Below are 56,895 nucleotides of genomic sequence, written 5' to 3' on the forward strand. Positions count from 1 at the left end.
GGGCCGCGGAGTAGGGCTGCGGCAGGGCCGCGTAGGCGGCGCGGGCCGCGCCGAAGGACACGGCGGCCTCCTCGGCGCGGCCGTGGCCTGCGGCCAGGACGCCGCGGCACGCGTCGAGGGCGGCCGCGGCGAGGGGGGCGTCGCGTCCCGCGATGCCGTCGGCCAGTTCCGCGGTGACCCGCTCCGCGTCGGCCAGGCCGCCGTCGTGGACCAGCGCGGCCACGGCCATCGGCGCCAGGTCCCCCGCCCACGCCCAGATGCCCTTGCGGCGGATCCTGGCGATGCCGCGCTCGGCCTCGACGCGGGCCTCGGTGTGCTCGCCCCGGGCCGCAAGGAGACGGACCATGGCGCCGGAGGCGGCCGCGAGGACGGGCGCCGGGGCGTTGTGGGGTGCCGAGAGCCCGGCCGCGCGCAGCTCCGTGGCGGCCTCGTCCCACTCGCCGCGCGTGGAGGCGAGCAGGCCGAGGACGAGGTGCGCGTCGGCCGCGATGCCCGAGACGCCCTGCACCGCGTCCAGGACGCGCCGGGCCCGCCCCGCGAGCCCCTGCCATCGGCCCTCGTACCAGTCCAGGCGCAGCGCGGTGCCCTCGACGATGCCCGAGAGGAACGCGGCGCCGCACTCGGTGGCCAGCCGCCGCCCGAGCCTGCGGAAGCGGTGGGCCGCGCGGTAGTGGCCGAGGCACGTGGCCGCGTCGGCGAAGTTGCCGCAGGCCCGGGCCACCTGGCGGCGGTCGCCCACGGGCCCGGCGGTGTCGATGAGGTGCTCGGCCTGCTCCCAGACCTCCGGGTCGCCCGCGTACATCGCCAGCGCCAGGTGGTTGGCCCGTACGGCGGTGCACACCGACGGGCCGGGCTCCCGGGCCGCGAGCCGTTCGGCCTGCTCGATCCAGTGCTCGTACACGTGGTAGGGGCGGTCGCCCCACGCCGGCATGGCCAGGGCGGCCATCCCGCGGGCGGCGAGGGCGGGCCGGTAGCGCAGTTCGTGGACCGCGCGCTCGGTGTCGATGCGGCCCTCCTCGTACCGGCCCGCCTGGTTGTAGAGCAGCAGCCCCAGGTGGAGCCGGATCTCGCCGCGCAGCCCCTCGGGCAGGTCCGGGTCCTGCACGATGCGGCGCAGCAGGGCCGTGGCCCTGCGGTGGGTGAGGCCGACGACCGCGTCCCGGCTGAGGTCGACCGCGATGCGGGCACAGGTCATGCGCCCCAGGCGGCCGTCGGACAGCAGCTCCTCCAGGATCTCCACGGCGAGGGTCAGGTCGCCCGTGCCGCGCGCCGAGGCCGCCGCCGCCTCGCCGTAGAGCTGCCACTGGGTGAGCTCGCCCGCCCGGCGGGCGTGGTGGGCGAGTTGCACCAGGGGCTGGGGTTCCTGTGCCGCCAGGGCCCGCATCGCGCGGTGGTGCAGCCTGCGCCGGTCGGGTCCCGGCAGGCTCGCGTAGACGGCTTGCTGGGCGAGGGCGTGCCGCAGCCCGTACTGGTCGTCGTCCCACTCGTGCAGGACACCGGCCAGGAGCGCCTCCCGTACGGCAGCCGCGTCCTGTGGCGACGCGGCCCTGCCCACCGTCCCGCGTACGACGTCGGCGAGGAGCGCCTCGCCGGCGGGGACGCGGAGCACGCAGGCGGCGTGCACGGTGGCGGTGGCCATCGGCGAGAGCACGCTCATGCGGTCGGCGATGGCTTCCTGCAGCGCGGTGGGGACCGTCAGCGCGTCCAGGGCCTCGTGCCCCGCCCGGCCGGTGCCGCGGAGGTCCACCGGCAGCGCGCGGACGACCTCCTCCACCACGAACGGGATGCCCGCGGTGCGCCGGTGCAGCTCGGCCGCCCACGCCTCGGAGACCTCGGGGGTGCCGGTGAGGGCGGCGCACAGGTCGCGTACGGCACCCACGTCCAGGGGGCCCAGCGCGAGGGTCACCGCCGTCGTGCCGGGCGGGTGACGGTAGGCGCGCCCCAAGGGCAGGCGGGCGCCGGGCAGTTCCTCGCGGCGGTGGCTGAGGACGACCGACAGCGCGTCCGGCGGGTCGTCCACCAGGAACCGCAGCAGGTCCCGGGTCCCGTCGTCGGCCCAGTGCAGGTCCTCCACGACCAGCACGGCCGGGCCGGCCGCGTCGAGCAGCGCGCGCACCGCGCGGAACAGCCGGTGTCCGCGCGCCCGCGGGTCGTGCAGGGGCTCGGGCGCGGGCGGCAGCCGGTCGGCGAGCTCCGGCAGGTAGGGGCGGAGCGCGCCGCACACCGGGTCGAGCGCGGCGGGCACCGCGTCGGCCAGGTGGCGCAGCAGGTCGAGGACCGGCCCGTACGGGAAGGGCTCGCGCAGCGGACGGCACCGCCCCACCAGAACGCGGCGGCCCCGCACGGCGGGGTGGCGCAGCGCCTGGTGGATCAGTCGGGTCTTGCCGATGCCGGCCTCTCCCTCGACGAGGGCCACGGACGGCGGGCGCGCCACCGCGTCCACGAGGGAGCGCAGTTCCTCCGCTCGGCCGATGAGAACGGGCGTTTCCGGGGTGCGCAGAAGGGAGGCGGTCATGAGGGGCTCCGGCCTGTGGGGGTCCGTTGCGCGCACGGGGTGGGCGACGCGTGCGTACCGCGGCGCCAGCGTGAAGTTATGCCTGGCGAGGGGCGCCTCGCAAGACTGTGGCGGCGGGCCGGTCCGGTGGGCGGCGCGGGGGCGGGGCTCGTGGCAACGGGCCCGGGGCGCGTGTGGCGCAGGGGTTCGGGCCGGACTACCGGATCCTGCCGGACGAGGCGCTGGATGACCACGGGGCACCCCCGCGGCGCGGAGGGGTGCTCGGCGCGCTCCCCGGCCTGTACTACGCCGGGCTGCCCGTCGGCGGCTCCCTGGCACCGGTGGCCGTCGGCGCCGGCGTGGACGACGGTCGGTTCCTCGCCCGCCAGACATACGCCGACCACGTCCCGCGCCCGGGCTCGGCGGAATCCCTGGTGGTGTCGTGCGGGCCTCGGCGCATCGGCCGCGTGCGCGCCCGTCCCCTCCGCCACCGGGAAGCCCGGTGCGCGCAAGGCGCGCGGACGCCGCCGTCCTGCGGTACGTTGCCGCTACTTTCACCAGCGCAAAGGCATCGAGGTCGCGGTGGGGCCGGGTGCCGTCGTCGTGGCCGGCGTGGGACACCTGGCTTAGGCCGGGCGGAGCAGGGCACGCGTGCGCTGTACGTCCCGAACAGCCCCGAAGAGCAAGGACCGTACGCGATGACCGAGTACGAGCGTTCCCGCACGATGCCCGCCCAGCCCGAGCACGTCTTCGACCAGGCCGCCAACGTCGACCAGCTCGACACCTGGCTGCCGCGGGACCTGCACGTGGAGGCCGGGGAGCCGCCGGCCGTCACCGTGCACGACGACCGTGCCGACGAGGACTCCTCGGCCGTGCTGCGCTCCCGGCGCGACCAGATGCGGCTGGAGTGGGGCACCCGCGACCACGGCGGCTACACCGGCTGGCTGCAGGTCGCCGGCGGGGCCACCGGCACCAGCGAGGTCACCGTGCACCTGTCGTTCTTCGACGACAGCCACGACCCGGGCGAGCAGGCCGTGACCGAGGCTCTGGACTCCAGCCTCCGGCGCCTGGAGGAACAGGTGCGGCTGCGCGTCGACAACGCCGCCGGCTGACCCCGTCCCCGTCCCCCGACCTCGCGAGGAGGCCCGATTGCGTCTTTACCACAGTCGTCCCACCGAGCCGGGTTACACCCGCAAACGGCACGGGCGCGGCTTCCGGTACCTCGACCCGCAGGGCCGTTCCCTGCGGGACGCCGAGGAGCTGGAGCGCATCAAGGCGCTGGTGATCCCGCCCGCCTGGCGGGACGTCTGGATCTGCCGCAGGGCGAGCGGGCACCTGCAAGCGGTGGGGACCGACGCCGCCGGGCGGCGCCAGTACCTGTACCACCCGCAGTTCCGCGCCGAGCAGGAGGAGGCCAAGCACGAGCACGTGCTCGACGTCGCGGAGCGGCTGCCGGAGGTCAGGACCGCCGTGGAGGCGCACCTCAGCGAGCGCGGCCTGAGCCGGGAGAAGGTGCTCGCCACCGCCGTGCGCCTGCTCGACCTGGGGTTCTTCCGCATCGGCAGCGACCGCTACGTCACCGCGAACGACTCCTACGGCCTGACCACCCTGCTGCGCGAGCACACGCGGTGCCGCGGCGGCCAGGTGGTGTTCACCTACACGGCCAAGGGCGGCAAGGAGCGGGTCCAGGCGGTGGCGGACCCCCCGACGTGCCGTGCCGTCAACGCGCTGCTGCACCGCCGCAGCGGCGGCGATCGGCTGTTCGCGTACTGGGAGCGTCCCGCCTGGCACGAGGTCAGCGGGGCGGACGTCAACGCCTATCTGAAGGGCCTGGCCGGTCTGGAGATCACCGCCAAGGACTTCCGCACCTGGCACGCCACCGTCATGGCCGCCGTGGCCCTCGCCGTGTCGCAGCGGGTGGCGCACAGCGAGACCGCCCGTCGCCGCGCCATCAGCCGCGCCGTCAAGGAGGTCGCCGGGTACCTCGGCAACACCCCCGCCGTCTGCCGCGCCTCGTACATCAACCCCCGGGTCGTCGAGCTGTACGAGGAGGGCGTCACGGCGGCCTCCGCGCTGCCGGACCTGGGCGCCGAGGGCTCGTACGGCACTCCGGCGACCCAGGGCGCGGCCGAGCGGGCGGTGCTCCGCATGCTGCGCGGGTGAGGCGCCGCCCCGGACCGCCGCGGGTGCCGTCCGGTCGGCCGTAGGGGGTCAGAGGGTCGCCGCGGCCTCGCCGATGGCGGTGTCCAGGATGGACAGGCCCAGGGACAGCTCGTCCTCGGTGGCGGTGAGGGGCGGGGCCATGCGCAGGACGCCGCCCATGCCGGGGAGCTGGACGATGTTCATGTGCAGGCCGAGTTCGAAGCAGCGCCGGGTGACCAGGGCGCCCAGCTCGTCGGAGCCCTGCTTGGTCGCGCGGTCGGCGACGAGTTCGAGCCCGGCGAGCAGGCCCCGGCCACGGATGTCCCCGACGACCGCGTGCCGCGCGGCGATGTCGTCCAGGCCCTGGCGGAGGAACGTACCGAGGGACCGCGCGCGGCGGTCGAGGCCGTCGCGGGCCAGGACGTCGAGGACGGTGTTGCCGACGGCGGCGACGAGCGGGTCGGAGACGTGCGTGGTGAAGAAGAGGAAGCCGCGGTCGTGGGCCTCCTGCTCGATCTCGGCGCTGGTGACGACCGCGGCGAGGGGCAGTCCCGCCCCGAGCGTCTTGGACAGGGTGAGGATGTCGGGGACGACGCCATCGCGTTCGAAGGCGTACCACGTGCCCGTGCGGCACAGGCCGGTCTGGGCCTCGTCGAGGATCAGCAGCATGCCGCGCTCCCGGCACTTGTCGCGCAGGGCGGCGAAGTAGCCGGGCGGCGGTTCGACGATGCCGCCGGAGCTGAGGATCGGTTCGACGAGGCACGCGGCGAGGCTGCCGGTCGACTGGGCGTCGATCAGGTCGAAGGCGGAGTCGAGCTGGCGGCGCCAGTCCAGGGAGCCGTCGGCCGCGGTGACGTCGGGCCGGTACGCGTTGGGCACGGGGATGGCGAAGTTGCCGGGCGCGCCCGGACCGTAGCCCTTGCGGCCCGCGCTGTACGTGGCGGACGCGGCGGCCTGGGTCATGCCGTGCCAGGACCGCGCGAACGAGACGATCTCGTGGCGGCCGGTGACGAGCTTGGCCATCCGGAGCGCGGCCTCGTTCGACTCGGCGCCGGTGGTCAGCAGCAGCGCCTTCTCCAGCGGTGCGGGCAGGGTGTCGGCCAGGCGGCGGGCGAGGTCGACCACCGGGCGGCTGAGCATGCCGCTGAAGAGGTGGTCGAGGGTCGCGACCTGCCGCTGGACGGTCTCGACGATCTCCGGGTGGGCGTGGCCGAGGATCGCGCTCATCTGGCCGGAGGTGAAGTCGAGGATCTTCCGGCCCTCGGCCGTGTACACGAAGCTTCCGGCGGCCCGCTCGATGATCGCGGGGGTGAACGCGCCGCCGTAGCGGACGAGGTGCCGCTCGGCGTCGGACCAGAAGGCCTCGTCGGACGCCGGGGCAGTGGTCGCCGGGTCGGTGGCCGCCGGGGCGGCGGAGGTCTCCGGCGCGGCAGCGGTGGCGGGTGGCGGCACGGGGACCGTGGACGGCCCGGTGGAGGTCGAAGGAGCCATGCGGTCGACGGTAGGACGCGCCCGAGCGACACGTCCATCTCACATTTCCGGCTCTCCTGTTCGGCAAACCCGTACAACAATGGCGGCGTGATGAACCCTTGGAGACTGCGGCTGCTGAGCCAGTTGGACACGCTGGGCACGGTGCGGGCGGTGGCCCAGGCCGCCAGCATGAGCCCGTCGAGCGTGTCCCAGCAGCTCGCCGTCCTCGAAGCCGAGACCCGCACGCGGTTGCTGGAGCGGACGGGCCGCCGGGTGCGGCTGACCTCCGCCGGGGTGATCCTGGCGCGGCGGGCGCGGGCGCTCCTGGACCACATGGAGAGCGTCGAGGAGGAGCTGCGCGGCTTCGGCGAGGAGCCGGCCGGGCTGGTGCGCCTCGGCGCCTTCCAGTCCGCGATCCACACGATGGCCGTGCCCGCGGTGACGCGCCTGGCGCGTGAGCACCCGCACCTCGACGTGGAGCTGCTGCAACTGGAGCCGCACGAGAGCATGCCCGCGCTGCGGGGCGGGGACGCGGACCTCATCATCACGACGACGGACTTCGACGAGCTGCCGCTCGGCCCCGACCTCGACCTGGTGCCGCTGGCCACGGACCCGGTGCTCCTTGTGGTCCCGCCCGGGCACCCCGTGACGGGGCGCGCCGGCGCCGTGGACCTCGCGGCCTGCGCCGACGAGCCGTGGGCGTTCGACATGCCGCAGTCGTACATGGCGAACCTCGCGCGGCGCCTGTGCCGGCAGGCCCGGTTCGAGCCGCGCGTGGTGTGCCGGTTCAGCAACTACATGATGACGCTCCAGCACGTGGAGGCCGGGCTGTCCATCGCGCTGCTGCCCGGCCTGGCGGTCGACCGCCGCTACCGCGTCGCCACCCGGGAGCTGGCGACACCCGTGACGCGTACGATCACGGCGGCCGTCCGCCGCGGCTCACCGCCCCGCGCGGCGGTGCGCGTCGTCCTGGACGCGCTGCGCCGCCCTCAGGACCTGCCGCTGCCCGGCGCGGAGTGAGGGCCGGGACCGCCGGAGGGTGTGAGGAGGGTGCGCAGGTCGACGACGCGGTAGCCGCGGGCGCGGAGCGCGTCGAGGATCGGCCGCAGGGCCAGGGCGTCGATCACCTCGGTGCGGCCCTCGGACGCGCCGACGTGCATCTGGAGGATCGCGCCCGGACGCAGGGCGTCCACCGCCCGGCGCACCGCGCCGTCCACGGTCATGCCGCCCTCGGTGCCCTTCCACCCGTTGGTGTCGGTGGTGAACTCGATGTCGGCGAAGCCCAGCGCGTTGACCTCCTTGATGTGCGCCGGTCTTGTCTCGCCGTAGGGGAACCGGAAGAACGGGGTCAGGGCGTCTCCCGCTCCGGCGGCGCGCAGCGCCCGGTCCGCCGCCCGGACCTCCCGCCTGCGTCCGGCGGCGGTCAGGTCCTTGAAGTAGGGGTGGCTGTAGGAGTGGTTGCCCAGGCCGTGCCCGGCCGCCGCGACCTTCCGGACCGCCCCGGGGAGGCGGTCGGCGAAGTCGCCGGTCAGGAAGTACGTGGCGGGTGTGCGCCGGCGGGCGAGCTCACCGAGGACGCGGTCCAGGCCGGCGTCGTTCCAGGCCGCGTTGAACGTCACCGCGACCACCCGTTCACGCGTACGGATCACGCGGTTCTCCGAGCCGAACAGCGCCCGCAGCCCGGTGCCGTCGGCGGGGGCCGCGGGGTGCGGCGTCCGGGCCCGGGCTGCCGCCGCGGTGGCCCCGGCACCGGGCAGCGCGTTCCAGGCGGCGGCGAGCAGTCCGGCGGTCACCGTACGGCGGGGGACGGGACGGTGGGCGAGGGGGACGTGTGTTTTCATGCCACCGTCATCGGCCATTCGGCACGCGCCCTTGACGAGGGATCCGGCGAACCCCTGTCCGGGACGGGCCGCGCCGACGGTGTGACCATGGCATATACCGAATGCTCGGCCTGCGCCGGAGAGGAGACGCGGACCTGCGCGAAGCGCCACAATGCGTGAGAAGTGTTTCCGGTGTTCCGGCGTCGGTGCCCGTCGTCGGCGCCGGCGGTGAGGGGGGTCGTCGAGGCCGTGGGCAGCGAAGCCACAGGATGGACCGTCCTCACCGACCACGCGCCGGACACCGCGCCGCCGGCCGGTTGAGACCGGCGGCGGCTGCGATGGGTCAGGAATCCGCGCCCCGGCTGGTGGTCCGTCATGTGCCCGCGGGCCGCTCCGCGGTGCTGATGTGCCTGTCGGGTGAACTGGACCTCGACACCACCGCCCTGCTGCGCGACGAGGTGGTGCTGGTGGCGTCGCGCCCACGGGACCACCGCGTGCTGCTGCTGGAGCTGTCCGCCCTCACCTACTGCGACAACGCGGGCCTCTACGCCCTGGTGGGCGTCTGCCAGGCGCTGGAAGCGGTCGGCATCGCGGTCAGCGTCATCGAGACCGGGGTGGTCACCCGCGCGGCCATCGCCCGCGCGGGGCTGGAGGACCGCCTCCCCCTGCGGGACCTCGGCGACACGACGACTCTGTCCGCGTGACCGGCACCGGAGCTACACGGGCGGGGGCGGGGCCGCCGCGGGGATGCGGCGGTGGATGTCCTCGACCATGTCCCGCATCGCCGTGTGGAAGAGCTCGCCCTGGTGGTCGCCGAGGAACGAGGTGTGCCCGAAGACCTCCAGGACGACGAGGCCGTGCATGTGGCCCCAGGCGCCGAGCAGGAGGGAGACCGCGGCGGGCGGCAGGTCGCCGAGGCCGTCCGGCGGCAGTCCTTCCAGGTGTGCCCGGAATGAGGGCGTGAGGGCCCGGGTGTCGGCGGTGGCGAGCTGGGCCGGGGTGAACCCGTCGAACATCTCCCGCTGGAAGACCGTGGTCATGCGGCGCAGGGCCCGGGTGGTGGGGCCGTCGGCGGGAGCCCGGTAGGACCGCAGCGGCGCTCCGTACAGGAGTTGGAACAGCTCCGGGTGCGCGACGGCCCAGCGCCGGTAGCCCTCGGCCGCGACGACCAGGCGTGGCGTGGCGCGGTCCTCGGGCGCCGCGTCGACGGCTGCCTGCACGGCGTCGGCCAGGTCGTCGTACGCCTTGGTGATGAGCGCGGTGACCAGGTCGTCCCGGCTCGGGAAGTAGTGGTAGAGCGCCTGCACGGTCATGCCCAGGCTGCGGGCGACGGCGCGCAACGACAGGGCGTGCGGACCCCGTTCGACGATCTGCTGCTCGGCGGCGCCCAGGATCTCCTGCCGGGCGACGGCGCGGCGCCGCTGCCGCAGGGAGGGCACGGCCGCCGCGGGTTCCTCGGGAGACATGCGGTGACCGTACGACGGCCGGCCCCTGGATGACCACGGGCAGGAGCCGTGCTGTGAAAAAAATCTAACACTGCCAAAACTTCTTGTCCCTCGCTAGCGTCGACACCGGCGGCCCGGAACGCGCGCTCCTCCCTCGCCTTTCGCCTCTCCCCCTCTCCCTCCCTCTCGTCCCGACCCGACTGCCCGACGCCCCTGCGCGTGACAGAAACCCGAAGGAGACAGTGCGTGTTCGAACGCATAGCCGAACTGGCGATCCGCCGGTCCCGGTCGGTACTCGTGGTCGCCGCCCTCGCGGTGGCGCTCATGGGTGTGGTGGGCGCCGGGGCGTTCAGCAAACTGGTGGAAGGCGGCAACGACGACCCCCACTCCCCCTCCACGAAGGCCGCGCAGGTCATCGAGGACAAGTTCGGCGGGGAGACCAACCTCGTCCTCCTGGTCCGCCCGCGGGGCCGGGTCGACTCCCCCGCGGCCGAACGGGCCGGGCGGGCGCTCGCCGCGGACCTGAGGAAGGACCGGCACCTCGACAACGTGATCTCGTACTGGGAGGCGGGCAGTTCGGCCCTGCGCTCCGAGGACGGCCGCGAGGCGATGGTGCTCGCCCATGTGAAGGGCGGCGACACCGAGCGCGGGAAGAACGCCAAGGCCGTCATCGACGCCTACACCGGCTCGTACGAGGGCGGGTTGAGCGTCCGGGCCGGGGGCGGCGCGGCCGTGGGCAACGACCTGGCGGCGCAGGTGCCCAAGGACCTCCTGCTGGCGGAGGCCGTCGCCGTCCCGCTGACGCTGGTCCTGCTTTTGGTCGTCTTCGGCAGTGTGGTCGCGGCCCTGCTGCCGCTGGTGATCGGCCTCGTCGCGATCGCGGGCACGTTCGCCGAACTCGCCCTGCTCGGCGCTGTCACGGACGTGTCGATCTTCGCGACCAACCTGACCACGGCCCTGGGTCTCGGGCTCGGCATCGACTACGCCCTGCTGATGATCAGCCGGTTCCGGGAGCAGCTCAGGACCGGGGCGGACGTGCCCGACGCCGTCCGCGTCACCGTGCGCACCGCGGGCCGCACCGTCGCGTTCTCGGCCGCGACGGTGGCCGTGGCGCTCGCCGCGCTGCTGGTGTTCCCGCAGTACTTCCTCCGCTCGTTCGCCTACGCGGGGGTCGGGGTGGTCCTGATCGCCGCCGTCGGCACGCTGTTCGTGATGCCCGCCCTGCTCGCCGTGCTGGGGCACCGGGTCGACAAGGGACGGCTGCCCTGGGCCGGGGAGGGGCGGGACAGCGGCGGTACGCCGTTCTGGGGGCGGCTCGCGGGCACCGTCATGCGCCGGCCCGCGCTCACCGCGCTGCCGGTGCTCGCGGTGCTGCTCCTGGCCGCGAGCCCGCTGCTCGGCATCGGCTTCGGCACGCCGGACGAGCGGGTGCTGCCGGAGAACGCCGAGAGCCGCCAGGTCGCCGCCGCGCTGCGGGAGGACTTCGACGGCAACGACGACGCGGCCGTCCACGTCGTCGTCGACCGGGCCGTCGAGCGGGCCCCGCTGATGGCGTACGCGACCGAGTTGTCCCGGCTCGACGGCGTGGTCCGCGTCGAGGCCTCCACGGGCACCTACGTCGACGGGAGGCCGGGACCGGCCGCACCCGGGGGCGCCGCGCTCGGCCGCCCCGACGCCCAGCGGATCAACGTCGTGGGCGGGCTGACGCCGAAGTCCGCCGCGGCCGAACGCCTGGTGGCGGACGTCCGCGGCGTGACGCCGCCCGCCGGGGCCCGCCCGCTGGTCGGCGGCAGCGACGCGGAGCTGGTGGACTCCAAGAAGTCCATCGGCGGTCGGCTCCCCCTCGCCGTGGCCCTGGTCGCCGTCAGCACCTTCCTGCTGCTGTTCCTCTTCACCGGGAGCGTGCTGCAGCCGCTGCGCGCCCTCGTCCTCAACGCGATCAGCCTGGGGGCGGCCCTCGGCGTCATGACGTGGATCTTCCAGGACGGCCACCTCGCCTCGCTGCTCGGCTTCACCCCGCAGCCGATGGAGACCGCGATGACGGTGCTGATGTTCTGCATCGCCTTCGGTCTCTCGATGGACTACGAGGTGTTCGTGACCAGCCGCATCAAGGAGCTCCACGACCGGGGCGAGAGCACCGGGTCCGCCGTGGTCCAGGGCCTCGGGCACACGGGGCGGATCGTCAGCGCGGCGGCCTGCCTGCTGGCGGTGAGCTTCTTCGCCTTCGGCACGGCGCAGGTCAGCTTCATGCAGATGTTCGGCCTGGGCAGCGGCCTCGCCGTCCTCATCGACGCCGTGGCCGTGCGCGGGGTGCTCCTGCCCGCCGCGATGCGGCTGCTCGGCCGCCGGGCGTGGTACGCGCCCGGGTTCCTGCGCGGCCTGCACGGGCGCTTCGGCCTCAGCGAGGGCGGCCCGGCGGACGCTCCCGCCGCGGCGAAGGCCGTGGCCGGTACGCCACGCGGGCGGAACTCCGCCGGAGTCTGACACCGCGGACCGCTGTCCCGGCCGTGCCCGCCTCCGTCCCCGTCGGAGGCGGGCCCACGCACCCCGCGGCCGGGAGGTGTCGTCGCGGCCGGACACGCCATGGAGCGCCCCCCGGCAGCCGCAGCGGGCCGGGCTGTTACGGGCAGAGGATGCGCATGGACGACAGCCTGTCGTTGAGGTGGGCGTCCGGGGTGCCGAAGGCGTAGTCGCCCTTCGCGCCCCACTGCCACGACGACGCGACGTCCAGCAGGGAGGGGTGCAGCTCCCCGTTGGGGTCGTCCCAGAACTCCACCTGGCACTGCGAGTTGTTCAGCCAGGACGACACCTGGTTGTCGGCCGGCTCGTGGTTCATGAAGTGGGTGTTGGTGAGCCTGACTATCTTCGAGTTGCCGCCCGCCGGAGGCGGGGTCACGATCACCTTCGAACCCGTCCCGCCTCCGTTCTGGTACAGGCAGAGCGCCCACGCCGGGCAGCCGTCGTACGGGGGGTTCGCCGCGGACGCCGGTGCCGCCGAGAGGAGCAGAGCCGCTCCGGCGGCCGCGCTCGCGAGGGCGGCAGTCGTGGCCTTGACAGCCCTCGCCGTCTTCGCCGTCTTAGCCGTCTTCAGTGTCATGGGTTTCCGCTTTCTGGTGGAGGGCCGATCTGGGGGCGGAGATCGCTCCGGGTGGCCGGTGCGTGTCGGTCGCGGTACCGCGGACGGCGTGAGCGGCTCGTTCTCCCCGGTAGCTCCGCACGGCTACTTCGCCGTGTCACACCTGATCCTTGACAGGGTGGAACGTGTGAGTGCGGGCACACGTTAGCAGAGATACGTGTGCCCATGGTGCGGTGTCGCGCGTGCGCTTGCCCCGGTTATAGCCCCAGGTCCAGCGCGAGGCACGAGTAGTACTTCCACGAGCCCTCGGAACGGTACGGGACGGCGCCGCCGGCGTTCGGGCCCGTCTCCACCCCTTCGGTCATGTCCTCGAAACGGATGCGCTCCGGCAGCGCCCCGAAGCGGGCGTGCCGCGCCGCCGCGCCGGTGTCGCCGGTGTCGCCGGTGTCGCCGGTCGTCTTCTCGTACCTGCTCATGCGGGATCTCCACTTCGCTGTCGTGCGCGGACGTGTCCGCGGGCGTCCGGGGCGGTGTCGGCCCGCGCCTCCGTTCGTCACCGGCCAAAGCAGTGACGCCACAAGAGGCACGCGTACCGAGTGTGTGCAGCAGGGGCATGCCGGGATGCGTGCCGCCGGTCATCCCATGGCGGCGACTTCGAGGATCGCGTCGGTGAAGGCATCGGGCTGCTCCTGCGGGAGGTTGTGGCCGGCGCCCGGGACGACGTAGTGGGTCCAGGGGCCCGTGAAGTGCGCGGCGTACCGGCTGCCGTCGGTCGGCGGGCTGATGCCGTCGTCCTGGCCGTCCAGGGTGACGGTGGGGACCGTGATCTCCGGCTGGTCCAGCAGTTGTCGCTCCCGACCGGCGTACGCGGGGTCGCCCGGGGCGGCGGCCAAGCGGTGGCGATAGCTGTGGAGCACCACGTCGACGTAGTCGGGGTTGCCCCACAGCGTCGCCGCTTCCGCGAACTCGGCCTCACTGAACCGCCAGGCGGGCGAGTTCCGGCGCCAGACGACGCGCGCCAGGCCCTCCCGGTCACGCCGGAGTCCCCTGTGCCCGCGCTCGGTGAGGAAGTAGAAGAAGTACCAGGCGCCTTCCTCCCGTGCGGGAGCGAGGGGCTCCCGGGCGGTGGCGAGGTTCTGGATGAGGTATCCGTTGACCGTGACGAGGCCCGCGCACCGCTCGGGCCACAGGGCCGCCGCGACACACGCGGCCCGCCCGCCCCAGTCATACCCGCCGAACAGGGCCTGGGACACCCCCAAGGCGTCCATGAAGGCGATCACGTCCGCACCCAGTGCCGCCTGCTGGCCGGAGCGGAAGGTGCCCCCGCGCCGGAAGCGGGTCCGCCCGTGGCCGCGCAGGTAGGGGACGTAGCAGCGGTACCCGCGCCGGGCAAGGGCCGGCGCCACCTCGGCGTAGGAGCCGACAGGGCTGAACGGCCAACCGTGCAGCAGGATCACCGGCGTGCCGCCGGCCGGGCCGACGGCGTGGTAGGCGATGTCCAGTACGTCCGTACGGGCCCGCAGCACGGGACCCAGCTCGTGCGCGGCACGGGCGGCCGCGCCGTCGGCCGCTTTCACACCCGGGGCCGCTGCCGCCCGCCCGGCCCGGCTGAACCTCACGTCACTGCTCATGTCGTTGCCTCTCCCCACCGCCCCGGGGCGCGCGAGCTCCTCGCACACCGAACGTCCGCGTCACTGCTTCAACTGGTTACGAGCATTCTGGCATCCGGCCCCCCGCGTCAAGAGCGGAGCGCAACATCGAGAAGAGCAGACGCACACATGTGTGTTGGCCGGATCCGCCCTCATGGCTACATGTTTGAAGATGCAAGAATGTATCGCCGGGCGCGGGCCGGTTCTCATCGACCCTTGCCAACAGGCATCGTCCATACGCACGGAAAGCTGGTCGCCGCATGGTCATACGTAAAATCCCACTCCGGCGCACCGTCGTCGCCGCCGCCCTGAGCACGGTTCTGGCCGGCCTCGGCACGGGCACGGCCACGGCCACGGCGAGTGCCGCCGACTGGCCGCCGCTGCGGGAGGGCGCACACCTCTACACGGGTACGCACGGTACGGGGACGGTGTCGAGGGTCGACCTCGACGACGTCGGCACGTGTCACACGTCGTCCGCGCCGTCCCGTTCCGTCCAGGTCGTCACCGGTTCGTCGTCCGTGGTGCTGTACCCGGGTGCCGACTGCACGGGCGCTTCGCCGTGGAGCACCGGCTCCCTGGCGCGGGCCGACCTGCCGTGGGCTGCGTGGAGCTACCGCGTGGTGCCCGCGTGACCCCGCCGTCGGGGAGCGGGCACCTCGCCGTGCCGGGCGCCGGGGTCACACGGTGATGGTCTGGTACTCGGTGTAGGTGCCGAGCCCGACGGCGCCGAACTCCCGCCCGATACCGCTGGCCTTGAAGCCGCCGAAGGGGCCGTCGAAGCCGACGGAGGCGCCGTTGACCGTCACGGTGCCGGCGCGCACGCGGCGGGCGACCGCCAGGGCGCGCTCCTCGTCGGCCGACCACACCCCGCCGGAGAGGCCGTACTCGGAGTCGTTGGCGATGCGTACGGCGTCGTCCTCGTCGTCGTAGGCGATGACGACGAGGACCGGGCCGAAGATCTCCTCCCGCGCGATCCGCATGGAGTTGTCGACGTCGGCGAAGAGTGTGGGCGTGACGTAGTTGCCCTTCTCCAGCCCCTCGGGGACGTGCGGGCCGCCGGTGACCAGGCGCGCCCCTTCCGCGATGCCGAGCCTGATGTAGTCGCGCACCCGCTCCTGCTGGTCGGGGCGGATCAGCGGGCCGATGAAGGTGTCGGGGTCGTCGGGGGCGCCGACCTTCAGGGACTCCATCATCTCCCGCAGCCCGGCCACGACCTCCTCGTACCGGCTGCGCGGGGCGAGGATCCGGGTCTGCGCTATGCACGACTCGCCGTTGTTGAGCAAGGAGTGGGACTTCAGGCCCGCGACCACCCGGGGCAGGTCGGCGTCGGGGAGGATGATCGCGGCGGACTTGCCGCCGAGCTCCAGGCTGACCCGCTTGAGCCGCTCGCCGGCGAGGGAGGCGATGCGGCGGCCGGCCCGCGTCGACCCCGTGAAGGCGATCTTGTCGACTTCCTCGTGCGTCACCAGGTGCTCACTGGTCCCCCGGTCCGCGGGCAGGACGCTGATGACGCCCTCGGGCAGGCCCGCCCGGTCGAGGAGTTCGGCGAGGAGGCCCATGCTGAGCGAGTTCTCCGGGGAGACCTTGAGGACCACGCTGTTCCCCGCGAGCAGAGCCGGGACGACCTTCGTGGTGGCCGACGAGAACGGGGAGTTCCACGGGATCACCGCCGCCACGACGCCGATCGCCTCGCGGCGCACCACGCTGCGCACCGTGGAGGCCGGGTCGGAGGGGGTGAGCGTCCGCTCCCAGTCGAACTCCGCCGCCGCTTGCAGATAGGCCCGCGCCTGCCGGGTGAGGCCCGCCTGACCGGCGCGAGTGAACCAGGCGGCCGAACCGTTCTCCAGCGAGATCAGCCGCGCGATCCTCTCCGCGCTCTCCTCGCGCAGCGTGTTGAACCGCCGCAGGGCGGCGATGCGTTCGGCCGGTGGCGTCAGACGCCACGTGCCCGCCTCGAAGGCCCTCCGCGCCCCGGCCACGGCCCGGTCGACGTCCGCCGGCCGCGCCTGGGCGGCGCGGCCGATCACCGAGCGGTCGTGCGGCGAGGCGATGTCGAGCAGCTCCGGGCTGCTCGGCTCGACCCAGGTGCCTCCGATGAACAAGCGGTCGTAGGTGAGCATCAGTTCTCCCTCTTCTGTGGCCGCGGACTGGGATTTCCGGTAAGCCGCCCGGGGTCTGCGGGGTCACGGCCGGTGCCTCCGTCGCGTCGAGCTGTTCGACGGCGACCTCCCTAACTGTCACACCAACGTAGCAGTTGCTGCTACTAGCGACACCCGAAACGCCCACTTCGTAAAGTCACTGCCTTGACCGGTGACGCATACGTGTGCAAGAGTCGGCGCGCGGCGGCCCCGGGCGGCCGCCGACGCACCACGGCGGCCCACCACGGCGGCGTAGGCACCGCCCCGACGCACCGCAGCGCGCACCGACGCGAATACACACGCACCGGAACCAGGCCCGAGCACGTCAACCGGACACGCACGACGGAGGCTTCAGATGATCGACAGGCGCACCTTCAGCAAGGCGTTGGGGCTCGGCACCGGAGCGGCGGCCCTCCCGCTGCCCGGTGCCGTGACGCAGGCCGCCGCGTCACCTCCCGCGCGCGCCGCGGTCACCGTGCCCGCCGTCACGCCCGGCACCCACACCGGTTTCACCACGGTGAGGCACGTGCGGGCAGGTGTGCTCGACATCGCCTACGCCGAGGCCGGTCCGGCGCACGGGCCGGTCGTCCTGTGCCTGCACGGCTGGCCGTACGACATCCACAGCTTCGTGGACGTGGCGCCGCTCCTGGCCGGTCTCGGCTACCGCGTCGTCGTTCCCTACCTGCGCGGACACGGCGGTACGCGGTTCCTCTCCCGCCGCACCCCGCGCACCGCCGAGCAGTCCGCGGTCGCCCTCGACATCGTCGCCCTGATGGACGCGCTCAGGATCGAGAAGGCGGTCCTCGCCGGTTTCGACTGGGGATCGCGGACCGCCGACGTCATCGCCGCCCTGTGGCCCGGCCGCGTCAAGGCCCTCGTCTCCACGGGCGGTTACCTCGTCACCGACGTCGAGGCGCAGCGCGAGCCCGCCCCCGCGGCCGTCGAGCACAACTGGTGGTACCAGTGGTACTTCGCCACCGAACGCGGCAAGAAGGCCATGGAGGACCCGGACCGCCGCGTCGCCCTGTGCCGCCACGTGTGGACCCTCACCTCCCCCACCTGGCACTTCGACGACGCGACGTTCGAGCGCACCGCCCGGGCCTTCCACAACCCGGACTACGCCGCCATCGTGCTCCACAACTACCGCTGGCGCATCGGCCTCGTCGGGACCCAGCCCCGCCACCGCCGCCACGAGGAGCGGCTCGCCGCGCGACCGGCCATCCACGTCCCGACCGTCACCCTCGACCCGGCCCTGGACCCCTTCACCCAGCCCGGCGACGGTGCGGCCTACCGCGACCGCTTCACCGGCCCCTACGATCACCGCACCGTCGCGGACGCCGGACACAACCTGCCGCAGGAGGCGCCCACCGTCTTCGCCCAGGCGGTGGTCGACGCCGACCGCCTCTGAGCCCGCAACAGCCGCCCCGGAGCCGCGGTACAGGGCCTACCCGCCACCCCCGTGTGGCGCTAGGCGCGCCATGCTCCCCACTGCGGGACTACACTCCGTGCGGTGAGAGCCGACGCAGCGCGCAACCTGGAAGCCGTCCTGACCACCGCGGCCCGCATGCTCGCCGCCGACCCCGGCGCGAGCATCGCGAGCATCGCCGCCGAGGCGGGCGTGGACCGGCGTACCGTCTACCGGCGCTTCGCCTCCCGCGAGGAACTGCTCTCCGCCATCTACGACGCCCGGCTCACCGCCGTCGAACAGGCCATTGCGGACGCGCGGTTGCGCGAGGCACCCGTCGCCGTCGCCCTGCACCGCTACGTCGAGAACGTCATCGCCGTCAACCGCACCTGGCCCGTCGACCTGAGCCGCATGCTCAGCGACGACACCGTCCGCCGTCGCAGGGACGTCTCGGTCCAGGAGGTCGACGCCTTCCTGCGGCGGGCCACCGAAGAGGGCCTGCTGCGCGACGACCTGCCCGAGGGGTGGGCGAGCGCGCTGCTGCCCCAGCTCATGCACCTGGTCTCGCGCCAACTGCCCGGACTCAGCCCCGGACAGGCGGCGGACACCGTCGTCGACACGCTGCTGCGCGGACTCGGGGCGCCCTGACGCGGCGACGACGGCAGGGGCCGGGCCCCTGACGCGGCGGCGTGGGCGGCCGTACGACATGCGAACGGACGGGTCGGCCGAGGGGCGCGACCGGATGGCTACGGCCGAGGGGGTGCGGGGTGGTGGAGTCAGTCGACGTGACGATGGTCGGCCGTGAGCGCGAGCGGACGGCCCTGGCCGACTTCGTGGCGGCGGACGGGGGCCGGGCCCTCGTGCTGCGGGGCGACGCGGGCGTGGGCAAGAGCGCGCTCCTGGACCACGTCGCCGCTCTCGCCGCCGGGCGGGGCCACCGCGTGCTGCGGGCGGCGGGCGTCGAGGCCGAGGCGGAGCTGCCGTTCGCCGGCCTGCACCAGTTCCTGTATCCGCTGCTGCCCTCCCTCGACCGCCTCGACGACAGGCACCGGCGGGTCTTCGACGTCGTCTTCGGCAGGAGCGAGGGACCGCCGCCCTCGGTCATGACCCTGGGCATCGCGGTCCTCGACCTGCTCGCCCTCGCGGCGTCGCACGAGCCGCTCCTGCTGGTGCTCGACGACGGCCAGTGGTTCGACACCTCCAGCACCGAGGTGTGCGGGTTCGTGGGGCGACGGCTCACCGGCAGCTCCGTCGGGCTCGTCGTCGGCCTGCGCGCCGAGGTGCCCTCCGGCTTCGACACGGCGGCGCTGCCCGAACTCCCCGTGGGCGGGCTGTCGGAGCGGGCGTCCGAACACCTCCTGGACCTGCGGAATCCCGAACTCGACCCCCGCACCCGCCGTCTGATCCTGGCCGAGGCCCAGGGCAATCCGCTGGCGCTGCTCGAACTGCCGCCCCACCTGCTGCGCGGCGGCCGGACGGCGGGCGGCCACAGCGCTGTCCCCGCGCACACCGGCGTACCGCTGCCCCAGCGGCTCCAGCAGATCTACGGGGCCCGTATCGCCGCCCTGAGCGGCACCGTACGGGCGGAGCTGCTGCGCGGCGCCCTGGACGGCGTCGGGGCGGGCGCGGCGGCCGGACACACCCGCGGGACGCGCTACCGCATGCGGGACGTCGACGCGGCGGCCGCGTACGGGCTCCTGGACATCGACCCGCTCAGCGGCGAGGTCGCCTTCCGGCACCCCCTGGTGCGGTCGGCGGTCGTCCAGCAGGCGACCCCGAACGAACGGCGCGCGGCCCACGCGGCCCTGGCCCACGTCCACCGCGAGGACGTGGAGCGGCGCGCGGTCCACCTGGCGGCCTCGACCGTCGACCCCGACGAGCAGGTCGCGGCCGCGCTGGAGGCGGCGGCCGACTCCGCGACCGTACGGGGCGGCTCGCTGGCCGCGGTCTCCTGGCTGACCCGCGCGGCGGAGCTGAGCGAGAGCCACGGCGAACGGTCTCGGAGGCTGGGCAGCGCGGCCTTCGTCGCCGGTCTCGCCGGCCTGCTGGACCGGGCGCAGCAACTGGTCCGCTCCGACGCCGTGTCGGGGACGGACGAGTCCCCGGCGTCGGTGGTCGCGGCCGCGTACGGCGCGTTCTACGAGGACGGGGACGTACGGTTCTCGCGGCAGCAGGTCGTGGCGGCGATCGAGGGCATCCGCGACGGCGGCACCCCCGCACCGGACCTCGGCACCTCCAGCGCGGGCGATGCGCGGGAGCCGCACGCCGGCGCCGAGCGCGACGCCGATCCCGACGCCGACCAGCCGCGCCCCACCACCGGGGACGCCAACACCCACGCACCGCACCCCGCAACCACCCGGGACACCACCGCCCACGCACCGCACCCCGCCGCCTCTCAAGACCGCCCCAGCCACCCGCGGGACGAGGTGCTCACCCGGCTGGTCAACCTGCTCCTGGCCATCAGCCAGTACGCGAGCGAGGCGGCGTCATGGGAGCGGACACACGCGCTGCTGGCCTCCCTGGGCGACCGGGTGACCGCGCACTCGCGCATCTACGAGGACGCCTGGGGCGACGTCGTTCTCCGCGGCACCGGCGTGCGCGAGCGGGTCGAGCGCGCCCTGGCCGACCTCCGCGGACGCGAACCGTGGGAGATCACCCGCCTGTGCGTCGCCGCCTACCACGTGGACGCCCTCGGCCCGTACCGGCGGCACCTCCAGCGCGTCGTCGACCGCGAGGTGGAGACCGGGGCCGTGGCGTCCGGCATGACCATGCTGCACCTCGTCATGCTCGACCAGATGGCGGCCGGTGAGTGGGACGACGCCGAGCGCACCGGGCGGCGCGGCCTGGAGCTGACCACCTCGCACCACCACGCGCTCTTCGCCCACCACACCCGCGCGTACCTCGGCCTGCTGGCCGCCCTGCGCGGCCGCACCGACCGCGCGCGGGAGCTGCAGGCCGCCGTCGAGGCCTGGGCCCGCCCCCGCGGCGTGGGGTTCCTGACCCAACTCGCCGACGCCATCGGCACCACCGCCGCCCTCACCGACGGCGACTACGAAGCCGCGTACCTGCACGCCATCGGCATCACACCCCCCGGCACCTTCACCCCGTACGCCCACCAGGCCCCGCGCACGCTCCTCGACCTCGTCGAAGCGGCCCTGCACACCGGCCGCACCGAACAGGCCCGGCGGCACGCGCTGGCCGCGCGCAGGGCCGGACTGCCCGCCGTCTCCCCCCGCCTCGCCCTCCTGACCTACGGCGCCCTCGCCATGACCGCCACCGACCTCGCCGAGGCCGACGCGATGTACCGCCGCGCCGAGACCCACCCCGCCGGCGCGGCCTTCCCGTTCGAGCTGGCCCGCATCCGCCTCGCCCACGGCGTCCGGCTCCGCCACACCCGGGGGCCCGGCGCCGCGCGCCCCGCCCTCACCCTCGCCGCCGACGCCTTCACGCGCCTCGGCACGCCGCCCTGGGCCGAGCGGGCCCGCGCCGAACTGCGGGCCGCCGGGGCGTCGGCCCCGGCCGCCCGCGCGCACCGCGCCCCCCTGACGTGGCAGGAGCGCAGGGTCGCGGAGCTGGCCGCGAGCGGCCTGACGAACAAGGAGATCGGCGCGCGCACGCACCTGTCACCGCGTACGGTCAGCTCCCACCTCTACCGCGTCTTCCCCAAGCTCGGCATCACCTCCCGGGCCGCGCTGCGCGACGCGCTGGGCAGGCTGCCCGAGGAGCGGAACCCGTGACGGCGGCCCGCCGCGCTCAGCGGGCCGGCGGACGGGCGCACACGCCCCGCCGGCTCAGCCAGCCGAGCACGTAGTCGGCGACGGAGCGCCAGCCGCTGTCGACGACGAGCGAGTGGGCCCGGTCCGGGAACTGCTTCAGGTCGGTCACCGCCGTCGTGTCCCCGTACTGCTTGAACACCGCGCGGGTGGCCGCGTCCGGTACGAGTCTGTCCTCCTGCCCCGAGACCAGCAGGAGCGGACCGCGCCGCGCGTTGCCGACGTCCGCCGCGGCGCGCGGACTGCGGACCGCTCCCCCGCACCCGAGGTCGGTGAAGAGCCGGGCCGGCGCCGGTACCACGTAGCGCTCGTGGAGGCGGCGGGACTCCTCCGCCCCGAGGGTGTTGGCGAAGACGTGGTGGAACCGTTCGGGCGACAGGCGCACCAGGGGTTCGCCGGGGCCTTCCGGGGCGGCGGGCGCGGGCAGCGGGACGCCGTTGACCGGGACGGGGGCGATGGCCACCGCGGCCCGGCCGACGTCGGCGGTGACGAGGTGCTGGGCGATCAGCCCGCCGACCGAGTGGCCGACGATGACCGGGGCGGTGTCGAAGGACCGCACGACGCGGGCGAAGTGCTCGGTGAGCGCGTCCAGGCCGACGCGGGCGAGCCGGTCCGGTGACGCACGCGCGTCCCGGGCGGTGGTCTCCCCGGGCCAGCCGGGCGCGCAGGCCGCGAACCCCCGGCTCTCGAAGCGCCGCACCCACGACTCCCAGGACAGCGCGTGCAGCCACGCGCCGTTGATGAACACGACGGGAGTACGTTCCACGACTGGCTCCTCCGAGCATGGCGACCGTCCGCACCGGCACAGCGGCGACCGCTCCAGCATCGTGCGGGCGCGGTCCGGGCACGACAGTCGAATGACGTAATGCCCCGGCCGCCGGCACACGGCCCGGGCCGCCCGGGAGGGGCGGACGGGACGAAAAGCACCGACATGTCCCTCGGTGGACCGCCCCCGTCCGCCGGGGGCCGGCCGCGACGGTCGGACACCGACCGTCAACTTACTCAGGCGTGCGGCGCGGCGGGCGGCGAGAGTGGGCCGGTCAGCTTCCGCCAGCGGGAAGGAACCACGCGTCATGAGCGGCCCCAGCGGCTCCCGGCCGGACGTATCGGCCGGCCGAACGGTACGGCGCGGTCGTCCGCGGCTGACCCTGGACATCGAGCGGGTGCTGGGCGCCACCCAGCGCCAGGCGATCAGCGCGGAGTTCCGGTTCGACCCGGGTTCCCCGTTGGTCGTGTGCGCGCGGTTCGGCATCGAGGGCGGCCCGCGTGTCCTGTGGCGCATCGGACGTGACCTGCTGCGGCAGGGGCTGTCCTCGGGAAGCGGGCACGGCGACGTCCGGATCCGGCCGACGGGCCGCGAGGACCGGGCGACCGCCTGGCTCCTGCTCGCCTCCGGCGACATGGCGGCGGTGTTCGAACTGCCGGTACCCCCGCTGGCGGAGTGGCTCGAGCACACCTACGCGCTCGTCCCCGCCGGTCACGAGCTGCACGGAGTGGACTGGGACGCCACCGCCGCGGACCTCCTGGACGGCCCGCGCACGCGCTCCGACTGACCCCGGACCGTTCCGGAGGGACTCGGCCGACCGCGCGCCCCCACCTGCGTGCCTGCCCGTGCCGCCGGGCGCACCCGCTTCCAGGGGTGCGCCCGGCGGTGTCGTCCTAGTAGGTGGTCACGAGGGGCTTGGTCTCGTCGACGACGTAGGTGGAGAGCATCATCGTCGTCACCCGGCCGACGTTGCGGGCGTTGTGGATGGTGTCGGCCGGTATGAAGAACGGGTCCCCGCTGCGCAGGCGCAGGGGCGGCCGGTCGTCGAACTCCATCAGGACGTCACCGCGGATGATGTAACCCACCTCGACGCCGGGGTGGCTGTGCCGCCCGGACTCCTTGCACCGGGGGATCTGCACCAGCGTCTGCACGGCCTTCCACCCCTTGGCGGGCGAGGGGTGCTCCTGGAGCAGCGTGCGGGTGACCCCCGAGGTCGGGTCGGAGTCCTCGGCGGGACGGGCGGTGGGGCCAGGGGCGGACTCCGCGGCGACGGCGCTGTCCGCCAGGGCGGCGGCGCCGAGGGCACCGGCCGCGGCGGCACCGCTGCTCCGCAGGAGAAGGCGTCGGTCGATCATCGTGTGTCTCCTCATCGTCGGGGGGCCGGGCGTGCACGGCCCGGGAAGCGGGGTTCAGGAGTGGTAGTCGCGCAGGAACAGTGAGGAACCGGGGTCCGTCCTGGTGGCGTTGACGCCGTCCCCGTGGCTGTAGTCGTTGCGCTCGTTGTCCGCCCAGTCCTGGATGGGGCCGCTCCCGGTCCGCAGGTGCTGGAAGGCGCTCGCGTCCCCGTCGGCGGACCCGAACTGGTACACCCTGGAGGTGTCGGCGTAGGGCCGGTACGGCTCGTAGGGTCCTCCTGGAGCCGTCTGTTTCGCCAGGGTGTTGCGGAAGAAGACGTTCTGCGGGCCGCTGGAGCCGGACCAGCCGATGCCCTTGCTGCCGGCGGCCCAGTAGACGGGCCACCAGGTGCCCTTGTCGCCGTTCCCGCCCTCGCCGCCGCAGTTGGTCTCGCACTCGCTGGAGGAGTGGTTGTGGGGCACGCGCACCGTGTTGTTCTCGAACAGGTTGCGGCGCTCCCAGCCGCCGTGCAGGTTCAGGTCGGAGTCGAAGTCGTTGCCGAGGGCGACGTTGCCGGAGGCCGACCACTGGAAGGTGAAGTGCCGCAGGTTGCGGCTGGTGTTGAAGGCGTACAGCGAGTCCCAGACGCGGGAGCCGCGCAGGTAGCCGTTGCCGCCCTTGCCCTTGTTCCAGGAGCCGTCGAAGACGTTGCGCTCGATCTGGATGTTCCTGGCCGTCTCGGTGACGACCGGGTGCGAGCCGACCATGTCCGCGCGCACCCCGCGCACCCAGGAGTCGGTCGCCCATTTGAAGACGATGCCGTGCATGGCGTACTCGGGTGCCATGTTGCCGTAGTTGTGCACCGCTTGCGCGGGGGTGAGCCGGTACGTGCCGCCGTCGAACTTGGGCAGTCCGTTCACGTCCTGGGTGAAGGAGAAGTCCTCGAACCCCACGTCGGTGATCGTCTTCAGGGCCGTGACCTTGCTGGCGTAGGGCTTGCCGCCGACGCCGAGCGGCGGGGAGCCGTCGGAGGTGGAGTCGACCGGGACGTCGAACTCCAGCGGCTTGTCGATCGTGACGGTGTGCTCGGCGGCGTCCACGGAGGTGATGGTGAACATCTGCTGGCGCATGTGCAGGTTCTCCAGCCTGCCGTCGTCGGCCGCCGCTCCGGCGACCTGCTGCGCCTGGTAGAACTTCAGGCTGTTGGCCGCGCCCACCCACAGGTCGCCGCCGGGCTTGAAGTCCTCCATCTTCGCCTTGGTGTTGAGCTGGATGGTCCGGTCGCCCCGGCGTGCCGCGTAGTCGGCGTCGCCCGAGGCGCCGGCCACGGCGACTCCCGACTCCCAGTGCTGGTTGACGGAGCCCTCGAAGAGGTCGCGGCGGTTCTCCGGGATCTTGTCGGGGTAGCCGCAGATCTTGTGGTACTTCTCGGCGACCTCCCGGGTCTGCACCCGGAACAGTCCGCGCCCCGGCCAGATCCAGCCGCCCGTGCCGACGTTGTTGCCCGTCGTGAACGCGCACTTGTGGGTCATGGCGCCCTGGTTCCAGCGCTCGCCCTTCTCCGTCAGCTTGTCGTAGCGGGTGTTCTCGTCGGGGCGGAAGACGATCCGTGAGCCGTTCGCCGGGTCCGAGCCCTGTCCCCGGATCACCAGGTGGGAGGCGTCGACGGCTAGCTGCTTGCTGACGTCGAGCACACCCTTGGGCAGTTCGATCACCGACAGCTTCCCGGGGTGCGCGCCGGGCGTGCAGGAGGTGCGGATCTGGTCGATGGCGCGCTGCAGACCGGCGGTGTCGTCCTGTCCGTCGTCGGGCCGCACCGCGAACTTCTGCTCCAGCGCGGACGGGGTGAGGTGGCAGGTGGGGTCGGGGTTGCGGGCGGCGGCGCCGGGCAGCGGCTCCCCGGCGCGGTAGCCGGCCCGGCTCCAGTCGGGCAGCCCGGCGACGGGGGCGCGCCGGTTGCTCCTGCTCAGCACTGTCGTGGTGTCCACGGTCCCGTCGACGTCCCCGGGCGCGGCGGACGCCTTGCCCGCGCAGGACGAGACCACCGGGGAGTCGCCGAGCCGCTCCGCGATCTTCGTCAGGCAGGCGGCCAGGGCACGCTGACCGTAGTGGTTGGGGTGCACGGCTTCCTGCTGGTTGCCCTGGGCCTGCCACGGCAGGTCCTTGAGGCCTTCGACCACGTACGGCACCCAGCGCACCCACTCGGCGTGCTCGGCGCCGAGCGGCGACGAGAGCGTGTGGCTCTTGCCGGCCTGCCGCGTCGTCCTGCTGCACAGCTCGTGTCCGGCGAACGCGTCCTGGAGGTCCAGGAAGGAGACCCCGGCCTCGTCGGCGGCGCCGCGCAGCATGGCGCTGATGCGCGGCACCACGGAGGAGTGCGCCCAGTCGCTGTCCGCGTCCAGGAAGGGACAGCCGCCGCTCAGGTACCGGCTGTAGTTCGCGGGCGGCACGGGCGCGTTCTCCGGGTCGCGGTAGTCGCGGCCCAGGGGCAGGGGGTTCGGGTAGGACTGGAGCACGATCTGGTACGTGCCGTCCTCCTGGCCCGCCTCGCGCAGCGTCGCGCGGATGGCCTCGACCGTCCGCACCACCTTGGCCCGCACCGGGCCGAGGCCGTCGGCGAACTCCTTCTCCTTGGCTCCGCGGCACCCCTTGTTGAACAGTGACGGGGAGAAGTACGCCTTGACGCAGTCCTGGAGGATGTCGGCGAACTTCAGGTCGTTGCCGCCGACCGAGAGGACGACGAGCCGTACGTCGTTGTCCCGCGCGATGTCCCGCAGGTCCTCGACCTGCGGCCGCTGCCCCTTGTACCCGGTCGTGGTGACGTTGTCCGTCGTCGCGCCGGAGCAGGCGATGTTGAACCGCCGCTCCCCCGGTACGTCCTCGTACCGCAGGCCCTTGATCTCGGCGGAGTCCGACCGGTCGCAGGCGCTGCCGCCCTTGTCGTACGACGTGTCGCCGTAGACCTTGGCCGGGTCGTGGTCGCAGACGCTCTCCTCGCCGTTGCAGTTCACCGCGGCCCGGTCGGTGCCCCATGCCGAGCCGGTCGCGGAGGCGGGGGCGTTGCCGGCCCAGCGTCCGCCCTCGCCGGAGATGTAGCTGTCGCCCATGGAGACGACGGCGGGGGGTGGGCCGCAGGCGTCCCCGGCGGCCCGTGCGACGCGCGCCGTCTTCGGGTTGTAGGTGGTCGCGTAGGAGAACTTCCACGAGGTGTTGCAGTTGGCGCCGCCCACCGGGGCGAACCGCACGGGCCAGTGGTCGGATTCGCCCCTCTGCTCGCTCCGCGTGACCACGAGGTTCTCGAGCTGATCACTGGCGATCATGTAGTCGAGCGCGTAGTGGGACTGCTGCGTCTCGGCGGGCGGGCCGCCCGGCTTCCCGTCCTGCGCCGCGTAGAACGTATGGGGGAACTGGCTCCGGCTGGTGCCGGCCAGGCTGTTGAAGTCGCCCAGGGCCCGCCACCGCTTGCCGGTCATCTGCCGGGTGATCGTGTCGATCAGGGCCGTGGTGTGCGGGTTGGGCTTGTTGTTGGTGCGGATCGACGCGGCGTGGATGTTGAAGTACCAGGTGCCGCCGACCTCCACGCCGAACGCGGGGCGGGACCTGATCCACTTGTTCTTCGCGTCCTCGGCCGGGAAGATCTTGACGCGGGCCCGGAGGTCGCCGAGGTCCTTGGGCACCTTGCGCAGCCATATCGCCATGGACTTCGCACTGTTGCGCGTCGGAGCCGGCTTCGTGGGGTCACCCTCGTCCTTCTCCTCCTCGTCGTCGGGGTCGGTGCCGGGAGTGCTGCCCGGAGCGGTCGTCCCGGGGTCGGCGCCCCAGGCCGGCTTGTCCAGGATCTTCAGGTAGAGCAGGACCCCGTCCGGCTGCCGTGAACCCTGCCCGCCCCACTCCTTCGCGTACAGCCGGTACTTCAGGCTGGGATAGCCCCCGGGTGTCTTCGTGGTGTCGTCGAGGTTGTCGGTGATCAGCCTGGCCTTGTCCGTGAAGGCCTCCACGTTCTTCGCTGGGGGTGTCGTGGCTTCCTGGAGGGCCACGACGTCGGCGTTGGGGACCAGCTTCGTCCTCACGTCGTGCCACGAGGTGCCGCCCTGCATGTTGAACGTGACGGCCGATTCGCCGACGGGTTCGAGTGCCTGTGCCGCCACAGCGGGCGTGAACAGCGTGACGAGCGACGCCAGCAGGGCCACGCAGAGGATCTGCGCCACGGCGCCCGTCCGCCAGCGGTTCGGTCTGTGCCGGGACCCTCGTCCCGGCGTGCGTATGGACAACTGTCTGTCTCACTTCCTGTGGTGGGGCGAGCGCCGCGGAGGGGCGCGCGGAGGGCGCGCACGTCGGCCCGGCGTACATGCCGTCGGCCGGACATCAGATCACACGTGTGAGTGTGTCGCGTCCCTGCGAACGCGTGACCAGTTCAGTGGGTGACGATGCTGGCACGGGTTTCCACGGCCCGTCAACGCGCATCGGCGCGACCGCACATGGTTCGGCCATTGTTCGAAACGTGTCGTGTAACCGCTCCCCCTGAGTTCTCGACACCTGACTGCCGCTCCCCGCCGTCCGCACCGGCCCGGCCGCGAGACACCTGCTACGCTGTCCGGGACCTGATCCCTTTGATCGAGGAGTCGCAGACGTGGTGGGTGAAGACGACATCTCCGGGTGAGATCCGGATGTGACCGGCCGTCGGACGGTGCTGCCGAAGCACCGCCGCCGTGGCCGCCTTCGTCGTACCCCTTTCCCCGCACGCTGCCAGGGCAGAGCTCTGTCTGCCCGCGATCTCCCGAGGTCACCTCCATGTCCGACGCCGCTGTCGTCTGCTCGCACGTCTCCTTCGCCTGGCCCGACGACACTCCCGTCTTCGACGACCTGTCCTTCACCGTGACCACCGGCCGTACCGGCCTGGTCGCCCCCAACGGTGCCGGAAAGAGCACCCTGCTCAAGCTGATCACCGGCGAACTCACGCCCGCCACCGGCTCGGTGACGGTCAGCGGCACCCTCGGCCACCTCCCGCAGAGCCTGCCCCTGACCGGCGACCTCACGGTCGCCGAGGTGCTCGGTGTCGCCGCGGTGATCCGCGCCCTCGACGCCGTCGAGTCCGGCGACGTGAGCGAGGAGCACTTCGCCACCATCGGCGACGACTGGGACATCGAGGAGCGCACCCGCGCCCAGCTCGACCGCCTCGGCCTGGGCGCTCTCGCCCTGGACCGCCGCCTGGCCACGCTCAGCGGGGGCCAGGTCGTCTCCCTCGGCCTCGCCGCCCAGTTGCTCAAGCGCCCCGACGTGCTGCTGCTCGACGAGCCGACCAACAACCTGGACCTGGCGGCCAGGCACCGGCTCTACGACGTCCTGGCGGACTTCCACGGCTGTCTGCTGCTGGTCAGCCACGACCGCGCGCTGCTCGACCGCATGGACCGCGTCGCCGAGCTGCGCGGCGACGAACTGCGCCTGTACGGCGGCAATTTCACCGCGTACGAGGAGGCCGTACGGGCCGAGCGGGAGGCCGCCGAGAAGAACGTACGCAGCGCCGAACAGGAGCTGAAGCGCGAGAAGCGGGAGCTGCAGCAGGCCCGCGAGCGCGCCGAACGCCGCCAGAGCAACGCCGCCCGCAACCTCAAGAACGCCGGTCTGCCCCGCATCTTCGCCGGGAACATGAAGCGCGGAGCGCAGGAGTCGGCGGGCAGGTCCGGGCAGGTGCACGCGGCCCGGGTCAGCGAGGCCAAGGCCCGGCTCGACGAAGCCGGGCGCGCGCTGCGCGACGAGCAGCGCATCACCCTGGAGCTGCCCGACACCGAGGTGCCCGCCGGGCGCACCCTCTTCCTCGGCGAGGGGATGCAGGTTCACCACGCGGGCCGGCCGGTGTTCGCCGACGGCGGCGTCGGTCTGCACGTCCGAGGGCCCGAACGCATCGCGCTGACCGGGCCCAACGGCGCGGGCAAGACCACCCTGCTGCGGCTGGTCAACGGTGACCTCGCCCCCGACGGCGGCGGGATCAGGCGCGGCGAGGGCCGCGTCGCGTATCTCTCGCAGCGCCTCGACCTGCTCGACCTGGACCGCACCGTGGCGGAGAACTTCGCCGCGTTCGCCCCCGAGCGGCCGGAGGCGGAGCGGATGAACCTGCTCGCCCGCTTCCTCTTCCGGGGGCCGCGGGCGCACCTCCCCGTCGGGGTGCTCTCCGGCGGCGAGCGGCTGCGCGCCACCCTGGCCTGCGTCCTGTGCGCCGAACCGGCGCCGCACCTGCTCCTGCTCGACGAGCCGACCAACAACCTGGACCTGGTCAGCGCGGGCCAGTTGGAGAGCGCGCTGCACTCCTACCGGGGCGCCTTCATCGTGATCAGCCACGACGAACGGTTCCTCGCCGAGATCGGGGTGAACCGCTGGCTGCGGCTCGCCGACGGGGTGCTCGAGGAGACCGGCGCCCCCGAGGTGTGAGCCGCACGTGTGCCGTGGCCCGCGCCGAGGCCGTGCGCCCGGCGGGCCGTCCACCGCCCACACCTGAACGGATGTTCCGTGCCCCAGCCCGCTCTGCTCGCCCATGACGTCGTCCGTGACCTCGGCGGCCGACGTGTCCTCGACGGCGTCTCCCTGACCGCGGCCCCCGGCCGCCGCATCGGTCTGATCGGGGAGAACGGCGTCGGCAAGTCCACCTTGCTCCGGGTCCTCGCCGGTGTCGACGAACCCGACGCGGGGACCGTGTCGCGCCCACGCGACCTCGGTTTCCTGCACCAGGAGACACCGTTCGACGCCGGTGCCACCCTCGCCGAGGTGCTCGACCAGGCGCTGCGTGAGGCCCGCGAGGACCTCGCGGAGCTCGAACGGCTCGGCGAGGAACTCGCCCGCGTCCCCGAGGGCTCCGCCCGTCACCAGGAACTCCTCGCCGCGTACGGCGGCCGCCTGGAGCAGGCCCAGGACCGCGAGGCCTGGGACGCCGACCGCCGCGCCGCGCTGGCCCTCGACGGGCTCGGCCTGGCGGGGCTGGGGCACGACCGTACGCTCGGCTCGCTCTCCGGCGGGCAGCGCGGCAGGCTCGCCCTGGCCGCGCTGCTCGTCCGGCGGCCGACGGCCCTGCTGCTCGACGAGCCGACCAACCACCTCGACGACGACGCCGCGGCCTTCCTGGAGCAGCGGCTCCGGGAGCTGCCCGGCACCGTGATGGCCGCCAGCCACGACCGGGCGTTCCTCGACGCCGTCTGCACCGATCTGGTCGACCTCGACCCGGCGGTGGGAGGACCGGTCCGCCACGGCGGCGGCTACAGCGCCTACGTGGCCCACCGGCGCGCCGAGCGGGACCGCTGGGAGCGCCGGTACGCCGAGGAGCAGGAGCAGCTCGACGCCCTGCGGCACGCGGCGGGCGTGACCGCGCACCGGGTCGCGCCGGACCGGGGGCGGAGCGACAACGAGAAGATGGGCTACGGCCACCGGGCGGGCCGGGTGCAGAGCCAGGTCTCCCGCCGGGTGCGCGACGCCGCTCGCCGCCTCGAGGAGCTGGAGCGGACGCGGGTCGCCGAGCCTCCCGCACCGCTGCGGTTCGCGGTCGCCGCACCGGCCGCCGCGGCGGATGAGGGCCCGGGGCCCCTGGTCTCCTTGCGGGACGTACGGGTGCCGGGCCGGCTCGCACTGCCGGACCTGGAGGTGGCGGCGGACGACCGGCTGCTGGTCACGGGAGCCAACGGCGCGGGCAAGTCGACGCTCCTCACCGTGCTCGCCGGGCGGCTCGACGCCGAGGGCGAGGTGCGCGGGCGGGCCGGCCTGACGGTGGGGCTGCTCGCCCAGGACACCGTGTTCGACAGGCCCGAGCGCACGGTCGTCGACACCTACGCGCTGACGCTGGGCCCGGAGGTGGCCGAGAGGGTGCCGCTGAGCTCGCTCGGTCTGCTGCACCGGACGGACCTGGACACGCCTGTCGGCCGTCTGTCCGTGGGGCAGCGGCGGCGGCTCGCCCTGGCGCTGCTGATGGCCCGCCCGCCCCACCTCCTGTTGCTCGACGAGCCCACCAACCACCTCTCCCCACTCCTGTGCGACGAGCTGGAGGAGGCCCTCGGCCCGGGCCCGGGCGCGGTCGTCGTCGCGAGCCACGACCGCTGGCTGCGCCGGCGGTGGCAGGGCCGCGAGCTCCGCCTGGAGCGGCGGGCGGACGAGGTGGCGGCGCGCCGGCGGCCCTGACCGGACGGGGCGCCGGGGCGTCCGGCAGCCGCGCACCGGCTGGTGGCGCGTAGCCGGCGGGCCGGGTCCGGGGGCCCGGGCCGCCGGTCGATCATTGCGGCTCCCGGCAGTCACCTGTCAGGATGGTGATGTGAACCTCGACCATGTATTCGTATGCGGACACCCGGCTCTCGACTTCGCGGCGACGCTCCGGGCGCGGCGCACGGTGCGGTTCGAGATGTTCGTGTCGCCGGAGCGGCTGAATGCCTGGTACCTGGAGTCCGGTCTGGTGGACACCATCACGCCCGGCGACGAGGAGGACGTCCGGGCGGCGCGGACCGTGCGGGAGGCCGTCTACCGGCTCGTCACCAACCGCCGCCTCGGCGAACCCTTCGACCGCGAGGCCCTCGCCGTGCTGAACGGCGCCGCCCGCGGCACGCCCGTGACGCCGCAGCTCACCTTGGCCGGGCGGCACAACGAGGCGACGCCCGCACAGGCCCTGGCGACCGTCGCCCGCCAGGCCGTCGAACTGCTCAGCGGTCCGGACGTCCCCCTGTTGAAGGAGTGCGGCAACCCGGAGTGCACGCGGATCTACATCGACCGCTCCCGCGGCATGCGGCGCCAGTGGTGCGGGATGGAGTCCTGCGGCAACAAGATCAAGGCCGCCGCCTACCGCGCACGGAAGAGGACCGCGCCCGCCGCGCGGACCTGAGCGGCCCGCGGAGCCGGGGCGACGCGACTGTTCACACGTCCCCCGCCCGCCAGCTCGGTCCCCGGCGCGGTCACATGTATGCACTGGGACACATGTGCGCCTATGGTGAAAGGTGTACGCGCTCGGCGCCTCGGCGTGAGTACCATGCGCAGCACCGTCCATCAAGGGAGTGCAGGGTTGTGAGCAGCCAGTCAGCGGCCAGGCTCCGGTCGCGGTACGTGGAGCAGGTCGCGTCGGACCTGGAGGAGAACCGCAGGCGTCAGGAGGAGCTGGCGAAGAGGATCGACATCCTCAAGCAGGAGGAGACCCTGCTGACGGACATCCTCGAACTCGCCGAGCGCTACGAGGGTTTCGCGGACACCTCGCGCCTGCCGGAGCAGGCCCAGGACGAGCCCGCGCGCACCCGGGCGCAACGGGACGGCGATGCCGCGCCGGCCACCCGGCGCACGCCACCGAGCACACCGGCTCCCGCCAAGGCCGCCGCGAAGCCCGCGACGAGGACCGGCGCGCAGGGCGCGTCGCGCGGACCGCTGCTCGGCGACCTCCTGACGGAGCTGCTCGCCGGCCACGACACACCGCGCGCGGCGAAGGACCTGCGGGACGAACTCATGACCAAGCACCCGAGCCGCAGGCCGACACCGCAGGTGGTGCGGAACACCCTCGAATCCCTGGTGGCCAAGGGCCGCATCCAGCGCCACAAGCAGCGGCGTTCGGTTCTGTACACCCTTGTGCGGTAGGACGGCGCCGGCCGGAACACCCGCGGGCCGGGGACGCGGGGTCCGTACCCGCACGCCGATACGTGTGCGCCGGGGCGGTGGCGGCGGGAGCTCGCGCCGGCCTGCGACATCGCGGGTCACGTGCCTGCCTGTTTGAGGTCTTCCTGGGGTTCGTCCTGCTCGGAGCGCGGGCGCACCTGGAGGCGGGGCCAAGGACGGCGAGGGCGAGGCGGGCGGGCGCGCAAGGTCTCGTTGACGTGGGTGGCGTCGAGGGCGTTCTCCCAGCGGGCGACGACGAGGGTGGCGACGCTGTTGCCCGCGAGGTTGGTCAGGGCGCGGCACTCGGACATGAACTTGTCGACGCCGAAGACGAGCATGATGCCCGCGGCGGGGACGGTGCCGACGGTGGAGAGGGTGGCGGCCAGGGCGATGAAGCCCGCTCCGGTGACGCCGCCCGACCCTTTCGAGGTGAGGATCATGACGGCCAGCAGGCCGAGTTGCTGGCCGAGGGAGAGCGGGGTGTCGGTGGCCTGGGCGATGTAGACGGCGGCGAGGGAGAGGTAGAGGGAGCTGCCGTCGAGGTTGAAGGAGTAGCCGGTGGGGACGGTGAGCCGGACGATGTCGCGGCGGATGCCGAGCCCTTCGAGCTTCACCATCAGGCGGGGCAGCGCGCTCTCGGACGACGAGGTGCCGAGGACCAGGACGAACTCCTCGCGCAGATGGCCGAGCAGCCGGAAGATGTTGATGCGCAGGGCCGCGGTCACGCCGCCGAGGACGACCACGACGAAGAACGCGGACGTGCCGTAGAACAGCCCGACGAGCCGGCCCAGGCTGGTGAGGGTGGAGATCCCGTACCGGCCGACGGTGTACGCCATGGCGCCGAAGGCGCCGACGGGGGCGGCCAGCATCACCAGGTGCAGCACCTGGAAGACCACGGCGGTGAGCCGCTGGACGCCGTCGACGAGCGGTTCGCCGAGGGGGCCGACGGCCTTCAGGGCGATGCCGAAGAGCACCGAGAGGAAGATGACCTGGAGGATGTCGCCCTCGGCGAAGGCGCCGACGGCGCTGGTGGGCACGGCGTCGGTGAGGAAGTGCCACCAGCCCTGATTCTCGCCGTCCTTGACGTACTGTCCGGCGTCGCCCTCCAGGCGGAGGTCCGCGGGGTCCGCGTGGACACCGGCGCCGGGCCGGAAGACGTTCACGGCGATCAGCCCGAGGAGCAGCGCGGCCAGGGTGCCGGCCTGGAAGTAGAGCAGGGACTTCAGGCCGACGCGGCCGACCCGGCCGAGGCTGTCGACACCGCCGATGCCCGCCACGACGGTCAGGAAGACGATCGGCGTGATGAGCATCTTGATCGCGGCGACGAAGGTGGTGCCGACCGGTTCCAGGGCGGCACCGGCCGAGGGCCACAGCCAGCCGGTGAGCACCCCGGCGACGATGGCGGCCAGGACCTGGACGTAGAGCTGTCGGTACCAGCGCTTCCGGCCGGTTCCGGCCCCGGAGGGTGCGGGAGGTGCGGGTGCTGCCATGGCGTTTCTCCTCGTCGGGGGAACGGGGCACGGCCGGGAAGAGGGAGGCGCGGGCCCCGGCCCGAGGAGGCGCGGGCCCCTGGCCTGAGGAGGCGCGAGCCTCCGCCTGAGGAGGCGCGGACCTTAGCCGAGGGCGCATGCCTCCGCCGAGAGCGCGGGCCTCCGCCTGGAGCGCGGGCCTCCGCCGAGGGCGCGTACCTCCCCCGAGGGGCGCGGCATGCAGCCGGGCCGGGCGCGGAGAGCGGTGGCGCCCCGACCGCCCGGCGCTCAGAGCAGCCCGAGCAGGGTCTCCGTGAAGTCGGCGGTGGTGGCGGTGCCCCCCAGGTCCCGGGTGCGGACGTCCGTCTTGGCCAGGACGGTGGCGATCGCGTCGGTGACGTCCTTGGCGGCGGCCGGGTGACCGAGGTGGTCGAGCATCAGCGCCGCGGACCAGATCGCGCCGATCGGGTTGGCGACGCCCTGCCCGGCGATGTCGGGCGCGGAGCCGTGCACCGGCTCGAACATCGAGGGGAACTCCCGCTCGGGGTTGAGGTTGGCCGCCGGGGCGATGCCGATGGACCCGGCCACGGCGGCGGCGAGGTCGCTGAGGATGTCGCCGAAGAGGTTGGAGGCGACCACGACGTCGAAGCCGGCCGGGTCGAGGACGAACTTCGCCGCGAGGGCGTCGATGTGCTCCTGGTCCCAGTCGACCCCCGGGAAGCGCGCCGCCCGCGCGGCGACGAGCTCGTCCCAGAACGGCATGGTGTGCACGATGCCGTTCGACTTCGTCGCGGAGGTCAGCCGGCCGCCGCGGCGCGCGGCGAGCCGGAAGGCGTAGTCCAGGACGCGGGTGACGCCGGTCCGCGTGAACACGGCTTCCTGGACGGCCATCTCCTCCGGCGACCCGCTGTGCAGCCGTCCGCCGGACTGGCTGTACTCGCCCTCCACGTTCTCCCGGACCACGACGAGGTCGACCTCGCCGGGCCGCGCGCCCCGCACCGGGCTTTCGACGCCGTCGAAGACGCGGATGGGCCGGAGGTTGACGTACTGCCGGAAGCCGCGGCGGATCGGGATCAGCAGCCCCCACAGCGAGACGTGGTCGGGCACGCCGGGGTGCCCCACCGCACCCAGCAGGATGGCGTCCTTGTCGCGGAGCTGGTCGAGGCCGTCCGCGGGCATCATGGCGCCCTCGCGCAGATGGCGCTCGCACGACCAGTCGTCGTAGGAGGTGTACGACAGGCTGAAGCCGTGCCGGGGGCCGAGGCGGTCGAGCACCCGCCGCGCGGCGGGGAGCACTTCGGGGCCGATGCCGTCGCCGGGTATCAGGGCGATGCGGTGGTTCGTCATGCCGTCGATTGCAGCAACGCGCCGGTGGCGGCGTCCAAGACGGAAAGCGGATCTGCCTGATAGGGCCCGGCTATCAGCGGGTACGTCCCCACTGCCGGGGCGTGCCCCGCACGGGCGGACGGCGGGCACGGGCCGCGCCCCTCAGCCCCTTCGCGCCCTACGGCCGCCCCGCTCCCTCAGCGCGCTCCCACTCCCCGGCCACCGACCAGAACGCGGCAGCCGCCGGGGACAGCCCGCCGCGGCGGCTCACCAGGGCCACGTGCAGCGCGGTCGCGGGTTCGATGTCGAGGACCCGGGCCCCGGTGTGCCGGGCGGTCTCGCGCCAGGACTCCGTGACGACCGCGAGCCCGACCCCGGCGAGGACCAGCGGCAGCAGCGACACCCGGTGCTCCGTCTCGGCCGCGACGGTGAAGTCGACGCCCCGGTCCCGCAGGGCGTCGACGTAGGCCCGCATCCCCGTCCCGGGCTGTCCCACGATGAGGCGCTGTCCCGTCAGCTCCTCGCAGGCGACGGAGTCGCGGCCTGCGAAGGGACCGCCGGGCGGCACCACCAGGACGAAGCGCTGCTCGCCCAGCGGGTGGGCGGTGACCTCCCTGTCCGGTACGGGCTCCGCCGAGGCGAGCAGGCCCAGTTCCACGGCCCCGGTCCGCACCGCGTCGATCACGTCGCGCGCGGTGAAGACCGCCTTGACCGCCACCGTGACGCCGGGGTACCGCCCGCTGAAGGCCCGGATCAGGGTGGTGAGCGGCTCCACCGCCTGCGACGGCATCGACGCGACGTCCAGGCGCCCCTCGCGCAGCTCGCGCACCGCCGCCACGCTCGCCCGCGCGGTCCCGAGGCTCCGTACGGCCGCGCGGGCGGGCTCGATCAGCGCCCGCCCCGCCTCCGTCAGCACCGCCCGGCGGCCGACGCGGTGGAACAGCTCCGCCCCCAGGTCGCGCTCCAGCGCCCGTACGGCCTGGGACAGCGACGGCTGCGACACGTACAGCGCCGAGGCGGCCCGGTGGAAGCCGCCGCGGTCGACGATCGCCAGGAAGTACTCCAACTGCCGGACGTCCATGGTCCTCCTCCCCGGCCCGGGCCCCGCTCCGCCGCGGGCGCCGTCGTACACCGGCCCGCCGGCCCGGCCGGTGTACGACGGTACGTGCCGCGCGGGCCTCACCTGCCGCACGGCGCCTGTACACGCGGCCCTGGCGTGCCGGGGCCGCGCGGTCCCCGCTCCCCCGGCGGTCACAGGCTCCGGTCGCGGTACGTCGGTACGCCGTCGAGGACGGTCAGCAGCACGGGGACGTCCGCCAGTTCGGTGGCCGGGGTGGCGAGGGGGTCCGCGGCCAGCACCGTCAGGTCGGCGCGGTGGCCGAGGGCGATGCGGCCCGCCTCCCCTTCCTCGCCCGCGGCGTACGCGGCGTTGACCGTCATGCCCTGGAGGGCCTCCAGCGCCGTGAGGGCCTGCTGCGGCGCGTGCGGGGGCCTGGTCAGGTCGCGGCTGGGGCGGCGGTGGCGGGCCCCGGCCATGACGCCCAGCGGCGGGTACGGCGCGATGGGCCAGTCGGAGCCGAGGACGACGACCGCGCCGGAGTCCTGCAGGTCGCGGCAGCGCCAGGCGCGGGCGGCGCGCTCCTCGCCCAGCCTGCGCGACCAGTTGTCGGTGTGGTCGGCGCGGGTGAAGTCGCAGCAGTGGGTCGGCTGCATGGAGGCGACGACACCGAGCTCGGCGAACCGGCGCACGGTGTCGTCGGGGACGGTCTCGATGTGCTCGATCCGGTGGCGCACCGGCCGCCAGTCGTCGGCCTGCGCCTTCGCCACGGCGTCCAGGGCGTGGCGGACGGCGGCGTCGCCGATGGCGTGGGTGGCGGTGGGCACGCCCGCCCGGTGCAGGGTGGCGACGACCTGCGTGTACGCGTCGGGGTCCGGCCAGAAGGGGTGCCTCGACTCGCCGTCGCGGTCGGGGTGTTCCAGCCAGGCGGTGCCGTTGTCGATGGTGCCGTCCATGAAGATCTTGACGCCGTCGGTGCGCCACAGGCGCCCGCCCGTGCCCTGCTGCTCGATGAGCGCGCGGACGCCGTCGGGGCCGGTGCCGGGCTGGCACCAGGGGGCGACGCGCAGCCGCACCGGCAGTTCGCCCGCCTCGTCGAGGTCGGCGTAGAGGGCGAGGCTGTCGCCGTTGGCGTCCATGACGTGGCCGCCGGTCAGGCCCGTCGCGGCCATGGCGCGCAGCGCGGCGGCGAGGCGGTCGCGGCGCTCCCGGCGGGTCGGCTGCGGGGCGACGCGCTCCACGAGGTCGCAGGCGGCGTCCTCCAGGAGCAGCCCGGTGGGGTGTCCGTCGGGGCCGCACACCACTTCGGCGGTGGCCTGGTCGAAGGCGCGCGGCCCGTCGACACCGGCGAGGTGCAGGGCGCGCCGGCTGGCCAGCATGGAGTGGGCGTCGAAGAGCAGCAGCAGGGCGGGCACGCCGTCGAGCACGGTGTCGAAGGGGGCGGTGTCGACGGGGCGACCCGCGAAGACGTTGGGGTCGAGGCCCCAGCCGCGCAGCCACGCCCCGGGGGCCAGGTCCCGTACCGCGCGGGCGAGGGCGTCGCGCACCTGCTCCACGTCGGTGCAGCCCGACAGGTCGAGCCCGTCGGTGAGTTCGGCCCCCGAGACAGGGTGGATGTGCCCGTCCACCAGGCCGGGCACCACCACCGCTCCCTTGAGGTCGACGACCTCGGTGGAGGCGCCCGCGAGCGCGCGGATCTCTCGGTCGTCGCCGAGGGCGGTGATGTGCCCGTCGGCGGCGGCGAGCGCGGTGCCGGGCAGGAACTCCCCGGTGGCGGGGTCGAGCGGACGGGCCGAGAGCAGGACGAGGGAGGGGCGCACAGGGGCTCCTTGCGTGCGGGCCTGGGACGGCCGGTGAGTTCGCTGGGGGCGGGCGGTCAGGGGGCCGCGGCGTCGGTCAACGCGCCTGCGGGCAGGCCGAGTTCGCGCTCGGCGGTGGTGAGCGGCAGGAGGCGGACGGCAGGCGGGTCGTCGGCGCTGGTGCCGCTGTTCACGAGCATGGCCAGGCCGTCGAGGACCACCAGGATCTGGATGGCGGCCACCAGGGGGTCCGCCGTGCGGAACTCCCCCTCCTGGACGCCCTCGCGGATCAGCCCTTCGAGCCGGTCGCGCCAGGCGGTCTCCTGGGCGGCGACGCGGGCGCGCAGCGCGGGGCGGTAGCGGCTGAGGTGGCGGGCGTTGAGCCAGAGGCGGCTGATGTCGTCGTAGGCCTCTCCGGTCGTCCGGGTCAGGAAGCGGGCCAGGTGGCGGGTGGGGGTGGCGCCGGCGCGGTCGGCCGGGAGGAGTTCGTCGAGTTCGGAGCCGACGGCGGTGCCGTAGGCCTCGGCCACGAGGTCGTCCGCGGCCGGGAAGTAGTGGCTGATCAGCCCCGGCCGGACGGCGAGTTCCTCGGCGACGCGCCGCAGGGTGATGCACTCCAGCCCTTCGGCGAGAGCCACCCGTGCGGCGGCCGCAACGATTTCCGCACGTCTTTCCGCTGGAGACTTACGAATTCGTCTGTTCGGGAGGGTTGACGACATGGAAACCATGCTATTGAGTGTGCGACCAATAAACAAGCAGGTGGGTAACCAGCATCCGGAGGGGCCGCATGGCGTCCACGATTCCCGACCCGCAGCAAGGCCCCCGCACCGCCCCGGAGCAGCCCCCGGCACGGCCTCCGGTTCCGGCTCCGGTCGCGGCTCCGCCTCCGGTTCCCGCGGACGGGGCGGGCCGCGTCGAGGCCCACGGCATCGACCACATCCCCGAGCACGAACGCCACGGCCACCCCCGGCAGTTGTTCTCCGTCTGGGCGGCGGCCAACGTCAACTACCTGAACCTGGTGATCGGCGGCACCCTGATCCTCATGGGCCTGACGCTCCCGCAGGCCCTCGCCGTGATCGTGGTGGGCAATCTGTGCTGGCTGTTCACCGGGGTGCTCGCGATGTCCGGTCCGGCCGCGGGCGCGCCGAGCGAGGTGATCACCCGCGCGATGTTCGGCGTCCGCGGCAACCGGGTCAACAACGCGGTCGTGGGCTGGATGGTCTCCGTGGCGTACTTCGCCCTGAACCTGGCGGCCGCGGCGACCGCTGCCTTCTCCCTCGTCGAGAAGGCCGGCGTCCCCGCGACCACGGGCGTGCGGGTCGTCGTGGTCCTGGTGATCGCCGCGCTCACCCTCGCCATCGGCGTGTACGGCCACGGCACGATCATGAAGCTCTACCTGCCGATCACGCTGGCCCTCACCGCCGTCTTCGCGGTCGTCGCCGTCGGGGTGTTCCGGCACGCCGACTACGCGTACGCCTCGGCCGAACCGCTGTCCGGCAGTGCCCTGTGGGTGGTCCTCGTCTCCGGGGTCACCCTCATCGGCTCCGGCCCGCTCACCTACACCACCAGCGCCGACTTCTCCCGCTACCTGCCGAGGACGACGTCCGCGAAGGCCGTGCTCGGCTGGACCGCGCTGGGCGGCTTCCTGCCCGGCGTCGCCGTCTGCTCCCTCGGCGCGCTCGCCGCCACCGCCGTGGACATGACGGACCCGCAGGCGGGGCTGCAGCGGATCCTGCCGGGCTGGTTCGACCCGGTGTTCCTGCTCGCCCTGGTCCTCGGGACGATCGCCATCAACGCCCTGACCGCCTACAGCGCGGGGCTCGCCCTGCAGGCCGTGGGCATCCGGGTCCGCCGCTCCCTCAGCGTGCTCGCCGACGGCACCGCGGCGGTGTCCCTCACCTTGTACGGGCTCCTCGTCTCCGACTTCCTCGACACGGTCAGCAACGTCCTCCAGCTCACCGTCGTCCTGCTCGGCCCCGCCGTGGCCGTCTACGCCACCGACATCCTGCTGCGCCGCAACCGCTACGACGGCCCCGCGCTGATGGACGAGACCCGGGACAGCCCCTTCTGGTACACCGCCGGCGTCAACACGGCCGGCGCCCTCGCCCTCGCCGGGGGCGTCACCGCGGCGGCCCTGAGCGTCGACACGCTCTACACCGGGCCCCTCGCCCGGGCCCTGGGCGGCATGAACCTCGCGCTCCCCGTGGGCATCGTCGTTTCCGCGTGCCTCTACGCGATACTCATGCGGACCACGAGGCAGCAGGTGTGTCCGGCGTCGTCCGGGGCAGGGGCGAGGTCGGACAGGAGGTGTACATGATCCATCTGGCGGTTCCGCTGTGGGACGTGGGGAACGGGCAGGGCGTACGGCAGCTCTCCGAGCTGGGGCTCGCCCTGGTGCTCTCCAGCCTGATCGGCTGGGAGCGCGCGGCCCAGCAGAAGAGCGCGGGGCTGCGCACGCACACCCTCGTGGGCATCGCCAGCGCGCTCATGATGGAGGTCTCCCAGCACGGCTTCAGCAACGTCCTCGGCCTGGACAACGTGTCCTTCGACCCGTCCCGGGTGGCCGCCCAGATCGTCTCCGGCATCGGCTTCATCGGCGGCGGCCTGATCTTCGTGCGCCAGGACGCCGTGCGCGGCCTCACCACCGCGGCGACGATCTGGCTCACCTGCGCGGTCGGCATGGCCTGCGGGGGCGGCCTGCCGATCCTCGCGCTGGCCGTGACCGCCCTGCACTTCCTGGTCGTGCGCGGGTACCCGCTGCTCGCGGGGCGCCTGCTCGCCCGCACGCGCAGCTCGGCGTTCGAGCTGCGCATGACGTACCGCACCGGTACGGCCCTGCTGCCCCGGCTGATGGAGACGTGCACCCGGCGCGGCTTCCGCATCCTGAAGGTGCGGGTCGACCGGCTGCCCGGGGACGGCGACCCGGCGGCCCGCGTCCTGCTCGCGCTGGAGGGCGCGGCCGACACCGGGCCGCTCACCGCCGACCTGTTCGACAGCGACGGCGTGCTCGACGTCGAGATGACCCCGGCCGCCGACGACGAGTAGGCGCGGCGGCACCAAAGCCGCCCACGGCGACCGATTCGTGCAAGACCGCGCCGCCGCGGGCTGCGTAGCGTCGCGGCCATGACGACGACTTCTCCGGCCTCACGCCACCTCAGCACCCGTATCGCCCGCCCCGCGCAGGAGGTCTACGCCTACGCGGCGGACCCCTCCCGCTGGCCCGAGTGGGCGCGGGGCCTCGCCGACTCCCTCGTCCCGGCCGGGGGAAGCGACGGAGTGTGGGTCGGGGAGTCACCGGTCCTGGGGCGGGTGACGGTGGCCTTCGCCGAGCGGAACGCGTTCGGCGTCCTCGACCACGACGTCACCCTGCCCTCGGGGGAGGTCGTCCACAACCCGCTGCGGGTGCTGCGCGACGGCGACGGGTGCGAGGTGGTGTTCACGCTGCGCCGCCGGCCGGGGACGAGCGACGAGGACTTCCGGCGCGACGCGGACGCGGTGCTCGCCGACCTCACCGTGCTCAAGCGGGTCGCCGAACGGCCGGGCGGTCCCGGCCCGCGGTAGGGCGGCGGTCGCCGGCCCGGCGCCCACCGGCTCTCACGGGAGCGGCCGGTGCCGGGGCGCGTACGGCGGGATGCCCGCCTCGCCCGCCGCCGCCCGCAGGACGTCCCGGAGCATGGCCGGGGTCAGCCGCCCGGTGAACGTGTTGCGCTGGCTGACGTGGAAGCAGCCGTACAAGGTCACGGTGCCGGGGGCGGTGGCCGCGCCGGGCCCGGCCGCGCGGACCGCGGGCGGGGAGCCGCGCTCCAGCGTGACCCGCGCGCCGTGCGCGAAGCGCGGGCGGGGCCGGGGCAGCACCCACCCCGCCTCCGCGAAGGCGGGCAACGCGGCCTGCCAGCCGAAGGCCCCCAGGACCACCACCGCGCGCAGGTGCGGCGCGAGCAGCTCCAGCTCCCGTACGAGCCAGGGCCTGCAGGCGTCCCGCTCCCCCGGGGTCGGCTTGTTCTCCGGTGGCGCGCAGTGCACCGGGGACGTCACCCGGACGCCGCGCAGGGTCAGCCCGTCGTCCGCGGAGACCGCCAGCGGGCCCGACGCGAGTCCCACCTCGTGCAGGGCCCCGTACAGGACGTCGCCGGAGCGGTCGCCGGTGAACATCCGGCCGGTCCTGTTGCCCCCGTGCGCGGCGGGCGCGAGTCCCACGACGAGCAGCGAGGCGTCCGCGGGCCCGAACCCGGGCACCGGGCGGGACCAGTACGTCCAGTCCTTGAACGCGGCGCGCTTGACCCGCCCGACCTCCTCGCGCCAGGCCACCAGCCGTGGACAGGCGGTGCACCCCGCGATGCGGGCGTCCAGTTCGGCAAGAGGATCCATGGCGTGCACCTGCCCGGGACTGACGGCGTCGAACGGAGGAGTGATCAACGGATCTCCACCGTAGTGCGGCCGCCGCCGGGCGGGGCGGCCGCGGCCGAACGGCCGCGGCCCGATCGGGGGCATCCCACGTGTGTCACCCGCGCGGCACCGCCGCGGGCGGCCGGTGTGCGGCATCGTCGACGTGCCCCGCGCCCGGGCGGTGCCCGGCGACGGGCCGGCACCCAGGAGGCGCCGGGACGGTACAGGGGAGCGGCATTGGTGCGTGGCAGGACGACGGGTGGGGTCGCCGGGGCGGGTGCGCTCGCGGTGGCGCTGCTCTCCGCGCTGACCGGCTGCGGCGCCCTCGCCGAGCGCGAGGACGCGGCCGGCGCGGCGGCGGACCGGTTCACCAGGAGCCTGCGCGCCGCGGACGCCGGACGCGGCTGTGCGGCGCTCGCCCCCGGAACCCGCGACGAACTGGAGCGCACCGCCGAGCTGCCGTGCGTACGGGCCCTGCCGGACGCGGGGCTTCCCGACGCCGGTGGGGTCCGGTCCGTCGACGTGTACGGGCGTCAGGCGCGTGTGGTGCTGCGCCGCGACACGCTGTTCCTGTCGTCCTTCCCCGACGGCTGGAAGGTCACCGCCGCCGGCTGCACGGCGCGGCCCGAACAGCCGTACCAGTGTCTGATCAAGGGTGGGTGAGGGATGCGGACGATGTTCGCCCTGTACCTCGTCGTCATCGTCGGCGGTCTTGCCTACTGCGTGTCGCTGGGGCTGATGCACCGGTGAAGGACGCGCGGCACACCCCGCCGGGGGGCCTGCGGCGCTTCGTGCGCGACAACGGGCTGTCCCTGGCCTTCGGTCTCGGCTTCCTCCTCTCGCTGGCGGGCCAGGCGGTCGCCGGGCACGCGGAGTTCAACAACCGGCTCGTCGCCGAGGAGCTCCAGCCGGTGGGCTTCGGCGGCTATCTGCTCACCTCAGACTTCGCCGTGGACGTCACGGAGAACTGGCAGTCGGAGTACCTCCAGTTCTTCCTCTACGTCTTCGGGACGGTGTGGCTGCTGCAACGCGGCTCGCCCGAGTCCAAGGAGCTCGACAAGGCGGGCCCGGAGACGGACCGGCAGCAACGGGTCGGCGCGTACGCGAGGGCCGACTCACCGCGCTGGGCCGCCGTCGGCGGCCTCCGGCAGACCTGGTTCTCCCGCTCCCTGGGCACGGTCATGGGCGTGGTGTTCCTGCTCTCGTGGCTGGCGCAGTCCGTCACCGGCGTCGCCGCGTACAACGAGGAGCACCTGCGTGAACTGCAGGCGCCCATCGGCTGGACCGCGTACCTCACCGCCGCCGACTTCTGGGACCGCACCCTGCAGAACTGGCAGTCCGAACTCCTCGCAGTGGGGTCGATGGCCATCCTCTCCGTGTACCTGCGCCAGCGCGGCTCACCGGAGTCCAAGCCCGTGGGCGCGGCGCACACCTCCACCGGGGTCGAGGGCTGAGCGGGGCCGCCGCCGCGCCGGGCGCCCCGGTGTCAGGCGTCGACGCGGCGGCGGGCGGCCTCGATGTCGCCGAGGTACTGGTGGGTCCAGCCGCACATGCCGTCGACCACGCCCCGCAGGGCCCGGCCCGGGGCCGTGAGGGTGTACTCGACGCGCGGCGGCACGGTGGGGTGCACGGTCCGCTCGACCAGGCCGTTGCGCTCCAGCATGCGCAGGTTCTGGGTGAGCATCTTGTGGCTGATGCCCTCGACCTCGTTCCGCAATGCGCTGAACCGCAGGGTGTGTTCGCCGAGGGCCTCGATGATCAGGAGTGCCCACTTGTTGGCCACGTCCGAGAAGATCTCGCGCGCCAGCGAGTCCGCCCGCCGCAGATCCGCGTCCTCGGCCGTGCCCGTGTACTGCTTGGTCACCATCGGGTTCCCCAGTCACTGAAAAGTGCATTCTTCCAGGTCGCTCGGCACTCTCCTACAGTTCCCGAGTAACCGCAAGAGAGCACGGGCGCGAGGTGCGCGCGTGCGCGGAAGTGGGCGGGAGTGCGCGTGCACGCCTGCGAGCGGGCGTGGGTGCGGGTGGGCGCGTAGGGGTGCGCCCGCGCGCCGACGCGCGGTGGCGCGCGGGCGGGCCCCGTCGTCGCTCCGTCTCCTCCCCGACCGAAGGGCAAGCACTGTGACCACCCTCGATGTCTACGACCACCAGGTTCCCGTGGAGAGCGACTTCGGCTACACGCAGGCGATCAGGTCGGGCGATCTGATCCACGTCTCCGGGCAGCTCTCGCTCGACGAGGCAGGCGCCTTCGTCCACGCGGACGACTTCGCCGCCCAGCTCCGGCAGACCTACGCCAACTGCGACAAGGTCCTCGCCCACTACGGCGCCACCCGTCACCAGGTCGTCTCCCAGACGCTGTACGTGGTGAACCTGGTGCGCCACGCGGCGGCGACGGCGGCGGGCAACCGCGCGTACTTCGGCGCGCACCGGCCGGTCAGCACCGCCGTCGGCGTCGCCGAACTGACCTTCCCCGGGCAGGTCGTCGAGATCGCCTTCGTCGTCGACACCAGGCTGCCCGCCTGACCCCGCCTGCTCATCCTTCACGGCACGTCGCCGCGCCAGTCCCACAGCTCGGGCGCGTCCGGGCGGGGAGCGTACTCACTGCGCCCGCCCGGGCCGTACCGGCCTATCTCGGTGGCGAGCAGGGCGCCTTCGGCCAGTTGTCGAGGCGTCCAGTCCGTGACGTCGAGCAGGAGGCCGTCGAGCGGCCCGCCGACGAGTTCGCGGTAGACGTGGCCCGCCCGGGGGCCGGGGTCGGGAACGTCGTGGTCGGTGCCGTAGACGCGGCGGTTCTTGAGCTCGTCCATGCTCCGAGCTTGGCATCCGGCACTGACAGTCGACGCGGGGCTCGGTGGCAGGGGCCGGACCGGTGGAGCGGGGGCGGTGCGGCGGAGCGGGGTTCGGCAGGCGCCGCGGCCGCGGCCGCGGCCGGGACCGCCGGGCGTAAATGATTGGCCCGCGCCGCGCCGTCGGCGGGATGATGCGCGGTGTCCGGCCGTCCGGCGGCCGGGCCTGTGCCCGCGCGGGTCCCGCACACCGTACGCAGCGGCGACGCTGCCACGCGTCCCGCCCCCGTCCCCGTCCCCGTCGCGCGGTCGCGGCGGGGACGGGCGGTCCGGCGGCATCGTGGAACCGTGCTCCGCCCGTCCGAGAGGAAGCCCTGGTGAACGAGAACGCGTCCAGGGCGTTCGCGACCGAGCCCGAAGTCCGCACGGCGGCCGGGGCGGTGCGCGGCCGTCGCGAGTCCGGCATCGCGGTCTTCCGCGGGATCCCCTTCGCCGAGCCGCCGGTCGGCGCGCTCCGCTTCGCCGCGCCGCGGACGGTGCGGCGCTGGGACGGGGTGCGGCAGGCCGTGGCATACGGCCCCCCGCCACCGCAGTCCGGCCTCTTCGGCATGGACACGCTGGCGGGGCACACGGACGGCGAGGACTGGCTCACCGTGAACGTCTGGTCCCCCGCGCCGGACCCGGAGGCGGCGCTTCCGGTGATGGTGTGGATCGCCGGGGGCGGCTACGTCTTCGGCACGTCCGGCCTCCCGGAGTACGACGGCCGCCGCCTGGCCGGGCACGGCGTCGTCCTCGTGACGTTCAACTACCGGGTGGGCGTCGAGGGCTTCGCCCAGCTCGACGGCGCCCCGGCCAACCGCGGCCTGCTCGACCAGATCGCCGCCCTGCGCTGGGTGCGCGACAACATCCGGGCGTTCGGCGGCGCCCCGGACCGGGTGACGGTCTTCGGTCAGTCGGCGGGCGCCGGGTCGATCGCCGCCCTGATGGCGACGGAGCGGGCGGCGGGGCTCTTCCGCCGGGCCGTCGCGCAGAGCGTGCCGGGTACGTTCTTCACGCCCGAACTGGCCGCCGACGTCGCCGCCGCCTGCGCCGGCGAGCTGGGCCTGCGGCCCACGGTGGCCGACCTCGCCGGGGTGGAACCGGCCCTGCTGGCCGCCGCGGCGGACGCGGTCGTCGCCGGCGCGGGCCGCCGGGGCGCACGCTGGGGGCCGGTCGCGTACCGGCGTATCCCGTTCTCACCCGTCGTGGACGGGGACGTCCTGCCGGTCACGCCCTGGCAGGCGCTGGCCGACGGCTCCGGCCGGGACGTCGCTCTCCTCGTCGGGCACACCCGTGACGAGCACCGGCTGTTCACCCTCATCGAGGGTCTGCTCGGCCAGGTCACCGAGGAGCAGGCCGAGACCGCCCTGCGCGTCCTGGCTCCCGGGCCCGGTGGCGCCCGCGGCTACCGCGAGGCCTTTCCGTCCGCGGACCCGCAGGAGCTGTACGAATTGGTCAACGCCGACTGGCTGTTCCGCATGCCGAGCCTGCGTCTCGCCGACGCGCAGACCGCCGGCGGCGGCCGTGCCCACGTCTACGAGCTGACCTGGCCCGCCCCGGGGATGGGCGGATCTCTCGGGGCCTGCCACGGCCTCGACGTACCGCTCGTCTTCGGCAACCTGGACAGTGGACAGCCCGCCGTGCTCCTGGGCGAGACCCCCTCGTCCGAGGCGGAGGCGCTGTCCGCGGAGATGCGTGCCGCGTGGACGGCGTTCGCCGCGCACGGCGACCCCGGCTGGCCGGGGTACGACACAGGGCGACGCCTCGTACGGCTCTACGGCACACATCCGGCTGTTGGCGTTTATCCGGAGGAAACCTCCAGGTCGCTCTGGCAGGACCATGTCTTCACGGCACTTCCGCTGTTCAGCCGGTAGGCGGTGCGCGCCGGGAGCGTCCCGGAGGGCGTCGCGCGACCAACAACACTCAGCCAAACTGCGTCCCGGCCGCGCATGTCCGCCGCGTGCGCTGGCACACTGATTGCAGGGCCCGCCGTGCTCCCCCGTCGCGGCGGGCCCCTCTTGTCGGTGCGCCGACGCGGAGGGGCCCGGCCCCGCTCAGGCGCCGACGTAGTCCGCGAGGTGCTCGCCGGTGAGGGTGGAGCGGGCGGCGACGAGATCGGCGGGCGTGCCCTCGAAGACGATCTTCCCGCCGTCGTGTCCCGCGCCCGGACCGAGGTCGATGATCCAGTCGGCGTGCGCCATGACCGCCTGGTGGTGCTCGATGACGACGACCGACTTGCCGGAGTCGACGAGCCGGTCGAGGAGGCCGAGGAGCTGCTCGACGTCGGCGAGGTGAAGGCCGGTGGTCGGCTCGTCGAGGACGTACACGCCGCCCTTCTCGCCCATGTGCGTGGCCAGCTTGAGGCGCTGCCGCTCGCCGCCGGACAGCGTGGTGAGGGGCTGGCCGAGGGTGAGGTAGCCGAGCCCGACGTCGACGAGCCGGTCGAGGATCTTGTGCGCGGCCGGGGTGCGCGCCTCACCGGCGCCGAAGAACTCCTCGGCCTCGGTCACCGACATCGCGAGCACCTCGCTGATGTCGCGGCCGCCGAGGCGGTACTCGAGCACCGACGCCTGGAACCGCTTGCCCTCGCAGTCCTCGCACGGGGTGTCGACGCCCGCCATCATGCCCAGGTCGACGTAGACGACGCCGGCGCCGTTGCACGTGGGGCAGGCGCCCTCGGAGTTGGCGCTGAACAGCCCCGGCTTCACGCCGTTGGCCTTGGCGAAGGCCTTGCGGATCGGGTCGAGCAGTCCGGTGTACGTCGCCGGGTTGCTGCGCCGCGAGCCGCGGATCGGCGTCTGGTCGACCGCCACCACCCCTTCGTCGGCGGGCAGGGACCCGTGGATGAGCGAGCTCTTGCCGGAGCCCGCGACGCCGGTGACGACGCAGAGCACCCCGAGGGGGATGTCGACGTCGACGTCGCGCAGGTTGTTCGCCGTCGCCCCGCGGATCTCCAGCGCCCCGGTGGGCTTGCGGACCGACTCCTTGAGCACGGCCCGGTCGTCGAGGTGGCGGCCGGTGACGGTGCCGCTGGTCCGCAGCCCCTCGACGGTGCCCTGGAAGCAGACGGTGCCGCCCTCGGTGCCGGCGCCGGGGCCGAGGTCGACGACGTGGTCGGCGATCGCGATGGTCTCCGGCTTGTGCTCCACGACGAGCACCGTGTTGCCCTTGTCCCGCAGCCGCAGCAGCAGGTCGTTCATCCGCTGGATGTCGTGGGGGTGCAGCCCGATGGTGGGCTCGTCGAAGACGTAGGTGACGTCGGTGAGCGAGGAGCCGAGGTGCCGGATCATCTTGACCCGCTGCGCCTCGCCGCCGGACAGGCTGCCCGCGGGCCGGTCGAGCGACAGATAGCCGAGGCCGATCTCCGTGAACGAGTCGAGGGTGTGCCGGAGCGCGGCGAGCAGCGGCGCCACCGAGGGTTCCTCGCGGCCGCGGACCCAGGCGGCCAGGTCGCGGATCTCCATGGCGCAGGCGTCGGCGATGCTGATCCCGTCGATCTTCGAGGACCTGGCGCCCTCGCTCAGCCGGGTGCCGTCGCACGCGGGGCAGGTCATGAAGGTGACGGCCCGCTCCACGAACGCCCGGATGTGCGGTTGCATCGCCTCCTTGTCCTTGGACAGGAACGACTTCTGGATCTTCGGGATCAGGCCCTCGTAGGTGAGGTTGACGCCGTTGACCTTGACCTTGGTGGGCTCGCGGTGGAGGAAGTCGCGCATCTCCTTCTCGGTGTACTCGCGGATCGGCTTGTGCGGGTCGAGGAAGCCCGACTCGGCGTAGACGCCCACGGTCCACACGTTGTCCGACTTCCAGCCCGGGATGGTGAACGCGCCCTCCGCGAGGGACTTGGAGTCGTCGTAGAGCTGGGTGAGGTCGATGTCGGAGACCTTGCCCCGGCCCTCGCAGCGGTTGCACATGCCGCCGACGCGCTCGAACGTGGCCTTCTCCGCCTTGGTCTTGGCGCCGCGCTCGACGGTGATCGCGCCGCTCGCCCTGACCGAGGCGGTGTTGAAGGAGTAGGCGCTGGGCGGGCCGATGTGCGGCTCGCCGAGTCTGCTGAAGAGGATGCGCAGCATCGCGTTGGCGTCGGTGGCGGTGCCGACGGTGGAGCGGGGGTCGCCGCCCATGCGCTGCTGGTCGACGGTGATCGCGGTGGTCAGGCCGTCCAGGACGTCGACGTCGGGCCGGGCCAGGTTCTCCATGAAGCCCTGCAGGAACGCGCTGTAGGTCTCGTTGATCAGCCGCTGCGACTCGGCGGCGATGGTGTCGAACACCAGGGAGCTCTTGCCCGATCCGGACACGCCGGTGAACACCGTGAGGCGGCGCTTCGGGATCTCGATGCTGACGTCCTTGAGGTTGTTCTCCCGCGCGCCGTGCACCCGGATCAGGTCGTGGCGGTCAGCGGCGTGGGACGCAGGCGACTGCGTGTCGGCGCTCTTGCCCTTGCTCATCGTGTCTCCTCCGTGCGGCGCGGCCGCCTGTGCGGCCCTTGACGCATCGCCTGGCTCGATCCGTACAGGTGCGAGCAGTATGCATGGTCGCTTCCCGCCGGTCATCGGGATTGCGACGGCACCCGGTACGGCGGGGTGGGACCGGCACCGAGGAGCGGTACGCGGTGGTCAGGGCGGTGGTCGGGGGTGCACGCACGCCGAGGGGCGGCCACCCGGATCGGTGGCCGCCCCTCGGCGTCACGGGCCGCGTCGGACCCGGGTGTCACGGGCCGCGTCGGACCCGGGTGTCACCGGCCGAGGTAGAACCGCACGGTCGTGCCCTCGTCGCCGGTGTGCAGGCGTACCAGGTCGGACACGTAGTGGACCAGCATCAGGCCCCGGCCGCCGAGCTGACCCCGCTCCGGCGGCCTGCGGCCCGCGAGCGGGTCGGTCAGGCGGCCCGCGTCGCGCACCTCGAAGACGAGTTGGTCCCGCTCGGCCCAGACCGCCAGCGTTCCGCGGCCGCCGCCGTGGATCACGCTGTTGGTGGTCAGCTCCGCGACCGCAAGCTCCACGTCCATGACCCGCTCCCCCGCGAGGCCCAGGAGGCCCGCCTGGGCGACGGCGAACTGGCGGACCGCGGGCAGGTCCTCACGGCCGTAGGAGAACACCGCGGCGTCCGGCGCGGCCACCAGCGGCTCGTTGTAGCGGGCGACGACCGCCTGCCAGTCGTAGACGTCGCTGGTCTCCTCCCGCCCGTCACCGCTGATGAGGGTGGGGTGGGTGATCCGCGCGTCCGCGATCACCTCGGGGTCGAGGCGCGTCTCGTCGTACGGACACAGAATGGTCACCGCGCGGCCCTCGAAGGCGGCGTTGATCAGCGCCTCGTGCTGGGCGCACGCCGGGTACTCGACCGCGGACCTGCCCGCCCAGATCGGCTCGCCGATGATGCGTACCCGCCCCTCGGGGTGGGCGTCGGCGAATCCGCGCAGCACCCGGGGGATGATCCGCCCCGGGTTGCGGCCGGCTTCCGTCATGTCGAGGAACGTGATGCCGTCGGCGTCCGCGCCGAGCCCGTCCTTGATCAGCTCCAGGTTGGGGCCGGGCACGGCGACGGCCAGCGGCTCGCCGTTGGTCAGGCCCTCGCGCAGGAACGACACCGTCTGCCGGGTGTACTCCTGCTCGGTGCGGTAGAAGAGGGCGGGGTGGACGAACGTCTCGTCGGTGGTCACCTGGGTCGTCATCGCGGAGCCACCTCGATCCGGTCAAGATCGGGCCAGAACAGCCTCAGCACCCGTGGGAGCTGCGGCGGAGGATGCTCGACCACGACCCTCCCGTCGGGCAGGTTCATGGCAGTGACCGCGAGGGCCGTCACCCCGGCCACGTCGACGAAGGCCACCTGTGACAGCTCCACGTACGACACGCCCTCGTGGCACCGGGACAGCTCCGTCAGGGCCCGTTCCCAGGAGGGGCGGGTGACTTCGCAGATCTCACCGCTGGCACGTATCCCGCAACGGCCGGACAACGGGCTCACCTCCAACGCGGCCCTCCCGGGCACCACCGGGCCCGACCCGCCCACCATGCGCAGGGCATCCATGCTCGGACTCCTCAAACATCCCGTCAGCCGCCTGTCGACTGCCTCAGCCCAGCACCGGCGGAAGGAGACTTCTTCCAGCCGAGCAGTCTACCGCCGCGCGCCGACCGCACGCTCGGCGGGCAGGGTCCGGCCCGCGACGCCCCGTGGCCGGTGGGGCGTTGGGCCGGTGGTACGGGGCTTCGGACCGGTGGAGCCGACGGGCCGGGGCGGCACCTTCGCGGTGGTGCCGCCCCGGCGTCCCGGAAGCACGGTGTGACGGGCCCGAGGTGGGTCCGGCGGGTCACGAGGTCATCAGCATGCCCTCACGCAGGCGGGCCAGGCAGCGCGCCAGGAGACGGGAGACGTGCATCTGCGAGACGCCGAGCCGCTCACCGATCTGGGCCTGGGTGAGCTCCTCCACGAACCGCCAGTGGATGATCTGCCGGTCGCGCTCGTCGAGGGCGGCGATCATCGGGGCCAGGGCGTGGAAGTCCTCCACCAGTTCCAGGGCCGCGTCGTCCAGGCCGATGAAGTCGGCGAGCGCGGTCTCGCTCTCGTCGTTGGTGGCGAGCGCGGCGTCCAGGGAGGCGGCGTTGTAGCCGTTGGAGGCGACGCGGGCCTCGATGACCTCGTCCTCGCTCAGGCTCATCAGCTCGGCGAGTTCCTTGACGGTCGGCGTACGGCCCATGCGGCTGCGCAGTTCCTCGGTGGCCTGCGCGAGGTGGACGCGGGCCTCCTGCAGGCGGCGCGGGACGTGCACGGCCCAGGAGGTGTCGCGGAAGAACCGCTTGATCTCGCCGACGATGTACGGGATGGCGAAGGAGGTGAACTCCACCTCGCGGGATATCTCGAACCGGTCGATGGCCTTGATCAGCCCGATGGTGCCGACCTGGATGATGTCCTCCATCTCCTCCGGGTTCCGGCTGCGGTAGCGGCCGGCGGCGAAGCGGACGAGGGACAGGTTCATCTCGATCAGCGTGTTCCGCGCGTACTGGTATTCGGCGGTGCCCTCCTCCAGGACCGCCAGCCGGTCGAAGAACGTCTTCGACAACTGCCGGGCGTCCTTCGGTGCGATCGCCACCGGGTCGGCGATCGCCGGCAGCTCGGTGGTCACCTGGTCCTGGGTGCTGGCTGTCGCCGTCATGGCCATTCCCTCCCGTCGTTCGGTCGTGCCCCGGCGTGTGCGGGGCGACGTGAGGGCGGCTACCCGGCCGTAGCCCTTCCACTCCCCCGTGATCCGAACATCTTCGAAATCGGTCGGACCGGGGTGGTGCCGGGCGACGGTCCCAGCGGGGTGCGGGCCGGGGGTGCGGCCGGGGACGGCTGCGCCCCGGCCGCTGCCGCGGCGGGCCCGCGGGAAGTCCGCGCCGGTGCCCCTCGGTTTCCGGTACGGGGTATTCCGGATAGCCCCCGGAAGTGGGCCGAGGTGCGCGTGACGCTCTCACACACCCCTTGCGCGAGCCCCACCTTTTTACTCCACCTTTACCTTCCCTCTCCCGTCCGTACTGTCGGCAGTACACGCACGCCGCGAAAAATCCGCGGAATCTTGCGCCGCGAGTTCCCCAGCCGCCAACCTCTCCCCACTACTCAAGGATCACAGGTGCCCCGCCCCGGAAGACGCGGTGCCGTCCCGCCCGCGCGGGCCCGGGGCCGTCACCGGCGCGGAGCGCCCGCCGCCGGGGCACAGCAAGCGGAGGGTTTTCACCATGGCCACAGAGGCCGCACGCCCGGAAGTACCCAGACTTCCGTCCCTGAGCGGAATGCGTTTCATCGCGGCGATCCCGGTTTTCGCTTTCCATGCGACCGCGGCGCCGAATTTCCTGAGCGGCGACGTCGGGAAGTTCTTCAGCGATGTCTTCCGGGACACCGGAACGCCCAGTGTGAGTTTCTTCTTCATTCTGAGCGGTTTCATCCTGACCTGGTCGGCGCGGCCGAAGGACAACGTGCCCGGCTTCTGGCGGCGCAGGATGGTCAAGGTCTACCCGAACCACCTGGTGATGTTCGCGGCCACCGCGGCCGTGATGCTGATCGCGTCCGACCCCATCGGGGCGAAGCAGTTCTTCACCAGCCTCTTCCTCGTGCAGTCCTGGGTGCCGGAGGCCATGGTCCCCACCGGGATGAATCCCGTGGCGTGGTCGCTGTCCTGCGAGGTCTTCTTCTATCTGAGCTTCCCGCTGCTGCTGCTCCTGGTGCGGCGCGTGCCGGTGCGCGGCCTGTGGACGCTGGCCGGGGTGCTGCTCGCCCTCCCCTGGCTCGTGGTGCTGTTCGCCAAGAGCGTCGTCGGCGGCACGCCCCTGCCCGGCGGCTACGGCGTCAGCTTCGAACAGCTCTGGTTCATCTACTTCTTCCCGGTGACCCGCATGGCCGAGTTCGTCCTCGGCATCGTGCTCGCCCGCCTGGTGCTCGCCGGGGCCGTGCCGCGGATCGGCATGCTCCCCGCCACCGCGCTCACCGTGGGCGGCTTCGTGCTCAACGCGCACGTGCCGTACGCGTACAGCGTCGGCGGCACGGCCGCCGTCTGGGTGGCGCCGCTGGTCCTCGCCGGGACGACGGCCGACGTGCGCGGCACGCGCTCGCTGGTGCGCGGCCGGGTGCTGGTGAAGCTCGGCGAGATGTCGTTCGCCTTCTACCTGGTGCACACGCTGCTCCTGACGTCGGCGGGCCGCTGGCTGCTGCCGGACGTGTCGGCCGGTGGCGCGGCGGGGCTGCTCGTCGGCTGCCTGGTGGCGAGCCTGGCCGCGTCGTACGCGCTGTTCACGTGGGTGGAGGCGCCGCTGGTACGGAAGTTCGGCAGCTACGGCGGTGCCTCCCGGCGGCGGCCGGGGCCGTCGGAGTCCGCCGGTGCCGCTGCCGCGCCGCTGGCGGCGGCGGAGGCCAAGGAGTAGCCCACCAGATGTCGGACGGTTCGCCCGCGCCCCGGCCCACGGCGGGACCGGGGCGCGGGTGTGCGCATAGGATGCGGCCCCGTACCTCCCGAGGCCTGGGGGCAGACGCATGGACAATGTAGGCAGCGGCGCCGGCAAGGTGGTCGTGAACAGGGCGATGTCGCTGGACGGCTTCATCGCCGGTCCTGGTCACACGATGAGCTGGATCTTCGAGTACATGACCGCGGAGACGTTCCCGGACGTCATGGCGGCCACGGGCGCCATGCTGATCGGCCGGGACACGTACGAGGTCGGCAAGCGCATGGCCGACCAGGACACCGACACCGGCTACGACGGCGGGGCGCGGTTCGTCCTCACCCACGAGCCTCCCGAGGAGCCGGACCCGGCCGTCACGTTCCTCACCTGTGACGTCGAGGAAGCCGTGGCCACGGCCCGCGGCGCCGCGGGCGGCAAGAACCTGGAGATCCTCGGTGCCGACGTGGCCGCCCAGTGCCTGCGGCGCGGGCTCGTCGACGAGATCCTCGTCTATGTCCTGCCGCTGCTGCTCGGCGACGGTGTCCGCTTCACGCCCCCGGGCGTCGGCAGGATCGACCTGGAGCCTTTCAGCACCATCCGGTCGGGCGCCGTCACGATGCTCCGCTTCCGCGTACGCAAGGAGGGGCGGCCCGCCGGCGAGTGAGGCCGCTGCGCGCGGACGTACGTACGAAGCGCGGCGGCAGCCGCGGCCGGGGCCTGTCCGGCGGAGGTGTGCCGGACAGGCCCTTGGGCTGTGCGGGTCTTGCACGGTCTCAGCGCTTCAGCCCTTGAGCACGTCAGCGCTTCGACGCTCTATCGCTGCTCTATCGCTTCAACGTGAAGGTGAAGTCGGCGGAGAGCTTGCCGCTCAGCCGGACCGCCGAGACGAGCCTCCCCTCCGTGAGCAGGCGCTCGACCTCGGCCCGTGGGAGACCGCAGCCTTCGGCGATCAGCCGTACCGGGCGCACCGGGATGCGCGCCGCGAAGCGGACCGAGACGTCGAGCACCTCGTGGTCCAGGTGGTCCGGTTCGCCGGTGTCCAGGCGCCAGGAGCGGTCCCAGTCGAGGGCGATGCGGTTGCGCCGCCGTACGACCGGGTCCTGGAGCAGTTCGGCCGTCAGACCGAGGTCGTTGTCGTGCAGCCGGTCCAGCAGCTCGGGCCGTACGGCACGCACGTGCGTCCGCTCGAAGACCGTGATCTTCGCGGTGTCCCCGCAGGCGGTGCAGAGCACGAGGAGCCAGGCGTCGATGAGCTTGTGGTGGGCGTTGACGCGGAACTTGCCGCTCGCGCGGAAGCGGTCCGACGCGCACGTGTGGCAGCGACGGCGGACGAGCGGCAGGCAGGTGGGTATGACCACCCAGTTCTTGAGCACAGAGGTACACCGGTTCCAGTGAGAAGTCCGCAGCGAAAAGCAGCGCGGCGCGCAGGCGCGACGCGCGACGAATCAGCGCTCGGGAGGTCTCACAGGGTGTACAACGGCACGTCCTTGCCTGGATGACTGGGCCGGGCAGCACGGTAGTGGCGCCCGGCACCACCACTCCACTGCTTTTCCGCACGCCTCGACGCAAGTCCCCTCGCCCGACCGCACCTTGCGCCCGGTCATGCGAGCCCTCTTCGCGGAACGGCCGGACCGACTCCGCGCGGCGGCAACCGGACTGGAGAACGTCACGGTCGACTCCCGCACCGGCGGCCTACTGGTCAATTACTGCTGCCGAGCCGGTATCGACGTCGCCATCCGCGGAGTCCGCGGCGTTCCCGACCTGGAGTACGAGATGCCGATGGCCCGCATGAACCACGAACTGGCCGGAGTCGAGACGCTCTTCATCGCCGCGGACCCCGCCCTGGCGCACATCTCCTCGACCCTCGTCACCGCGATGGGGCAACAGGACCGCCCGCATGGTGCTGCCGATGCGCGTTGAGCGGCCCGGCGATCGCCCCTAGGCCGTTTCCTTCGGATCGTCTGATCGTTGGTTGGTGTGTGTCGTTGACTGACGCCCAGTGGGCGAGGATCGAG

48 protein-coding genes are annotated in these 56,895 nt (G+C 73.4%); 24 read left to right on the forward strand and 24 right to left on the reverse strand.

Annotated features, from left to right (window positions below):
• Positions 1–2,515, reverse strand: a 2,515-nt coding sequence (locus tag IE330_RS15450) for an ATP-binding protein (RefSeq protein ID WP_190136576.1), incomplete at its 3' end; no start/stop codon positions are given.
• A gap of 677 nt (positions 2,516–3,192) precedes the next feature.
• On the opposite strand from IE330_RS15450, the gene IE330_RS15455 reads away from it, so the two are divergent.
• Both IE330_RS15455 and IE330_RS15460 read left to right on the forward strand, forming a co-directional pair.
• Positions 3,193–3,606 carry an SRPBCC family protein gene (locus tag IE330_RS15455; protein ID WP_190136577.1) on the forward strand — a complete coding sequence of 138 codons (414 nt, stop codon included), beginning with the start codon at positions 3,193–3,195 and terminating at the stop codon, positions 3,604–3,606.
• A gap of 37 nt (positions 3,607–3,643) precedes the next feature.
• Entirely contained in the window at positions 3,644–4,657 is a 1,014-nt protein-coding gene (locus IE330_RS15460; RefSeq protein ID WP_190136578.1) for a DNA topoisomerase IB, read from the forward strand.
• A 48-nt stretch (positions 4,658–4,705) separates the two neighbouring features.
• Here the strand turns inward: IE330_RS15460 and IE330_RS15465 are convergent, their stop codons facing one another.
• A complete protein-coding gene (locus IE330_RS15465; protein WP_190136579.1) occupies positions 4,706–6,127 on the reverse strand; it encodes an aspartate aminotransferase family protein in 1,422 nt (473 codons plus the stop codon).
• A gap of 90 nt (positions 6,128–6,217) precedes the next feature.
• Here IE330_RS15465 and IE330_RS15470 point away from each other — a divergent pair, with 90 nt between their 5' ends.
• Complete coding sequence (locus tag IE330_RS15470; protein WP_229925668.1) at positions 6,218–7,126, forward strand: LysR family transcriptional regulator; 909 nt, start codon at positions 6,218–6,220, stop codon at positions 7,124–7,126.
• Here the strand turns inward: IE330_RS15470 and IE330_RS15475 are convergent.
• Positions 7,096–7,947, reverse strand: coding sequence for a polysaccharide deacetylase family protein (locus tag IE330_RS15475; RefSeq protein WP_190136581.1), 852 nt, complete (start codon positions 7,945–7,947; stop codon positions 7,096–7,098). The genes IE330_RS15470 and IE330_RS15475 overlap by 31 nt on opposite strands.
• Positions 7,948–8,264: 317 nt before the next feature.
• Between IE330_RS15475 and IE330_RS15480 the strand changes: the two genes are divergently transcribed.
• Complete coding sequence (locus tag IE330_RS15480) at positions 8,265–8,630, forward strand: STAS domain-containing protein (RefSeq protein ID WP_190136582.1); 366 nt, start codon at positions 8,265–8,267, stop codon at positions 8,628–8,630.
• A gap of 12 nt (positions 8,631–8,642) precedes the next feature.
• On the opposite strand, the gene IE330_RS15485 is transcribed toward IE330_RS15480, so the two are convergent.
• Complete coding sequence (locus IE330_RS15485) at positions 8,643–9,392, reverse strand: TetR/AcrR family transcriptional regulator (RefSeq protein WP_190136583.1); 750 nt, start codon at positions 9,390–9,392, stop codon at positions 8,643–8,645.
• A gap of 225 nt (positions 9,393–9,617) precedes the next feature.
• On the opposite strand from IE330_RS15485, the gene IE330_RS15490 reads away from it, so the two are divergent.
• Positions 9,618–11,855, forward strand: a complete 2,238-nt coding sequence (locus tag IE330_RS15490) for an MMPL family transporter (protein WP_190136584.1) — start codon at positions 9,618–9,620, stop codon at positions 11,853–11,855.
• Positions 11,856–11,991: 136 nt separating this feature from the next.
• Here the strand turns inward: IE330_RS15490 and IE330_RS15495 are convergent, their stop codons facing one another.
• The 3 genes from IE330_RS15495 to IE330_RS15505 all read right to left on the reverse strand — a co-directional run bounded on the left by IE330_RS15495 (position 11,992) and on the right by IE330_RS15505 (position 14,078).
• Positions 11,992–12,468 carry a peptidase inhibitor family I36 protein gene (locus tag IE330_RS15495; RefSeq protein WP_190136585.1) on the reverse strand — a complete coding sequence of 159 codons (477 nt, stop codon included), beginning with the start codon at positions 12,466–12,468 and terminating at the stop codon, positions 11,992–11,994.
• 236 nt (positions 12,469–12,704) lie between these two features.
• The gene (locus IE330_RS15500; protein WP_190136586.1) at positions 12,705–12,923 is read right to left on the reverse strand and encodes a hypothetical protein; all 219 of its coding nucleotides are present in this window, start codon (positions 12,921–12,923) and stop codon (positions 12,705–12,707) included.
• 159 nt (positions 12,924–13,082) lie between these two features.
• Positions 13,083–14,078, reverse strand: coding sequence for an alpha/beta fold hydrolase (locus IE330_RS15505; RefSeq protein ID WP_190136587.1), 996 nt, complete (start codon positions 14,076–14,078; stop codon positions 13,083–13,085).
• Positions 14,079–14,356: 278 nt separating this feature from the next.
• On the opposite strand from IE330_RS15505, the gene IE330_RS15510 reads away from it, so the two are divergent.
• On the forward strand, positions 14,357–14,728 hold the full coding sequence (locus IE330_RS15510) for a hypothetical protein (RefSeq protein WP_190136588.1): 372 nt from the start codon (positions 14,357–14,359) through the stop codon (positions 14,726–14,728).
• A 45-nt stretch (positions 14,729–14,773) separates the two neighbouring features.
• Here the strand turns inward: IE330_RS15510 and IE330_RS15515 are convergent, their stop codons facing one another.
• Complete coding sequence (locus IE330_RS15515; RefSeq protein WP_190136589.1) at positions 14,774–16,216, reverse strand: aldehyde dehydrogenase; 1,443 nt, start codon at positions 16,214–16,216, stop codon at positions 14,774–14,776.
• Positions 16,217–16,589: 373 nt separating this feature from the next.
• Here IE330_RS15515 and IE330_RS15520 point away from each other — a divergent pair, with 373 nt between their 5' ends.
• The 3 genes from IE330_RS15520 to IE330_RS15530 all read left to right on the forward strand — a co-directional run bounded on the left by IE330_RS15520 (position 16,590) and on the right by IE330_RS15530 (position 21,376).
• Positions 16,590–17,642: an alpha/beta fold hydrolase gene (locus tag IE330_RS15520; RefSeq protein WP_190136590.1), complete on the forward strand. Its 1,053-nt coding sequence runs from the start codon at positions 16,590–16,592 to the stop codon at positions 17,640–17,642.
• Between the two features lie 156 nt (positions 17,643–17,798).
• The gene (locus tag IE330_RS15525; RefSeq protein WP_190136618.1) at positions 17,799–18,287 is read left to right on the forward strand and encodes a TetR/AcrR family transcriptional regulator; all 489 of its coding nucleotides are present in this window, start codon (positions 17,799–17,801) and stop codon (positions 18,285–18,287) included.
• A 143-nt stretch (positions 18,288–18,430) separates the two neighbouring features.
• Complete coding sequence (locus IE330_RS15530; protein WP_190136619.1) at positions 18,431–21,376, forward strand: helix-turn-helix transcriptional regulator; 2,946 nt, start codon at positions 18,431–18,433, stop codon at positions 21,374–21,376.
• Between the two features lie 16 nt (positions 21,377–21,392).
• Here the strand turns inward: IE330_RS15530 and IE330_RS15535 are convergent, their stop codons facing one another.
• Positions 21,393–22,178 carry an alpha/beta hydrolase gene (locus tag IE330_RS15535; protein WP_190136591.1) on the reverse strand — a complete coding sequence of 262 codons (786 nt, stop codon included), beginning with the start codon at positions 22,176–22,178 and terminating at the stop codon, positions 21,393–21,395.
• Positions 22,179–22,485: 307 nt separating this feature from the next.
• On the opposite strand from IE330_RS15535, the gene IE330_RS15540 reads away from it, so the two are divergent.
• Positions 22,486–22,965: an SsgA family sporulation/cell division regulator gene (locus IE330_RS15540; protein ID WP_190136592.1), complete on the forward strand. Its 480-nt coding sequence runs from the start codon at positions 22,486–22,488 to the stop codon at positions 22,963–22,965.
• Positions 22,966–23,071: 106 nt separating this feature from the next.
• Here IE330_RS15540 and IE330_RS15545 read toward each other — a convergent pair whose 3' ends face one another.
• Together IE330_RS15545 and IE330_RS15550 are read right to left on the reverse strand one after the other, a co-directional pair.
• Positions 23,072–23,533 (reverse strand): cupin domain-containing protein, encoded by a 462-nt coding sequence (locus IE330_RS15545; protein WP_190136593.1) that lies wholly within the window; start codon positions 23,531–23,533, stop codon positions 23,072–23,074.
• 54 nt (positions 23,534–23,587) lie between these two features.
• Complete coding sequence (locus IE330_RS15550) at positions 23,588–27,721, reverse strand: GDSL-type esterase/lipase family protein (protein WP_190136594.1); 4,134 nt, start codon at positions 27,719–27,721, stop codon at positions 23,588–23,590.
• A 583-nt stretch (positions 27,722–28,304) separates the two neighbouring features.
• Here IE330_RS15550 and IE330_RS15555 point away from each other — a divergent pair.
• The 4 genes from IE330_RS15555 to IE330_RS15570 all read left to right on the forward strand — a co-directional run bounded on the left by IE330_RS15555 (position 28,305) and on the right by IE330_RS15570 (position 33,098).
• Positions 28,305–29,939: an ABC-F family ATP-binding cassette domain-containing protein gene (locus IE330_RS15555; protein ID WP_190136595.1), complete on the forward strand. Its 1,635-nt coding sequence runs from the start codon at positions 28,305–28,307 to the stop codon at positions 29,937–29,939.
• 78 nt (positions 29,940–30,017) lie between these two features.
• Positions 30,018–31,670: an ABC-F family ATP-binding cassette domain-containing protein gene (locus IE330_RS15560; protein ID WP_190136596.1), complete on the forward strand. Its 1,653-nt coding sequence runs from the start codon at positions 30,018–30,020 to the stop codon at positions 31,668–31,670.
• A 130-nt stretch (positions 31,671–31,800) separates the two neighbouring features.
• Positions 31,801–32,361 carry a CGNR zinc finger domain-containing protein gene (locus IE330_RS15565; protein ID WP_190136597.1) on the forward strand — a complete coding sequence of 187 codons (561 nt, stop codon included), beginning with the start codon at positions 31,801–31,803 and terminating at the stop codon, positions 32,359–32,361.
• 179 nt (positions 32,362–32,540) lie between these two features.
• Positions 32,541–33,098 (forward strand): hypothetical protein, encoded by a 558-nt coding sequence (locus IE330_RS15570; RefSeq protein ID WP_190136598.1) that lies wholly within the window; start codon positions 32,541–32,543, stop codon positions 33,096–33,098.
• A 116-nt stretch (positions 33,099–33,214) separates the two neighbouring features.
• Here the strand turns inward: IE330_RS15570 and dctA are convergent, their stop codons facing one another.
• The 5 genes from dctA to IE330_RS15595 all read right to left on the reverse strand — a co-directional run bounded on the left by dctA (position 33,215) and on the right by IE330_RS15595 (position 39,486).
• The gene (gene dctA, locus IE330_RS15575; RefSeq protein WP_190136599.1) at positions 33,215–34,606 is read right to left on the reverse strand and encodes a C4-dicarboxylate transporter DctA; all 1,392 of its coding nucleotides are present in this window, start codon (positions 34,604–34,606) and stop codon (positions 33,215–33,217) included.
• Positions 34,607–34,873: 267 nt separating this feature from the next.
• On the reverse strand, positions 34,874–35,932 hold the full coding sequence (locus IE330_RS15580) for a tartrate dehydrogenase (RefSeq protein ID WP_190136600.1): 1,059 nt from the start codon (positions 35,930–35,932) through the stop codon (positions 34,874–34,876).
• Positions 35,933–36,089: 157 nt separating this feature from the next.
• Positions 36,090–36,992 (reverse strand): LysR family transcriptional regulator, encoded by a 903-nt coding sequence (locus IE330_RS15585; RefSeq protein ID WP_190136601.1) that lies wholly within the window; start codon positions 36,990–36,992, stop codon positions 36,090–36,092.
• A 170-nt stretch (positions 36,993–37,162) separates the two neighbouring features.
• Positions 37,163–38,788: an amidohydrolase gene (locus tag IE330_RS15590; protein ID WP_190136602.1), complete on the reverse strand. Its 1,626-nt coding sequence runs from the start codon at positions 38,786–38,788 to the stop codon at positions 37,163–37,165.
• A 56-nt stretch (positions 38,789–38,844) separates the two neighbouring features.
• Positions 38,845–39,486 carry a TetR family transcriptional regulator C-terminal domain-containing protein gene (locus IE330_RS15595; protein WP_190136603.1) on the reverse strand — a complete coding sequence of 214 codons (642 nt, stop codon included), beginning with the start codon at positions 39,484–39,486 and terminating at the stop codon, positions 38,845–38,847.
• Positions 39,487–39,554: 68 nt separating this feature from the next.
• On the opposite strand from IE330_RS15595, the gene IE330_RS15600 reads away from it, so the two are divergent.
• The 3 genes from IE330_RS15600 (at position 39,555) to IE330_RS15610 (ending at position 42,328) form a co-directional block, all read left to right on the forward strand.
• Entirely contained in the window at positions 39,555–41,084 is a 1,530-nt protein-coding gene (locus IE330_RS15600) for a purine-cytosine permease family protein (RefSeq protein WP_190136604.1), read from the forward strand.
• Positions 41,081–41,812, forward strand: a complete 732-nt coding sequence (locus IE330_RS15605) for an MgtC/SapB family protein (protein WP_190136605.1) — start codon at positions 41,081–41,083, stop codon at positions 41,810–41,812. The genes IE330_RS15600 and IE330_RS15605 overlap by 4 nt, the downstream gene beginning before the upstream one ends.
• Before the next feature lie 78 nt (positions 41,813–41,890).
• Entirely contained in the window at positions 41,891–42,328 is a 438-nt protein-coding gene (locus tag IE330_RS15610) for an SRPBCC family protein (protein ID WP_190136606.1), read from the forward strand.
• A gap of 33 nt (positions 42,329–42,361) precedes the next feature.
• On the opposite strand, the gene IE330_RS15615 is transcribed toward IE330_RS15610, so the two are convergent.
• Positions 42,362–43,135: a uracil-DNA glycosylase gene (locus tag IE330_RS15615; RefSeq protein ID WP_190136607.1), complete on the reverse strand. Its 774-nt coding sequence runs from the start codon at positions 43,133–43,135 to the stop codon at positions 42,362–42,364.
• 258 nt (positions 43,136–43,393) lie between these two features.
• On the opposite strand from IE330_RS15615, the gene IE330_RS15620 reads away from it, so the two are divergent.
• Positions 43,394–43,816, forward strand: coding sequence for a hypothetical protein (locus tag IE330_RS15620; protein WP_229925669.1), 423 nt, complete (start codon positions 43,394–43,396; stop codon positions 43,814–43,816).
• A gap of 83 nt (positions 43,817–43,899) precedes the next feature.
• Complete coding sequence (locus IE330_RS15625) at positions 43,900–44,607, forward strand: DUF6766 family protein (RefSeq protein ID WP_229925670.1); 708 nt, start codon at positions 43,900–43,902, stop codon at positions 44,605–44,607.
• Between the two features lie 32 nt (positions 44,608–44,639).
• Here IE330_RS15625 and IE330_RS15630 read toward each other — a convergent pair whose 3' ends face one another.
• Positions 44,640–45,020, reverse strand: a complete 381-nt coding sequence (locus IE330_RS15630; RefSeq protein ID WP_190136608.1) for a winged helix-turn-helix transcriptional regulator — start codon at positions 45,018–45,020, stop codon at positions 44,640–44,642.
• A gap of 253 nt (positions 45,021–45,273) precedes the next feature.
• Between IE330_RS15630 and IE330_RS15635 the strand changes: the two genes are divergently transcribed.
• Positions 45,274–45,675 (forward strand): RidA family protein, encoded by a 402-nt coding sequence (locus IE330_RS15635; RefSeq protein ID WP_190136609.1) that lies wholly within the window; start codon positions 45,274–45,276, stop codon positions 45,673–45,675.
• 17 nt (positions 45,676–45,692) lie between these two features.
• Here IE330_RS15635 and IE330_RS15640 read toward each other — a convergent pair whose 3' ends face one another.
• Positions 45,693–45,959: an MDR/zinc-dependent alcohol dehydrogenase-like family protein gene (locus IE330_RS15640; protein WP_190136610.1), complete on the reverse strand. Its 267-nt coding sequence runs from the start codon at positions 45,957–45,959 to the stop codon at positions 45,693–45,695.
• 356 nt (positions 45,960–46,315) lie between these two features.
• Between IE330_RS15640 and IE330_RS15645 the strand changes: the two genes are divergently transcribed.
• Positions 46,316–47,851, forward strand: a complete 1,536-nt coding sequence (locus IE330_RS15645; protein ID WP_229925671.1) for a carboxylesterase/lipase family protein — start codon at positions 46,316–46,318, stop codon at positions 47,849–47,851.
• Positions 47,852–48,031: 180 nt separating this feature from the next.
• Here the strand turns inward: IE330_RS15645 and IE330_RS15650 are convergent, their stop codons facing one another.
• The 4 genes from IE330_RS15650 to IE330_RS15665 all read right to left on the reverse strand — a co-directional run bounded on the left by IE330_RS15650 (position 48,032) and on the right by IE330_RS15665 (position 53,130).
• Positions 48,032–50,425 carry an ATP-binding cassette domain-containing protein gene (locus IE330_RS15650; protein ID WP_190136611.1) on the reverse strand — a complete coding sequence of 798 codons (2,394 nt, stop codon included), beginning with the start codon at positions 50,423–50,425 and terminating at the stop codon, positions 48,032–48,034.
• Positions 50,426–50,712: 287 nt separating this feature from the next.
• A complete protein-coding gene (locus IE330_RS15655) occupies positions 50,713–51,648 on the reverse strand; it encodes an anti-sigma factor RsbA family regulatory protein (protein ID WP_190136612.1) in 936 nt (311 codons plus the stop codon).
• Positions 51,645–52,001 (reverse strand): STAS domain-containing protein, encoded by a 357-nt coding sequence (locus IE330_RS15660; protein WP_229925672.1) that lies wholly within the window; start codon positions 51,999–52,001, stop codon positions 51,645–51,647. Before IE330_RS15660 ends, IE330_RS15655 begins: the two co-directional genes overlap by 4 nt.
• A 280-nt stretch (positions 52,002–52,281) precedes the next feature.
• Complete coding sequence (locus IE330_RS15665; RefSeq protein ID WP_190136613.1) at positions 52,282–53,130, reverse strand: RNA polymerase sigma factor SigF; 849 nt, start codon at positions 53,128–53,130, stop codon at positions 52,282–52,284.
• Positions 53,131–53,686: 556 nt separating this feature from the next.
• Here IE330_RS15665 and IE330_RS15670 point away from each other — a divergent pair.
• Complete coding sequence (locus IE330_RS15670; protein WP_373314657.1) at positions 53,687–54,865, forward strand: acyltransferase family protein; 1,179 nt, start codon at positions 53,687–53,689, stop codon at positions 54,863–54,865.
• Between the two features lie 109 nt (positions 54,866–54,974).
• Positions 54,975–55,544 carry a dihydrofolate reductase family protein gene (locus IE330_RS15675; RefSeq protein WP_190136615.1) on the forward strand — a complete coding sequence of 190 codons (570 nt, stop codon included), beginning with the start codon at positions 54,975–54,977 and terminating at the stop codon, positions 55,542–55,544.
• 160 nt (positions 55,545–55,704) lie between these two features.
• Here the strand turns inward: IE330_RS15675 and IE330_RS15680 are convergent, their stop codons facing one another.
• On the reverse strand, positions 55,705–56,253 hold the full coding sequence (locus IE330_RS15680) for a DUF1062 domain-containing protein (RefSeq protein ID WP_190136616.1): 549 nt from the start codon (positions 56,251–56,253) through the stop codon (positions 55,705–55,707).
• 229 nt (positions 56,254–56,482) lie between these two features.
• Between IE330_RS15680 and IE330_RS15685 the strand changes: the two genes are divergently transcribed.
• Complete coding sequence (locus IE330_RS15685; protein WP_190136617.1) at positions 56,483–56,800, forward strand: nucleotidyl transferase family protein; 318 nt, start codon at positions 56,483–56,485, stop codon at positions 56,798–56,800.
• Positions 56,801–56,895: the final 95 nt, after the last annotated feature.

It is taken from the genome of Streptomyces longispororuber (assembly GCF_014656095.1).
In the GTDB taxonomy this organism is placed as follows: Bacteria; Actinomycetota; Actinomycetes; order Streptomycetales; family Streptomycetaceae; genus Streptomyces; species Streptomyces longispororuber.

Bases quoted from the DNA above. Each gene is read 5' to 3' on its own strand.
- IE330_RS15605 (WP_190136605.1), top strand. From the start codon at position 41,081: ATGATCCATCTGGCGGTTCCGCTGTGGGACGTGGGGAACGGGCAGGGC.
- IE330_RS15675 (WP_190136615.1), top strand. From the start codon at position 54,975: ATGGACAATGTAGGCAGCGGCGCCGGCAAGGTGGTCGTGAACAGGGCG.
- IE330_RS15615 (WP_190136607.1), bottom strand. From the start codon at position 43,135: ATGGATCCTCTTGCCGAACTGGACGCCCGCATCGCGGGGTGCACCGCC.
- IE330_RS15600 (WP_190136604.1), top strand. From the start codon at position 39,555: ATGGCGTCCACGATTCCCGACCCGCAGCAAGGCCCCCGCACCGCCCCG.
- IE330_RS15475 (WP_190136581.1), bottom strand. From the start codon at position 7,947: ATGAAAACACACGTCCCCCTCGCCCACCGTCCCGTCCCCCGCCGTACG.
- dctA (WP_190136599.1), bottom strand. From the start codon at position 34,606: ATGGCAGCACCCGCACCTCCCGCACCCTCCGGGGCCGGAACCGGCCGG.
- IE330_RS15665 (WP_190136613.1), bottom strand. From the start codon at position 53,130: ATGGCCATGACGGCGACAGCCAGCACCCAGGACCAGGTGACCACCGAG.
- IE330_RS15505 (WP_190136587.1), bottom strand. From the start codon at position 14,078: ATGAGCAGTGACGTGAGGTTCAGCCGGGCCGGGCGGGCGGCAGCGGCC.
- IE330_RS15630 (WP_190136608.1), bottom strand. From the start codon at position 45,020: ATGGTGACCAAGCAGTACACGGGCACGGCCGAGGACGCGGATCTGCGG.
- IE330_RS15640 (WP_190136610.1), bottom strand. From the start codon at position 45,959: ATGGACGAGCTCAAGAACCGCCGCGTCTACGGCACCGACCACGACGTT.
- IE330_RS15670 (WP_373314657.1), top strand. From the start codon at position 53,687: ATGGCCACAGAGGCCGCACGCCCGGAAGTACCCAGACTTCCGTCCCTG.
- IE330_RS15655 (WP_190136612.1), bottom strand. From the start codon at position 51,648: ATGACGACCCAGGTGACCACCGACGAGACGTTCGTCCACCCCGCCCTC.
- IE330_RS15610 (WP_190136606.1), top strand. From the start codon at position 41,891: ATGACGACGACTTCTCCGGCCTCACGCCACCTCAGCACCCGTATCGCC.
- IE330_RS15465 (WP_190136579.1), bottom strand. From the start codon at position 6,127: ATGGCTCCTTCGACCTCCACCGGGCCGTCCACGGTCCCCGTGCCGCCA.
- IE330_RS15595 (WP_190136603.1), bottom strand. From the start codon at position 39,486: ATGTCGTCAACCCTCCCGAACAGACGAATTCGTAAGTCTCCAGCGGAA.
- IE330_RS15520 (WP_190136590.1), top strand. From the start codon at position 16,590: ATGATCGACAGGCGCACCTTCAGCAAGGCGTTGGGGCTCGGCACCGGA.
- IE330_RS15585 (WP_190136601.1), bottom strand. From the start codon at position 36,992: ATGGACGTCCGGCAGTTGGAGTACTTCCTGGCGATCGTCGACCGCGGC.
- IE330_RS15495 (WP_190136585.1), bottom strand. From the start codon at position 12,468: ATGACACTGAAGACGGCTAAGACGGCGAAGACGGCGAGGGCTGTCAAG.
- IE330_RS15660 (WP_229925672.1), bottom strand. From the start codon at position 52,001: ATGGATGCCCTGCGCATGGTGGGCGGGTCGGGCCCGGTGGTGCCCGGG.
- IE330_RS15540 (WP_190136592.1), top strand. From the start codon at position 22,486: ATGAGCGGCCCCAGCGGCTCCCGGCCGGACGTATCGGCCGGCCGAACG.
- IE330_RS15515 (WP_190136589.1), bottom strand. From the start codon at position 16,216: ATGCTCACCTACGACCGCTTGTTCATCGGAGGCACCTGGGTCGAGCCG.
- IE330_RS15530 (WP_190136619.1), top strand. From the start codon at position 18,431: ATGGTCGGCCGTGAGCGCGAGCGGACGGCCCTGGCCGACTTCGTGGCG.
- IE330_RS15685 (WP_190136617.1), top strand. From the start codon at position 56,483: ATGCGAGCCCTCTTCGCGGAACGGCCGGACCGACTCCGCGCGGCGGCA.
- IE330_RS15480 (WP_190136582.1), top strand. From the start codon at position 8,265: ATGGGTCAGGAATCCGCGCCCCGGCTGGTGGTCCGTCATGTGCCCGCG.
- IE330_RS15500 (WP_190136586.1), bottom strand. From the start codon at position 12,923: ATGAGCAGGTACGAGAAGACGACCGGCGACACCGGCGACACCGGCGAC.
- IE330_RS15555 (WP_190136595.1), top strand. From the start codon at position 28,305: ATGTCCGACGCCGCTGTCGTCTGCTCGCACGTCTCCTTCGCCTGGCCC.
- IE330_RS15580 (WP_190136600.1), bottom strand. From the start codon at position 35,932: ATGACGAACCACCGCATCGCCCTGATACCCGGCGACGGCATCGGCCCC.
- IE330_RS15485 (WP_190136583.1), bottom strand. From the start codon at position 9,392: ATGTCTCCCGAGGAACCCGCGGCGGCCGTGCCCTCCCTGCGGCAGCGG.
- IE330_RS15470 (WP_229925668.1), top strand. From the start codon at position 6,218: ATGAACCCTTGGAGACTGCGGCTGCTGAGCCAGTTGGACACGCTGGGC.
- IE330_RS15510 (WP_190136588.1), top strand. From the start codon at position 14,357: ATGGTCATACGTAAAATCCCACTCCGGCGCACCGTCGTCGCCGCCGCC.
- IE330_RS15650 (WP_190136611.1), bottom strand. From the start codon at position 50,425: ATGAGCAAGGGCAAGAGCGCCGACACGCAGTCGCCTGCGTCCCACGCC.
- IE330_RS15525 (WP_190136618.1), top strand. From the start codon at position 17,799: ATGCTCGCCGCCGACCCCGGCGCGAGCATCGCGAGCATCGCCGCCGAG.
- IE330_RS15455 (WP_190136577.1), top strand. From the start codon at position 3,193: ATGACCGAGTACGAGCGTTCCCGCACGATGCCCGCCCAGCCCGAGCAC.
- IE330_RS15545 (WP_190136593.1), bottom strand. From the start codon at position 23,533: ATGATCGACCGACGCCTTCTCCTGCGGAGCAGCGGTGCCGCCGCGGCC.